The sequence below is a fragment of the Lacrimispora sp. genome (assembly GCF_036758025.1).
Taxonomy (GTDB): Bacteria; Bacillota; Clostridia; order Lachnospirales; family Lachnospiraceae; genus Lacrimispora.
This window is the reverse complement of sequence record NZ_DAIOXM010000023.1, coordinates 1-57,671: the sequence shown is the minus strand read 5'-3', so window position 1 is coordinate 57,671 and position 57,671 is coordinate 1. Positions and strand designations below refer to the sequence as shown.

The following is a 57,671-nucleotide window of genomic DNA, read 5'->3' as shown; positions in this document are numbered from 1 at the left end:
GGAAAACAGTTCCTGGTGCGGATATTAATGCAACGATCAGACACCAGAATTTACCCCAGCTAGCCGGGATGATGGTGGTCATACTGGTAGCAATGGCATCTCCCATGCCAGTTCCGGACAGAATTCCCATGAAAACACCGGCAGACATAACAACCATACTTACCTGAGCGGCATCAGGTGCATTTGCCTCAATACGGGCACGCTGATCTTTCAGATTGGGATAGTTGATCAAAACTCCCAGTGCGGTAGCTCCCATAAAGATAATGGAAGAAGGCAATGTACCAAGAATTAACATAATAATAACAATAGTGGTTAAAACCAGATTGATATACAGATTTTTAGGACGGCGGATAGACAGAAGTTCCGGGTCTACGATGGTGGTCATTTCTTTTAACTGCTCTTCAGTAAAATTAACGATACCAAGACGTTTGCGTTCTCCTAATCCCATGATGATTGACACGATGATCATATAGATGGTGGCAAAAATCATCATCGGCACAAGTCCCCGAAGCACTGCGGATTCATCCAGCTCCAGTACCGTGATGACTCGGGCAGTCGGACCTCCCCAAGGAAGCAGGTTTAAGACGGAATGGGAGAGGATGGTGAGTACAGCCAGATCCAGCATTCTCATTTTTAATTTTTTATAAATCGGAACAAATGCAGAGCATACGATAATCATGGTGGTAGTACCGTCACCGTTTAAAGAAACACCGGCAGATAAAATAACGGTAGCAAGCATAACTTTAAGAGGGTCGCCCTTTGCAAAACGGATCATTGCGTTAGATAGAGGATCAAAGAGACCTGCATCGATCATCAGAGTAAAAAATAAAACGGCGAATAACAACATGATGGCAGTGACAGAAGTGGTTTTCAGGCCATCAAGGGCAAATTTGCCGATATCTCCTCCCCAGAATCCCAGAAGGCTTCCAATCACTGCAAAGGCAGCGGGAATAACCAGCAATGCTGTAAACGGTGTCATTTTTTTTGTCATGATTAAAACCATGAAAACGGCAATTAATAAGTATGCCATAAAAGTAATCATAAGAACCCTCCTTAATGTTTCCAATGGAAATGGACTTTCATTTGTTTTTCAAATATAATATCATAATAATGAAATATGTCCAGAAAAATCATTTCATTTTCTGAAAAAGCTTCATTTCTTAAGTGCAATACGGAATATTGTCCCGTCATTGCAGCAATCTGGGCCGCATCAGATGTCTACCATTGACCAGATAAGTGCCGCCATCATACCATTTCACCATGTGAACTCCTCCTCAAAAAAATCCTTTATCTTTATTTGTTTTTATTGTACAATGAGATTATTCAATAGGCAAATACTATGACTCTAATAAGGTATATAGCATTATACCTATACCCTGGCAATCGTAGAAAATTCGGGGAGATATGTCTTTATAAGAAAAATATTTATAAAAGTTATCCTCAAAATCACAAAAGAAAGGGAGTCTGTAAAATGAAAAAAGAAATGACATTAAATGAATGCTGTCCCCATTGCAAGAGGCACTGTTCTTTAAGGAGTCCCCATTGCGGAAAGGGAAAGGCTCTGGCGGCAGAGATAAAGAAACGATCCAAGGACGGGAAAGAGGAACATAAAGAAAAGAGCAAGGAAAAGGGAAGCTGGAAGCCGGAGAGGACAGAAACCGGAATCCTGTACCTTTATCAGAAAGGGTACAAGCAGCTTTTCGTGGAGCCGGAGCATATCCTGGGAAGCAGGGAAATGAGAAATTACCTGGCAGATCTTCTCAGTGGAAAAGGAGCAGTGACAAAGCAGGAGTTAAAGGAGCTTTCCGGACTGTGTTCAGAAGATATGGGAAAAGCATTGAAAAAAATGGAGAAAAACGGGGATATTACCTATAAGAAGGAAAAAGACAAGGATAGCCGGATTTCCCTGACTCCAAAAGGAACCAAGCAGGCGGAGGAATACGGAAAAGACCGGGGGACTGGCGTTTTGACTGCTCTCAGCGAAGAAGAGAAGCAGATGTTTAAAGAGATTTTGAAAAAACTTGTCAGGGACTCCTGAGAGAAATATTGTATTTCAAAATGATTTGTAGTACAATGCAACAGGATAAGAAGGGAAGGTTATTACTGAAAATAGAATATGAAACGAAAAGAGGATAACTTATGAAACAAGGAAAGAAAACGCTGGCAGTGATTTTCTTTGCGCTGGCATTACTGGCTTATACGGCTGTGTTCGGCCTGGGAAGCAGCATCAAAGGCATTTTTGAGATGCGCTACGGAATTGACATCCGTGGAGGCGTGGAGGCCATCTTTGAGCCTCAGGGCTTAGACCGCAAACCGACGGAGCAGGAACTGAATATTGCCAGGGAAGTCATTGAAACCCGAATGGATAACCAGAATATAACAGACAGGGAAGTGACCGTAGATAAAGAAGGCGGCTACATTATCGTCCAGTTCCCCTGGAAATCCGGAGAAACCAACTTTAATCCTGAGGATGCCATTGCAGAACTGGGAGAAATGGCAGAGCTCACCTTCCGGGACCCGGAGGGAAATGTGCTGATTCAGGGAAAGAACGTGCAGAATGCAGCTCCTGATACGGCAGATACCAATGGACTTAAAAGCTATCAGGTGGCTTTGACCTTTAACGCAGAAGGAGCCAAGCTCTTTGAGGAAGCCACAGGAAAACTGATCGGACAGCCCATGGGCATTTACATGGACAACACAGTGATCTCCAATCCGACTGTACAGAATAAGATTTCAGGAGGCCAGGCTGTTATCACAGGAATGAAGACCTATGAAGATGCCAAGGATCTGGCGGAGAAGATCAATGCAGGTTCCCTTCCCTTCTCTTTAAAGACTACCAACTTCTCCACCATAAGCCCGTCTTTAGGAAGCAATGCCTTAAACATTATGGTGTATGCGGGAGTTGCGGCATTTTTCGTCATATGCGTCTTTATGATTGGATTTTATAAGATGCCAGGTCTTGTCGCCTGTATCACTTTGACCATGCAGATGCTTTTGCAGATGCTGGCCATCTCCATCCCTCAGTATACCCTGACTCTTCCAGGTATTGCAGGTATTATCCTGACCCTTGGAATGACGGTTGATACCAATATCATCACCTCAGAGCGTATTTCTGATGAGCTGAAAAACGGAGCTTCTATTAAGAATGCGGTTGCCTATGGATACAAAAATGCGTTTTCTTCTGTTTTAGACGGAAATGTGACGGCAGCCATCATTGCCATCATCCTGATGGTTTTAGGCTCCGGAACCATGCTGAGCTTTGGATACACCCTTTTGGTGGGTATGATTGTAAACCTTTTTGCAGGTGTTACCGTATCCAGAAACTTCCTCTTATCCCTTGTTAAATTTGATAAGTGGAGAGATGAAAAATATTTCCGAATCAGAAAAGATATTAAAACCATTCCCTTTTATCAGAAGAAATATATATTTGCCATTATTTCAGGCGTAGTGATTGCAGCAGGAATTGTAGGCTGCTTTACCCAGGGTGTGACCCTGGATACCCAGTTCACCGGCGGTGCAGTTTTAAGCTACTCTGTGTCGGACGAAGCGGATACGGAACAGATTCAGGCAATCATTGAAAAGGAAACCAACAGACCGGTTACGGTTCAGATCAAGGAAGACAATATGACAGGACTTAAGAGGCTGTCCGTTACCCTTGCAGGAAATAAGGGAATGTCACCGGAGGAGCAGAAGGCTGTCACCGATGCCATTAACAGTACCTCGGAACATGTCAATGCACAGCTTTCAGAGACCTTTGTGGTAGAGCCGTATATCGGCGCAAAGGCATTGAAAAATGCGGTTCTTGCTATTGCCCTTGCCATGGTATTCATCATTGTATATGTGTGGGTACGGTTCTCAGCTATGTCAGGACTTCCGGCCGGAGTGACGGCTATGATTGCACTGCTTCATGACGTGGTGGTGGTGTTCTTCGCCTTTGTCTTATTCCGCATTCCTTTAAACGATGCGTTTGTGGCGGTGGTGCTTACAATTATCGGATATTCCATCAATGATACCATCGTTATTTATGACAGAATTCGTGAGAACAAGAAAAAAGACAGGAAGATGTCTGTCACAGATTTGGTAAATATCAGCACCAGCCAGACCCTTGGACGGTCTGTCAATACCTCTGTTGCAACGGGACTTTGCGTACTGATTATTATGGTGGCTTCCATGTATTTCCAGATTGAATCCATTATTGAATTCTCCCTTCCCATGTTTTTCGGTGTGATTACGGGATGCTATTCTTCCGTCTGTGTGGCCGGAGTTTTATGGGCGGCATGGGAAAAGAGGAAGGAAAAGAGTAAATAACATCATTGAATAATTGGCCGAAAAGTGTTAGAATATAAAAAGATGGATAAACATATAGTAGTTATTCCATCAATGATTTTGAAAATTCGACGAAGTCATGAAAAATAATGCTAAAGGAGGATAAGAATTATGTTAAACAAAGACATTGTTGCAAAGATAAACAAGCAGATCAATTTTGAGCTGTATTCTGCTTATATTTATCTGGATATGTCCAACTATTATTCAGATAGTAATTTAGGCGGCTTTGCAAACTGGTTCAGGATTCAGACTCAGGAAGAGCGTGACCATGCCATGCTTTTCATGGATTATCTTCTCTACAACGGTGAAAAAGTGGTGCTTGAGGATGTGAAGGCGCCTAATTTTACTTACACTGACTTCCGCCAGCCTGCAGCAGAGGCTTATGCCCATGAGCTGAAGGTTACGGCAGCAATTCACGATATTTATGCGGCAGCATACGATGTAAAGGATTTCCGTACCATGCAGTTCCTTGACTGGTTCGTAAAGGAGCAGAGTGAGGAAGAAAAGAATACGGATGAGATCATAAAGAGATACGATTTATTCGGCAACGATGCTAAGGGACTGTACCTGCTCGATGCAGAGCTGGGTGCCAGAGTTTATTCTCCGCCATCCCTTGTGCTGTAATTCAGTTCTGAAGTCATTATTATAACTTTTATAAAAAAGCAGCCCGGCCCCTGATGAGAGGCTGGGCTGCTCTTTTTGAGGAATCCATATGGGAAAGATTGCATTGCTTGTATCCAGGGAGGAAATGCTTTATCAGGCGCATAACATTCTCCAGGAAAAGAAATACGAGCTGAATGAAATGAAGGTCATTAAAACCGAAGATGCTGTTTCCGAGGCAAGGCGTTCCATTGGGGCCGGAGCCTCTATTATTATTGCAAGGGGGCTTCAGGCCTCCCTGATTAAGCAGTATACGGACATCCCGGTGGTGGAAATCGTCATCACTGCCCAGGAAATGGCCCTTCTGGTCAATAAAGCAAAGCAGATTTTAAAGAAAGAAAATCCTGTCATTGGGGTGGTGGGATTTAAAAACATGTTCTGTGACATGTCTTATTTTGATGTCATCCATGAGATTGAAATGAGAACGTATTTTGCAGATAAGAGCTGCAGCCTTGAAGCCATGACAAAGCAGGCCATAATGGATGGAGTGGACTTAATCATAGGCGGAGATACGGCAGTGGAAATCGCCGGGGAAGCCGGAATGCCGTCCCTGTTTTTATCCAATACTGAGGACTCCTTAAGAAATGCCTTATCCATGGCAGAAAGCGTGGATTATGCCATGGGAGTGGAAAAGCGGAATGCGGCTCAGATGGAGACCCTTCTGGACCACTCCTTCAGCGGTGTTGTGAGGCTGGATGCTTCCGGGATCATTATGGACTTAAATCCCATTATGGAGGATATGCTGGGAACAGCCAAGGAAAAGGTTTTGGGAAAGGCCGCCGGTGAGGTGTTTCCGGACCTTGGGAAAAATCATGGAAAAGAGTCCTATTCCCTGTTTATGGAGATCAATCGCACCTCGGTGTTTGCTGTTGTGGCTCCGGTGATGATTGACCAGAGGATGGAGGGGGCTATCCTCACCTGCCACCGCATGAAAAAACGACGGGCCCCGGAACCGGATTTAAAGGGAAAAGGTCATTTAAAAGGCTTTATTGCCCTGGGTGAATTTGACGACATTCTTCAGGAGTCCCGGGCAATGAAGGAGTGCATACGGTTGGCAAAGCTGTATGCACTGTCGGAAAAAGCGGTTTTCATTGAGGGGGAGGCAGGAACGGAAAAGCGCCTCCTGGCTCAGAGCATCCACAACGCAGGTCTGCATAAAGGCGGTCCCTTTGCGGTCTTATCCTGTGAAGGGATTGGGAATGAAGGGCAGCTTGATATGATCTTCGGGGACAAGGGAGCGGCTGTACAGGCTGGTGGAGGGTCCCTTTTATTGGAAGAGATACACTGCCTTACAAAAGATAACCAGTACCGGCTCTGTCAGCTGATCCGTTATAAGACACGCCTGGGAAAAGATGGGGCCAGGTATCCGGGGCTGGATGTAAGAGTTATGGCAACCTCTGATCTGCCTTTGCATGAGCTGGTGAGAGACGGCATCCTGAGGGAGGAGCTGTATTTTCTTTTAAGCGGTCTGACTGTGAGAATTCCTCCTTTCCGGGAGAGGAAAGAGGACTTGGAGAAGAAGCTGACGGAATGTTTTCGGGACTGCTGTGACCATTATTCCAGATTCCATGTTCTGACCAGCGGGGCCAGGAAGCTGCTTCTGGACTACCCATGGGAAGGGAATTTATTTCAGATTGAGAGTTTCTGCGAACGTCTGATTCTTACTGCCAATAAGCGGAGTATTGATGAAGGATTTGCAGAACAGGTCTTCATGGAGCTGTATCCCCTGTCTTTTAGAAACAAAGAGGAAGAAAAAAGAGGAGAACATGGCCGGGATGTGATTGTTTCTGAAGAAGAGGAACGGATTGCAAAAGCCCTGTTAAGATATGGCGGAAACCGGGAGGAGACGGCAAGGGCGTTGGGGATCAGCAAGGCGACTTTGTGGAGGAAGAGGAAGAAGTATCATTTGGAATAGGAAAGAGTTTAATTATGAGAAAATATAAGGCAGTTAAGGCTTTCTTTATGAGGAATATTTGGTTATAATTATAAATAGAGAAACTGCGGTATGATTTCGTACTGATGTCTGATGTGCTTAACGAAAGGATGTGCTGCCATGCCATTACTAAGAGAACAGACTTATACCATCGATGATATTTACAATCTGCCGGAGGGAACCAGGGCAGAACTGATTGACGGTCATATGTATATGACGGCTCCTCCATCTACCGCTCATCAAAGGATCCTTCATTTTTTTGATAGAACCATAGGCAACCATATTGCAGACAATCATGGGGAGTGCGAGGTTTTTCCTGCCCCGTTTGCAGTATTTTTGAATGATGACGACAAGACTTACGTGGAACCGGATATCAGCGTAATCTGTAATAAGGATAAGATCAATGAGAAGGGCTGTTTGGGAGCTCCCGACTGGATTATTGAAATTGTCTCTCCTGGAAGCAAACGGATGGATTATTATACGAAGCTGGCTTTATACCGGTCAGCAGGTGTCCGTGAGTACTGGATTGCAGACCCACAGAGAAAAACCATTCTCGTCTATGACATGGAACATGATGACGGCCCTGTTCTACACTCCTTTGATGATAAAGTTAAAGTGAATATTTATGATAATCTATATATTGATTTAAAAAACATGATTCAGACTGGATAAAATTTTTGATCGTGGATATGAGGCGAATCTATGAATATATCAGATCTTATCTGTCTTCTTACAATTGCAGAAGAACGAAGTATTTCCAAAGCAGCAAAAAAACTTTTTATGGCTCAGTCAAGTCTCAGCCAGTCTTTGCAGGAAATTGAATCAGAGCTGGGGAGCCGTCTTTTTGTCAGAACATCTACGGGAGTTCGTCTTACGCCTGCAGGAGAGCAGATGATTGCTTATGCAGAACATGCCCTTGTGGATTACCGCCAGGTGAGGAACCAGATTCAGGATATGGAAGAGCTGAAAGCCGGGAAGGTGGAGTTTGGAGTGAGCACCTTTCGCGGAAGCTATTTGATTCCCAAAGTTTTAAGGCTTTTTAAGAAAAAATATCCTAATATCCAGGTGGAAATAACAGAAGCTAATAGCATGGAACTGGAGCAGCATCTCATAGCAGGACAGATAGATCTGGCTTTAATTGTTCTTCCTTTAATGAAATTGAAATCAGATGTCAAGGTCTGGTTGAAGGATGAAGTATGTCTGGCGGTTTCTTCTGACCATCCGGTATTGGAATATGCAAAGGAAACAGAGAAAAACGGAAAAATGTATCAGTATGTAGACTTGGAAGATGCGGTTGAGTTTGAATATGTATTGAGCGGCTATGATACGGTTTTAGGAAATATAGCGAGAAATGAATTTAAGAAAAGAGAAATAAAACCGAAAGTGTATAATGCTAATTTAACTGCTTTTTTTGCTGCCTCCATGGCAAGGAGCGGTCTGGGCATGGCTTTCACCTATGCTTCCTGTAAAGAAAATTATGAAGATGTAACATACTTATCCATTGGCAGGGAGGGGATTTATTTGGATCTGGCATTGGCATTTCCGCCTGACGGCTACCGCTCAAAAGCTGCCAGAGCTCTGGAAGCCTGTTTTCTCTCTTCTGAATTTTTAAAGGAATAATTTTTTTGGTCCCGGAGTGTTTGACCGGGACCTTTTTATTATCTATTGTTATCGGATTTTCCGATGGCTCATATATAAAACTGGCTGTTTCGGAAATAACAAAGAATATATATAATAAAAATGCACAATCGTACTACCTGTATTGTTGTTAAAAATAACATATTAAACAAAAGGAGGAGAGAAATGGGAAAGGTAACAATGAAGGGAGTCATCGATATGCATGTTCATACCAACCCGGATACCCGGCATCGGAGATATGATGACTTTGATTTGACTGACGCTGCGGTCAGGGTGGGGGCCAGGGCAGTGGTAATAAAGTCTCATCAGGGAACGACTGCGGAACGGGCGTATTTGTGCAATGTGTATAATCAGAAGGCGTATCACGGAAATAATGATTTTACCATGTTCGGAAGTGTCACTTTAAACAGGGCAATTGGCGGGATCAATCCTGCGGCGGTAGAAACAGGCTTCAAACTGGGGGCAAAGGTGATCTGGCTTCCCACATCCTCAGCCAGAAATCATTTGGAAAAGCAGAATCAGGATACGGGTAAATGCGTGGAAGTGGTGAAGGATGGAAAGGTTGTTCCAGAACTAAAGGAGGTGTTCCGGCTGATCAATGATCATGATGGTGTCCTTGGAACCGCCCACCTGTCTCCGGCTGAATGCTTTGTTGTGGTAGAGGAAGCCCGGAAAGCAGGTGTCAAAAAAATAGTGGTAACCCATCCGGAATGGTGGCTGGTGGGAATGAGTGTGGAAGACCAGGTGTGTCTTGTAAGGGATTACGATGTTATTCTGGAACGCTGTTATGCCCAAAATATGGGAAAAGGAGTATATAAGAGTAATCTGCCTTCCAATCTGGAAGTTATCCAGACCGTTGGATATAAGAATGTGATGGTGGATACAGACGGAGGCCAGGTGGAAAATCCCAATTGGGAACTGGCACTGGAAGAATATATGCAGTATCTGGTGGACCATGGAATTCATGAGGAACATGTACACTACATGACTCATGATATTCCTTCAATGCTCTTAGGAATTTAAGGGGAGGAAAAATATGCTAAGTGTTTTAATTATTGGGGCAATTGCTGTTTCCGTGGCAATTGGATATAAAACAGGTTATAATACAGGATTATTTGCAATTGTATTCGCCTATGTGATTGGATGTTTTGGGCTGGGGATGAAGACGAAAGAAGTCATCGGACTCTGGCCTGTAAGTACCATGTTCGTCATTTTCGCTGTATCACTGTTTTACAATTTTGCTCTGGTCAATGGAACGTTAGAGAAGACGGCCCGTTACCTTTTATATGCCTGTAGAAAATTTCCGGGACTGCTTCCTTTTGCTATCTATCTGGCCGCTGCGGTAATAGCTGCTTTAGGAGCAGGATTCTTTACCGTTATGGCATTTATGGCACCGATCACTCTTTTAATCTGTGAAGAAGCTAAAATGGATAAGCTGGTAGGGGCAGTTGCTGTGAACTGCGGAGCTCTTTCCGGAGCTAATTTCATGACCAGCGGAAGCGGCATCATATTCCGGGGACTGATGGATGATGCAGGTTTTCAGGAATCGTCCTTTCAGAATTCTTCCGTTATATTTGCGGCAAGTGTTCTTTTTTCTCTGATACTGATTGGGTTATTCCGGTATGTTCCAAAGTCAAACCGGTCAATTGGAAAAGGTGTTTCATTTGAAAAACCGGAATCATTTACGGACAAGCAGAAAACCACCCTGCGTTTGATCATTTCCATGATCCTTCTGGTCTTGATATTCCCGGTTCTTCATATTATTATGCCCGGTTCTGATGTGATCAGCAGAATTAACGGACGGATTGATGTTGGTCTGGCAGCAGTTATTTTTTCTGTTATCGCGCTGATGTTAAAGCTGGCTCCTCAAAAAGAGGTCATTGCTAAGGTTCCGTGGAATACTATTATCATGATCTGTGGCGTTGGAATGCTGATCGGAGTCGCTATTGAGGCGGGGACCATTGATCTGCTGTCTTCATATGCCAGTTCAAGTTTGCCGGTATGGCTGATTCCAATTGCCTTCAGCGTAATTGGTGCTGTTATGAGCTTTTTCTCCAGTACTTTAGGTGTGGTCTGCCCGGCACTTTTCCCTATAGTTCCGGCTCTGGCAGCAGGCACAGGAATTAATCCTTTGATTCTTTTCACTTGTATTGTAATTGGTGCCCAGAGCTCGGCAATTTCTCCCTTTTCTTCCGGAGGAAGTCTGGTCCTTGGCTCCTGTGGTTCTGAGGAGGAACGCAGCAGGATGTTCCCGAGACTTTTGTTCCTGGCCGTTCCCTGCAGTGTACTGGCATCAACGGTTTATAACCTTGTGCTTTCTGTATTGCTTTAATCTTCAGCTTTTAGAACATAATATGAAATAAAAATGAAACAAAAATGATATAAATTTGAAAAGGTATGCGGTTTGTACAGGTAATGCTCGTGTATTCAGTAAATCCGCCTATAGCAAAATCCTTCCATTTTTCCTATAATCAGGACAGAGGTGGGGAATGTCCCATCAGTTGCTGATAAACAGAATGAGAAAAGAGAGGAAAAGAAAAATGAAAATTGGATTTATTGGACTTGGAATCATGGGAAGGCCTATGGCAAAAAACCTGGTAAAGGCAGGCCATGAGCTGGTTGTTTTCGATTACAACAAGGAGGCTTTGGCAGACTTGGTTTCCTGCGGCGCAGCAGAGGCGGCAAGCGGCAAAGAGGTGGCTTCCCAAAGTGAAGTGGTCATCACCATGGTGCCAAACTCTCCCCACGTAAGAGCGGCAGTTCTGGGAGAAAACGGAGTTGCAGAAGGAGCAAAGCCGGGAACAGTGGTCATTGATATGAGTTCCATTGACCCTACAGAGAGCAAGGCCATCGGAGCAGAGCTGGAGAAACTGGGAATTGAGATGTTAGACGCTCCCGTATCCGGCGGAGAGCCAAAGGCCATTGACGGAACCTTGTCTGTTATGGTGGGCGGCAAGAAGGAATTATTTGATAAATATTATGATATGCTGATGGTCATGGCAGGCTCCGTGGTATATGTAGGGGAACTGGGCTCCGGAAATGTGGCAAAACTGGCAAATCAGATTGTGGTTGCAGTGAACATTGCGGCAGTATCAGAGGCCCTTACCTTTGCAAAAAAAGCAGGAACTGATCCGGAACTGGTATATCAGGCCATCCGGGGCGGTCTGGCAGGCTCCACAGTTATGGATGCAAAGGCTCCTATGATTCTTAACAGAAACTTTAATCCAGGCTTTCGCATCGAACTTCATATCAAGGATTTAAACAATGCATTAAATGCAGCCCATGCCGTCAGCTCACCGGTTCCCTTAACCGGACAGTTAATGGAGATCATGCAGGGGCTTAAGGCAGACGGTTTTGAAAAAGAAGATCACTCCAGCATCGTGAAATATTATGAAAAGATTGCCAACACAAAGGTAGAACCGGAGAAATAAAAAACGGAATAAGGAAACAGGCAAATAAAAGCTGCTGGAGGGAAACATGAATACAGATTTTATCAAAGGGGTTATTGTTCCCATTCTCACACCCATCGATGAGAATGAGATGATTGACGAGGCAAAATTAAGGGATCAGGTGGATTACGTCATAGACGGAGGCGTTCTTGGAATCCTGGCATTTGGGAGCAACGGAGAGTTTTACGTCATAGAAGAGGAGGAGATGGAGCGTGGTTTAAAGATCATGATTCATCAGTCTGCAGGCAGAGTTCCGGTGTATTTTGGCATCGGTGCCATAAGCACGAAGAAATGCTGCCGCCTTGCAAAGATGGCAGAAGAACATGGGGCAGCAGGAATTTCCATTTTGCAGCCCATGTTTTTAAAGCCTACAGAGGCAGAGCTGTATCTGCATTTTAAAACAATCGCAGAGTCTGTTCCGGAGCTTCCTGTCCTTCTTTATAACAATCCGGGACGGGTAGGATATACCATGTCAGGAAATCTGGTAGAGCGTCTGGCAACAGAGGTTCCCAATATTATGGGAATGAAGGATACCAGCGGGGACATTACCCAAACCGCGGAATTCATACGCAGAACCCGCCACACAGGCTTTAAGGTCTTTGGGGGCAAGGATACTCTTTTGTATGCTTCCATGTGCCACGGAGCTGTAGGCGGGGTGTGTACTGCCGCCAACTTCATGCCGGAGCTGATTACAGACGTTTATAACAAATACGTTTCAGGCGATTTGGAAGGCTCTTTGGAAGCGCAGTTTAAGCTGAATCCGGTCCGTTTGTCCATGGACCCGGCAAGCTTCCCGGTAGCTGCAAAGGATATGGCTAATTTAAGAGGCAGAAATGTGGGCCTTCCCTATAAGCCCAATCTTGCAACAGCGGAAGGGCCTGTACTTAACAACATCAGAAAAGAGATGGAAACAGCAGGACTTTTGGATTAAAATAAGATCAGGGGGCAGGCTGGCGGCTATAGGCTGCCGGCCTGTTTTTATACAGAACCAGGAGAAAGGGGTATTATATATGAAGTTTTTATTTGCATCGGATTCTTTTAAGGGGTCCTTATCGTCTGAGAAAATCATGGAAATCTTAACAGAATCCGCAAAAAGCGTATTTCCGGACTGCATGTGCGCAGGGGTGTCCGTTGCCGACGGAGGAGAGGGAACTGTGGATGCGGTAGTCAGCGCCATGAATGGAACCATGAGGACTGTGACCGTACATGGTCCTTTGATGGAAGAGACGGCAGCGTCCTATGGAGTATTCGGCGGCAGCCATGCTGTCATTGAGATGGCGGCAGCCTCAGGACTGCCCATGGTTCCGGCTGAAAGGAGAAATCCTCTCCATACGACTACTTATGGAACAGGTGAGCTGATCAAGGATGCTTTGGATCAGGGGTACAGGAATATTTCCATAGCCATCGGAGGAAGCGCCACCAATGACGGAGGAATGGGCGCCATGTCAGCCCTTGGAATCCGTTTCCTTGATAAGGAGGGAAATGTGCTGACCGGATTTGGAGAGGATTTGGAAAAGGTTGACACCATTGATGTAAGGGGGCTTCATCCTGGGGTAAGGGAAACGGAGTTCACTGTAATGTGTGATGTGACCAATCCTCTTACAGGCCCTGACGGAGCTACAAATACTTTTGGAAAGCAAAAAGGAGGGACTCCTGAAATCCTTGAAAAGCTGGAAAAAGATATGGAAGCTTATAGAAAAAAACTTCTGGAGCTTACAGGCATTGATGTCAACGGGATTCCGGGTTCAGGGGCAGCAGGGGGACTTGGAGCGGCTTTAAAAGTATTTCTTCAGGGAAACATGAAGTCAGGAATTGAAACGGTTCTGGACTTGATTGAATTTGATTCCCTTTTAGAAGGAGTGGACTTAGTCATTACAGGGGAGGGCCGTATGGACTGGCAGTCTGCCTTCGGAAAGGTTCCCAGCGGAATTGGAATGCGCTGTAAGGCAAAGGGGATTCCGGCCATTGCAATCGTAGGGGGATTGGGAGATGGTGCAGAAGAAATCTATGAGTTTGGCATTGAAAGCATTATGACTACCATTCAGGGGGCCATGGAGGTGGAGGAAGCCATGGACAGGGCAGAGGAGTTGTACAGAAGCGCTGCTGACAGAACCTTCCGGATGCTGAAGGCAGGGGGAAGGCTAAATATGTAACCGGCTGGATATCATAGCAGGAGAACATTGCAGAAACAGGATTGGAGGAGCAGAAAATGGGAAAGACGGTAAAGCTTCCTGACGGAACCCTGGTTCCGGCCATCGGGCAGGGAACCTGGTTTATCGGGGAACAGAGAGCAAAGAGGAAGGAAGAGACAGAAACCTTACAGGCAGGCATTGAGGCGGGAATGACCTTAATTGACACGGCTGAAATGTACGGAAACGGAAGATCAGAAGAGCTGATAGGAGAAGCCGTCAGGGACTGTGACAGAAGCCACCTGTTTCTGGTTTCCAAGGTATATCCCTACAATGCAGGAAGAAAAAACATATTTAAAAGCTGCAGGGAGACTTTGAAGCGCTTAAATACGGATTATCTGGACCTGTATCTGCTCCACTGGAGGGGGGCTATTCCTTTGGAAGAAACAGTAGACTGCATGGAGCAGTTGAAAAAAGAGGGGAAAATCCGCCATTGGGGAGTATCCAACTTTGATACCGATGACATGGAAGAGCTGTGGAGCGTGCCAAAGGGAAAGAACTGTGCGGTCAATCAGGTGCTTTACCACCTTGCATCAAGAGGCATCGAATACGACCTTCTTCCCTGGCTGCGGGACCATGGGGTTCCTGTTATGGCCTACTGCCCTCTGGCCCAGGCAGGGGATTTAAAGAAAGGGCTTTATGAAAGCCCGGTTCTGGCTGAGATCGGGGCTGCCCATGGATGCAGCATTTCCCAGGTGCTTCTGGCCTTTGCCATCCGGGGCGGGGATGTCATTGCCATACCCCGAACAGGAAAAAAGGAACATGCCCTGGATAATGCGAGGGCAGGGGAAATAGAACTGACTGGAGAAGAGCTTGCAAGGCTTGAGAAGGCATTTCCTCCTCCTGACCGGAAGGTATATCTGGATATTTTATAAGAAACGAGCCAAAGGACTTGAATAGGGAGCGGGGACAGCTATGGAACGGATCGGAATACTTCTGCCCAGACAGACCATTTTGGAGTTTGCGGAAAATGTGCTGAAACAAGAGGGAATTGAGGTACAGATATTAAAAGTAGTGGAAAATGCCAATGCAGTTGTGGAAGCACAGGAGGCATTGGCTGCGGGGGTGCGCATCATCATTGCCAGGGGGCTTCAGGCCACCTTGATTAAGGAAAATACCAATATTCCTGTGGTGGAAATGCCTGTTACCATCAGGGAAATCGGCATGATGGTTTTAAAGGCAAAGAGGATGTTAAAGAAAGAACGTCCCATGATCGGAATTGTGGCATTTAAAAACATGTTTGACAACCTGGATCATCTGGAGGAATTATTTGACTTTGATCTTCGCTTTTACGAGCTAAGTGCTTTGGAGGAAACCCGTCTGAAGGTGAGCCAGGCCATTACAGACGGGGTGGACTTGATCATCGGGGGAGTCAAGGCCAATCAGACGGCTTTTGAAATCGGTTTTCCAAGTCTGTTTGTGGAAACGGGAGAGGAATCTATCCGCCATGCTCTTGGCATGGCAATCCATATGATAGACTTAGCCAGGATGGAAAAGCAGAGTGAAGCCCAGATTGAAACCCTGCTGGACACCTCCTTCAGCGGCATTATTAAAATCAATGCCTATAAGGAAATTGTGGCAGTAAACCGGGTGATTGAGCAGATGATGGGAAAGCCTGCCGATCAGGTAGTGGGATTTCCCATTGACAAGGTGATCAAGGGAATTGATACGGAAGGAATTGAAGGGATTTTAAGGGGAACGGATGAGCTTTATTCCACCTCATTTTCCATAAGGGACCAGCCCTTGATGGTGGTGGGGGCGCCTATCCAGTACGACGGACATTTCAGCGGAGCCATTTTAACCTGCCATAAGATGAAGGCAGCGGAAGGCAGAAATTCAGAGGTGTCCGGGACAAAGCTGGCAACGGGTTACATTGCCAGCCGCAATTTCACCCACATTCTCAGACAGTCCCAGGAAATGAAACGGTGCATTAAGCTTGCCAGATCCTATGCCATATCCAAAAGCCCTGTCATGATATGGGGAGAAACGGGAACGGAAAAAGAGGTGCTGGCTGAGGCCATTCACAACAACAGTCCCCAGAAGGGAGGCCCCTTTTTAAACATCAACTGCGGTTCCTTATCCCCTCAGGAGCAGAGAGAGGTGATCTTCGGCTTTTCTGAGGAAAGCAGGAAGGGAGCCTGGGAAAAGGCCGCCTATGGAACGGTTCTGCTTCAGGAGGTGGACCGGCTTTCTATGGAAACCCAGTATCTGCTTTATAAGGCGGTTCATGACAGGCTGTTTTGGTGCAATGATTCCATGGTGAAACGGCCCCTTCCTGTCCGGCTGATCGTCACCACTTCAAAGGAGCTGACGGTGCTGGTAAAGGAAGGGCTGTTCCGGGAAGATTTGTATTTTCTTCTCTCCTCCCTGAAAATTGAAATACCTCCCCTCAGAAAGACCACAGAGGACATTGCCAGGCTGGTCAAGCTGCATCTGGAACGGTTTAACGGGGCTTATTCCAGGTATGTGGAAATCAGCAGGGAAGCCTTAAAGGCCATGGAGGAGTATTTCTGGGAAGGAAATCTGCTCCAGCTTGAGGTTTTTTGTGAACGGCTGATTCTGACGGCCCACCGCAGGAAGGTGGAGGAGGGAATGGTGAGAAACTTATTGCAGGAGCTTTATCCCCTCATCAGAGAACAGGATGGAAGGGCTCAGACCGTACTGTTAAAGAATCCCGAGGCGGTGCGCATTGCCGGGCTCTTAGATCAGTATCAGGGGAACCGGACCATGGTGGCGGAGGAGTTAAAAATCAGCACCACCACCCTTTGGAGAAAAATGAAACGGTATGGAATCGGAAGCAAATATGAATTGTAATATATTGAAAATCCTTGTATTATGAAAAAGATTGCAGCTTTTTTGCAATCTTTTTTTCATCATCAGAAAGAAAAATAAAGGCTACAAGAGAAGGGGAGTAAGGTTGGTGCTTCTGTCAATAGATGGAGGGCTGAAATAGGATTATAATTTACTCTAAGATCAAAAAGGGATGAGGAAAAGGAGAAAGCACAATGACGCCAATCATCACAAAAATGGAAGTTTATCCTGTAGCCGGAAAAGACTGCATGGAGCTGAATCTAAGCGGAGCCCATGCGCCGTTTTTCACCAGAAACATCGTGGTTCTTCACTGTGAAAACGGGGAGACAGGAGTGGGAGAAGTACCGGGAGGGGAAAAGATCACAAAAGCCCTTTTGGAATGCGTTTCCCTTGTGGAGGGGAGTAAAATCGGGGAGTATAAGAGCACCTTGCTCAAGGTAAAGGCCCATTTAGAATCAAAGGGAGAGGAGGATGTGAGAGGAAACCAGACCTTTGACTTACGGACAGGAGTTCACGTGCTGACAGCCATTGAAGCGCCCTGCCTGGATCTGTTAGGAAAGCACCTTGGTGTGCCGGTGTGTGAGCTTTTAGGAGACGGAAAGCAGAGGGATAAGGTGGAGATGCTGGGATATTTATTCTTCATCGGTGACAGAAATAAGACAGACCTGCCTTACGATTCAGAGCCTGACGCAGAGTGTGAATGGTACCGCCTCCGCCACGAAGAAGCCCTGACAGCAGAGCAGATCGTAGCCACTGCAAGGGCGGTTCAGGAAAAGTATGGATTTAAGGATTTCAAATTAAAGGGAGGGGTCTTGTCCGGAGAGGATGAGATGGAAGTCATCAGGGAGCTGAAAAGGGCATTTCCCGAGGCCCGCATTGACTTGGATCCCAACGGCGCCTGGCTTCTGAAAGACGCAGTTGAATATGTGAAGGGAATGGATGGGATTTTGACCTACTGTGAGGACCCTTGCGGGGCCGAAGGCGGATACTCGGGCAGAGAGATTGTCAGTGAGTTCCGGCGCAGGACAGGATTTCCCACTGCTACCAACATGATTGCAACAGACTGGCGGGAGGTGGGACACGCCTTGGAAAGTCAGGCCGTGGATATTATTCTGGCTGATCCTCATTTCTGGACCATGAGCGGTTCGGTCCGCGTGGCTCAGATGTGCCATGATTTCGGCTATACCTGGGGTTCCCATTCCAACAACCACTTTGATATTTCCCTGGCAATGTTCACCCAGGTGGGAGCAGCAGTTCCCGGAAGGTACAATGCACTGGATACCCACTGGATCTGGCAGGAGGGCATAGAGCGTCTGACCAAGGAGCCCCTTCAGATCGTAGACGGCTGCGTGGAGGTTCCAAAGAAGCCGGGCCTTGGCATTGAGGTGGATATGGACCAGGTGAAAAAGGCCCATCAGGTTTACCTGGATCACTGTCTCGGCGGCAGAGATGATTCTGTGGTCATGCAGTATTTGATTCCAGGCTGGAAATTTGATTCCAAAAAGCCTTGTCTGGTTCGTTAAAAATATCCAGGCATGAAAGATACTTATTGATGCAATCGGTATTAATAATTGGATTTATAAGAATTTCGCTGATATAATGCATATATCAAACGGCCAGTTTGGAAGAAAAATAAGCAATATAGCCAAATGGAGGGATTCTATGGATATGGAACAGAAAGGTACACCTGTGGTAACCGAAATGCAGGTCATCCCAGTTGCAGGATATGACAGCATGCTGATGACCTTAAGCGGGGCCCATGCTCCCTGGTTTACCAGAAATCTGGTGGTCTTAAAGGATAGCGCAGGAAATACGGGAATCGGTGAAATTCACGGAGGAGATTACACCTGCGAAGCATTAAAAAGCTGTATTCCCCTGGTGGTGGGACAGCCTACGGGCAAATACCGGGCAATACTCAGCAGCATCCACAAAGCAGGAACGAGAGCTGAAGAGGATGACGGGGAAGGAATCCAGACTCTGGATATCAGCAAGCTGAAATTTGTGGTAAAAGCGGAATGGGCCATTGAATGCGCTCTTCTGGATTTGCTGGGAAAGCATCTGGAGCTGCCCATGTGCGAGCTTTTAGGGGACGGCAAGCAAAGGGATGAGATAGAAACCCTGGGCTATCTGTTCTATGTCAGCGAAAAGGAAAAGGCCCATCCCGATTTAAACTATCTGGATGAAGGAAACAGCAGTGATCCATGGTTTAAGCTCCGCCGTCAGGAGATGCTGACACCGGAGCGGATTGTGGAACAGGCCCAGGTGCTTCATGAGAAGTACGGCTTTAGAAACTTTAAGCTGAAGGGCGGCGTTTTTGAAGGAGCCAGGGAGATGGATGCCATCCGGGCGCTGAAAAATGCTTTCCCCAAGGGGCGCATAAACCTGGATCCCAACGGGGCCTGGAGCCTGAAGGAAGCCATTGAAATCTGCAAGCCCATGGAAGGAATCCTCACCTACATAGAAGATCCATGCGGCCCGGAAGCAGGCTATTCCAGCAGGGAAATCATGGCAGAATTTAAAAATGCAGTAAACCTTCCTGTTGCGACCAACATGATTGCAACGGATTGGAGGCAGTTTTACCATTCCGCCGCCTTAAAGTCTGTGGATATTGTCCTGGCTGATCCTCATTTCTGGGGATTCGGAGGAAGTGTGCGGATGGCTCAGATATTAAACGACTGGGGACTGACCTGGGGCAGCCATTCCAACAACCACTTTGATGTAACCCTGGCGGCTTTTGCCCATACGGCAGCGGCAGCGCCCGGAAATCCCACAGCCCTTGACACCCACTGGATCTGGCAGGATGGGCAGAATTTATTGGAGGATACGCCTGAAATTATCAACGGATATTTACAGGTTCCTAAAAAGCCGGGCCTGGGAGTCACTCTGAATATGAAACGGGTTATGGAGGCCAACCAGCTGTATAACAGCCTTCCTTCTCATGACAGAGATGACGTTATGGCAATGCAGTATCTCATACCGGACTGGAAATTTGACTGCAGAAAACCGTCTTTAGTGCGGTAAAAATTATATATAAAAATGGAGGGGTTTTTTATGAAGAAATCAGGTTTGACAAAAAAAGTACTTTGTCTGGCTCTCTGCACCGTTATGGCAGTGATGACAGGCTGCGGAGGAGGCTCCGCTTCCAGCGGAACGGGCGGTTCCCAAAAAGCTGAGGGAGAGAGCAGATTTGTTTTTGCAGGACCCAACAATATTACCCAGTGGGACCCGTTAAATGAAAACAAGACAAATGCCTACATGCTTTCCAAGCTCACCTACAACACTCTGGTAAATCCTTATGGAGAAAATAACACCATACAGCCGGAGCTGGCTACAGAATGGAGCGTATCCGACGATGGACTTGAGTGGACCTTTAAGCTGAGAGAAGGAGTGAAGTTCCACAACGGAGAAGATTTCAACGCGGATTCCGTGGTTGCCACCTTACAGAGAATGCTTGACAATCCTACTCTGGTTCACACCGCATTCTGGCCGTCTTTGGCAGGTGTGGAAGCCAAAGACACCTATACGGCAGTGATCAAACTGAAAGAGCCATGGGGCGCTTTGCTGTACCAGCTCATTGACACTCCCATGTTCCCGCCAAAGGCCCTTGCAGAAAAAGGCGATGCCCTCTTTGAATTTAATGAGACAAACAAGCCTATCGGAACAGGGCCCTGGATCGCTGACAAATGGACACCCGGACAGGATGCAGAATTTGTCCGCAACGATGAGTACTGGGATTGGGGCAATGAAAAGAGCAACGTTGACCGGATCGTATACCGCCCGGTTATTGAAGATACCACCCGTGTTTCCGGAATTCAGACCGGTGACTTGGACATGATCGATGCCGTACCCGTAGAGCAGGCAGATATGCTGACCAGTGTAAAAGGGGTAAAGGTAGAAAAGCTGTTAGGTTCTGCTATCGTTCACTTAGGATTCCGCACTGCAGACGGACGGATCTTTGAGGATGTCAATGCAAGACAGGCCGTCAATCACGCATTAAACAGAGAACTTCTGGTACAATCTATTGCAGGCGGCGGAGCAGCCAGTGACTGGCCCTGTCCGGAAGGCGTATTCGGTTATGACAAGGCAAATGCCAAGGTTCCGGAGTATAACTTGGATATGGCAAAAGATCTCCTTTCCAAGACCTCCTATGCAGGCCAGGAAATCTCCTTTATCGCACCGACCGGAGTATTTGCAAGAAACAAAGAAGTAGCTCAGGCAGTTTTGGCAATGCTGACAGATGCAGGCTTTAAGGTGAATCTGGAAATCATGGAAAATGCAGCTTTCCAGGAGCGCCGTGCATCAGGAAATTATGACTTATACATTCAGAGATATCCATTCCCGGCAGGTGATCCCGATTCCGTAATCACCCAGAGATGGTTAAACGATGCTCATAAATCCGGATATGTCAATGAAGAAATGAATGAAAAGATTCTGGAGCAGAAGCGGGAAAGCGATCCTGTCAAGCGTGAACAGATATTAAAAGAAGTGTTTGCTATTCAGTGGGCAGAAGCAGCGCCTCATCTGGCTCTTTACCAGCAGGTAACAACCCTCGCTTACAGAGAAGGCATCACAGGTTTGAGAGTGCGGATTGACAATGTATTTGACTATTCAAAGGTATCAAAAGCCGCACAATAGTGAATCAAGGGCACACATTTTGAAAGGGGATACGGCTTTGCTGAAATTTATCATAAAACGTTTGGGATATACGATTTTCGTCCTGTTTGGAGTATCCATCTTAACCTTTGGGCTTTTAAAACTGACACCGGGGTCCCCGGCCCGTCTGATGCTTTCCGATGACGCTACAGAGGAGCAGATCAGAGAAAAAGAAATAGAAATGGGACTGGACCGGCCCCTGACCATACAGTACGTCAGTTATATAACAGGAGTTGTGAAGGGAGATTTAGGAGATTCCCTGTTTTATAAGATGCCAAATTCCACGCTGATCTTCCAGAGATTGCCGGCTACCGCGTATTTAACGCTGGTAGCCATGGGAATCGCCCTGCTCATCAGCATACCCATGGGAATTATAGCAGGAGTCAAGCGGGGGTCTGTCATAGATTTGTTTGCTATGATATTTGCCCTTCTTGGACAATCTATATCGGGCGTGGTGTTAGGACTGATTTTCATTCTGTTCTTTGCAGTTAAGCTTGGATGGCTGCCGGCCATGGGATACGGAGGCTTTGCATTTGTTATCATGCCTGCCACCTCTCTGGCTATGCAGATGGCTGCCCTCATCACCCGTATGCTGCGGTCCGGCATGGTGGATGTGCTTCAGGAGGACTACATTACGGCCACCTATGCCAAGGGAATCAGTAACCGGGAAATCACCATGAAATATGCCTTAAGAAATGCAATCCTTCCGGTTATTACGGTTGTAGGCCTTCAGGTGGGAACGTTTTTAGGAGGAGCCGTGGTTACAGAACAGATATTTGGCTGGCCGGGTATCGGCACCTTGACGGTCCAGGCCATCGGGCTTCGGGATTTTCCGCTTGTGCAGTCCATTCTTTTGGTAATATCTGCATGCTTTGTACTGGTCAATCTGCTGGTTGATATTATTTACACCATTGTTGACCCGCGTATGGACTTTAACTAAGGGGGATTGGAATGAGCAGACAAGAATTATTCAGAAGAATGCGCAAAAGTAATTTTTTCGTCATAGGAGCAGTACTGGTTGGCTTTATTATTCTGGTATCCTTAATTTCTCCCTGGGTAGCACCCCATAATCCCATAGGCTCAGATTTGACTCTGCGTCTGAAAGCGCCTGACGGCTTTTCCAAGGGCTGGGGCGGCTATATTCTGGGAACCGATCCTCTGGGACAGGATATTTTATCAAGGCTCATGGTGGGCAGCAGGGTTTCCCTGTGGATTTCCTTTTCAGTGGTTATTGCCACGGCCATCATCGGAACCATTCTTGGAATTATATCCGGCTTTTTCGGAGGAATCATTGATACAGTCATCATGAGATTCAGCGATATTCAGGTGTCCATTCCGCCTATGATTCTGGCGGTTGCGGTTATGGCCGTATTGGGAAATACCACCAATAACTTAATCCTGGTTCTGGTGTTCACCAGATGGGTGCAGTATGCACGTGTAGTGCGAAGCAATGTTATGGGAATCCGCAACATGGAGTATATTCATGCCTCCCAGGTTTTAGGATCCTCCAAGAAAAGGATCATGTTCACCCAGATTCTTCCCAATGTACTGACACAGCTCATCATTGTTATGAGCCAGGAGTTTGGCCGTACCATTCTGACCGAGTCCTCACTCAGCTTTTTGGGACTTGGAGTTCCGGCTCCAGCCCCTTCCTGGGGAGTTATGATCGCAGACGGCAGGGAATATCTGGCAACAGCTCCCTGGGTTGTGGTTGCACCTGGAGCAGCGCTTATGGTTGCAGTGCTGGCATTTAACTTCTTAGGTGACGGTGTACGTGACGTGCTTGATCCAAAGAATAAGAATTAACCACGAAAGGGAGAATCCAGATGGAAAAATTAATTGAGATTAAAGACTTCTCAGTAAAATTTGAAACGGGTCGTGCCGTAGCATACGCTCTTAACGGGGTTAATCTTACAATAGGCAAGGGAGAAGCTCTCGGTCTGGTTGGAGAATCAGGCGCAGGCAAGACCACCACAGCTTTGGGGATGCTCAATCTGATTCCCCAGCCTGCCGGCAAGGTGACAGGCGGAGATATCCTGTACGAGGGAAAATCCGTATTTAAAATGTCTCAGAAGGAACTGATGGATATGAGAGGCGACAAGGTTGCCATGATATTCCAGAACCCTCTGACCTCTTTAAACCCTGTATTTACAGTCGGGGAACAAATCGGCATGGTGCTGCAGAAACATAAGCATTTAAGCAAAAAACAAGCCACAGAAGAAGCTGGAAAGCTTCTGGAGGTGGTGGGAATCGCCAAATACCGGGTCAATGACTTCCCTCACCAGTTTTCCGGAGGTATGAGACAGAGGGTGGGCATTGCGGCAGCTCTGGCCTGTAATCCGGCTCTTCTCATTGCAGATGAGCCCACCACAGCCCTGGATGTTACCATACAGGCCCAGATATTGGAGCTGATGAAGGAGCTGCTGGTGAAGTTTGACAGCTCTCTGCTGATGATCACCCACAACCTGGGAATTATTGCGGAAATCTGCAACAATGTGGCTGTTATGTACGCAGGGACCATCGTGGAGTATGGTTCGGTAGAAGAGGTGTTCACCAATCCTTCCCACCCATATACCATTGGTTTATTCGGCTCTATTCCCAAACTTACGGGGCCAAGGGAAAGGCTTGCTTCTATTCCCGGAACCGTAGCCAACCCGGAGCATCTTGCTACAGGCTGTCCCTTCCATGACCGGTGCGGTGTGGCTTCGGGACAATGCTCACAAAATGCGCCGCAGATGTTTCAGATAGGCGTACATCATTATGTGGCCTGTCATAAAGCCGGGGAGGTGAAACAATGAAGCCGCTTATTCAGGTTAAGAATCTTAAAAAGTATTTTGATATTAAGGGAAAGGGAGAGCTTCATGCGGTAGATGATGTTTCCTTTGATATTTATCCGGGGGAAACCCTGGGGCTGGTAGGAGAGTCCGGCTGCGGAAAGAGTACCGTTGGAAATGTAATCATGAGGCTTCACAACCCTACCGGGGGAGAATTGATTTATGGGGAAAAGGATGTATTTAAAGTATCCACCAAGCAGGAACAGTTGGAAATGTGCCAGAAAATACAGATTATTTTCCAGGACCCCTATTCTTCCTTAAATCCCAGAAAGACCATCCGTTCTATTCTAAAGGAAGCTTATAAAATCCACAGAATCGGAACAGAACAGGAAATGAATGAGAAGATAGAAGGGCTGTGTGATGACTGCGGGATTTCAAGGGATTTACTGAATAAATATCCTCATGAGCTGGATGGAGGAAAACGTCAGATCGTGGGAATTGCCAGAGCCTTGTCTCTGTCGCCGGAATTTATTGTATGCGATGAGCCTGTATCCTCTCTGGACGTATCCATTCAGGCTACCATCATCAACCTGCTGATGGATTTACAGAAGAAAAGGGGATTGTCTTATCTCTTTATCTCCCACGATTTATCGGTAGTACGCCATATTTCAAACCGAATTGCCGTTATGTATCTGGGACAGATTATTGAGACTGCGGAAACAGACGACATTTTCACCAATGCAGTCCATCCTTATACCATTGCTCTTTTATCCGCCATTCCAAAGGTAGAGATCGGTAAAAAAGTATCCCGTATCGTGTTAAAGGGAGATGTTCCAAGCCCATTAAATCCGCCGGAAGGCTGCCGGTTTGCGCCAAGGTGCTGGATGGCACAGGAGGTATGCAAAAAGGACACTCCGGCGCTTCGGGAAACAGGGCAGAAAGGCCATCGTGTGGCCTGCCATTTCTGGGAGGAATCCAGAGAAGCGGCTGAGAAAACAGATTGCAATTCAGTAGGAGAATGTACTGTTAATTAAATGTAATGACAAAATGATAGAAATGAAATGCCCTGTGCCCAAAGAAAAACGGTTTCAGGGCATTTTAAGTACGTTTGATGTGGTTGATAAGGAAGGAAATAAGATGGCGTTGACTGAGAACCAAAAAAGAGAGATTCTTGATGTGATAGAGAGAACAGCTCCTCAAAAAAAGGGAGAACCGGTAATTTACCCCCAGGAATACCGTGATTTTCTAAAGCTGAGTGACAGGGAGGACGTGGTCAGGATGGCAGAGGGTTATCCCTTTAAACTGTATATTTTTAAAGCTAAAAACAGAAGTAAAAACTGCCCGGTGCATATCAATATCCATGGTGGCGGATTTGTTGGACCTCACAAGGAAAATGACTGGATGTTCAGTTCTTATCTGGCAAATGGGATTCATGGGATTGTGGTAGACCTTGATTACACCACTTCAGATATTGCTTCATACCCGGTGGCCCTTTTCCAGAGCTACCATACAGCCAGGTATGTAGTGGAGCAGTGTAAGGAATGGGAAGCTGACCCTGAGCGGGTATCCATAGGCGGCTACAGTGCCGGCGGTTCCCTTGCAGCAGGAGTTGCTCTGCGGGCAGGTGAAACAGGGGATTTTAAATTATGTCTTCAGGTACTGGGATATCCGGCCCTGGACAGTGTCACTCCTCCCCAGGATAAAAAAGATGCTTATAACCGGATGATGCCCTTTGAACGTGAAATTGCGTTTTATCAGCTGTATTTTGAAAATGATCCAAAACTGGCCAGGCAGCCTTATGCATCTCCCTTATATGCAGATGACGAGCTGCTGAAAAAACTGCCGAAAACCCTGATTTGCAGTTCCTCCGGCTGCAATTTCCGTTTTGAAAATGAAGAATACGCCCTGCGCCTGGCTTCTGTTGGTGTGGAAGTTACTGTAAAACGTTTTCTTAATACCACACATGGGTTCATTCCCCACTTTAGAAATGGGTGGAAAGAGGCTTCGAATTTAATTATCAGAACAATCTGCAACAGCTGACAGACAGCAGTCAATATAACCTAAAATGCCCTGAGGCCGGTTCAATTCAGCCACAGGGCATTTTTACGAAATAATGTAAAAAATCTGCTTACTGATTTTCCGGATAAATTTTTCGGGAGATATTTGTATATTACAAAATGCACATCTTTGCAGGAAATAAAATGTTTGTTATAATAAAAATTACCAAATAGATTGAAACCATTATAAAGTGAAACCGGAAAGAGGAACAGGGATGAAAAAATCTTCTAAATTATCAGTTCGGATGTTTCTTCTCCTTCTGCTGTGCGTGGTCATGCCTCTGGCAGGGGTCTGTATTTACGTACGGGTCAGTATGGAACATTTTATCCAGGATAAGCTGAGTGAAAAAGTCATTCAGAACATCTCAAGGGGAGAACGGAATATCTGCGATAATTTACAGAACATAGCCGCTCTGACCAATGTCTTTGTGTATGACGAGGAGCTGCAAAGGCGTATAACAGATTCCAATACCTCCGAATATGACAATACCAAGTACTTTGACCAGATGGTACATAAACTGAGCATTGCCAGCGGTTTTGATTTTGTTCAGGACATGAAGATTCTCCTGTTTGACGATTACGGCAGGATATACTCCAACTGGAGCATGAATTATCAGGATTATCAGTTTCTCCTGGATCAGAATTGGGTGAAGAAGAGCAGGGAGAACAACGGACATATTGTTTGGGCCATGTTTAATCCGGCCTATATCATTGGAGAACAGAAAGACCAGACCTATATTTCCCTGGCCAAATCTCTTCTTAAGGACTATACCACAGGAGACGTCATAGGAACTCTTATTATCAGCATTGACCAGAAAAAATTCAGCGAGCTTTTGATGGAATATGCCTATGCCGGTGATATTGCCTACGTCTGTGTGGGAGATGGAATTGTACTTTTGCAAAATGACACCAAGGGATTGATTCATGAGGAAGATATAAAGCATCTGCACCGGGAAACGGAGGCGAAAAAAAGCGGGAACTTACGGTATCAGACTGGAGGAGGAAATTTTCTCATCAGCTATTACACCATACCAAAGCCGTGGGTGTTTAATGAGCAGCAGATGAAGGTTTTTCACTTTACCAATTATCAGGAAGTGACCAACCAGATGGAAATGATCGGGTTCCGGATGAATGTAACTCTTCTGATCGTTATATGCATCCTGGTCCTCATCCTGTATTTATCCATCAGGATGCTGGTAAAGCCCATTGTCAAGCTCAGCGGCCAGATGGAAAATTATACACTGGATATGGATTTAAAGGATATCGATATGGAGCGGTCCGATGAGATCGGCCGTTTAAACCGTTCCTTCCGGCAAATGTCTGTGAATATCAGCGGCTTGTTTGAACAGCTTAAAAATGAACATGAGGTAAAGGAAAAATACCGGTATGAATCCCTGCGGGCACAGTTGAATCCTCACTTTCTGTTTAATACCCTGTCAACCATCCGCTGGATGGCGATTATAAGAGGGGCGGATAATATTGTAGACGGCATTGACGCCCTTGCCCATATATTAAAATACAGCATGAGCAGGGAAAACTGTCTGGTAACGGTAGCGGAAGAGGTGGAGAATATCAGAAACTATCTTTATATCCAGAACTGCCGCTATGGAAATCACTGCAGGCTGGAAGTCGATCTGGAAGAAGATATCATGAATTTAAAAACAGCTAAATTCATCCTTCAGCCCATTGTAGAGAATGCCATTATCCATGGATATGACAAGGACAGGGAAGAAATCCTGATCCGGATTTACGGGTTTACGGAAGAGGGCAGTCTCAATATCTATGTAGAGGATGACGGGGTGGGCATTTCCCCCAATGTAATCAGGCAGTTTGAGGCCTTCCGAAAGGACAGGGTCAAGGAGAGCAAGCTGACAGGTATCGGAATCAAAAATGTAGATGAGTATATCCGGATTACGTTTGGCAATGAGTATGGGCTGACCATAGAAAGCCTTAAAACACGGGGGACGGTGGTATTATTCACCCTTCCCGTAATCAGAGAGGAGAAACCAGGGGATGAAGAAGGTAATGATTGTGGATGATGAGGTTTTGGTGCGCCTGGGAATCCAGTCCCTGATCAAATGGGAGAACCATGGATACCAGATCGTCTGTGACGCATCGGACGGGGCAGAGGCGCTTCAAAAGATCAGGCAGTATCAGCCGGATATCGTTCTCACGGACTTAAAGATGAGCCCAATGGATGGCTTTGAGCTGATCTCAGAATGCAGGGAAAAATATCCTCAAATCCAGTTTATTGTTTTAAGCAGCTATAATGATTTTGATAACGTAAGAAATGCCATGAAGATGGGTGCTTTTGATTATGTTTTTAAATTGACGGTAAAGCCGGAAGAGCTGTTGAAAATTATGGATGAGGCCGCTTCTCTTGGGAAAGGGACAGAGGCTGCCCAGGAAACCGCCTCTCTGACAGAAAGGAATTTGGAAGTCATAAAAAAGGGATTGTTTAAAAGAATCTTAAATTCGGAAACCTTTTTAAATAAATATTTGGAAGAACTGACAAAGCTGCCCCTTTCCATAAGCTTTGACCGGCCTTTCTGCATTCTCTCTGTTACCATCGATGATTTTAAGGTGGTAAGAAAAAAAGGAGATTTTATGGATTTAGAGCTTTTAATATTTACCATGGATAATATTCTTGGGGAACTGTTCGGACGCCATCACCGGGCGGAGGTGTTTCAGTATGGGGAATATGATTTTGCCGTAGCTGTAAACCGGGAAGAAAATCAGGACCCTTTGGCCTTCTTTGCGGCAATGGACAAGGAGTTCAGCTTCTTTACCGACTGTGCCAGACAGTATTACGGTCTGGAAGTGAGCGGAGCATTGAGCAGAGAGTGCAGGGGAATTCATGGATTAAAGAAAGCCATTGCCCAGAACAGGGATACGCTGAAAATGCGCTTTTTTTCGGAGCCCGGAAAACTCCATACATATGAGAAAACAATTAAGGAAAAGGCTGTACTTCCGCCTGAATTTCACAGCTCTGTAATAGAGGGCCTGGCGGCTGAACAGGATTTTTACGGAATCAGAAAGTTTATGGAGGAATTTTTTTGTTTTCTAAAAGAGAAAAAGCGGTGGGAGCCGGAGGAAATCCGCTATTTGCTGAGAAAGGCTTATGGAGCCCTGGCCTCTTCCTTTGCCCGCAGAAAAGCCGATATCGACATGTTCCTGGATAAGAACGGAATAAACATGGAAACTTCCATCAATGATTATACGTATCTGGAAAAAATCAGGCAATCCGTACTGGAACTGGTGGAACAGTATAAAAAAGAGTATGAATCAAACAGCGGCAGGATATTAAGAAAAGAGGTGGCCGAAGCCAAGAGCTTTGTCAGAAACCATATGAAGGAAGAACTGCAGGTTGCAGATATTGCGGCCATGGTAAATATGAGCGGCAGTTATTTTTCTCACATATTTAAAAAGGAAGAAGGGATCAGCTTCTTAGAATATGTGTACCGGGTGAGGATGGAGCATGCCAGATTCTTACTGGAAAGCAGTGATTTGAAGGTTAATGAAATTGCGGACCAGGTTGGGATCGTTAATCCCAATTATTTCAGCACCCAGTTTAAAAAGAGTGTGGGACAGTCTCCTTTGGAATACCGCCAGGCACGATTGAGAAAAGCAGAGGAAAATAGCAGGATTTGAAAGAAAATAAGCAGGATTTTAGAGTATTGACCAAAAGAGAAATCAAGAGAGACGGAAATCGAAAAAATTGAAAGAAAGACAGCAGGCAGGGAGATATTACTTGCCTGTTGTTTTTGCTATAGTATAGACAGTTGTTACGGTTCAGGCATGGCGAAAATTTCTGCATGTCTGAACTGAACCAAAATGATTGGAGGAAGGTTACATGAGAAAGTGGAAAAAGTTAGGGGCACTTGGCATGGCATCTCTCATGGCAATGTCAGTGCTGGCCGGCTGTCAGGGCGGCCAGAAGACGGAACAGACGACCGCATCGGCGGAGGCAGCAAAAACGGAGGGTGCAAAAACAGAGGAGCCCAAAGCCGGTAACGGAGAACCGGTGGTTTTGCGAATGTGGGGAGGAGTTCCTGCGGAAGCCGGGCCTCAGAGTGTTTGCGACAATTTCAACCAGCTCTACAAGGATAAAGGAATTCAGGTAGAATATGAACGGTTTGTAAATGATGATACGGGAAATTTAAAACTGGAGACCAATCTTCTCTCAGGAGACGGAGTTGATCTTTATATGACCTACACCACTGACGTCCTGACAAAACGGGCGGAAGGAAATATGGCACTGGATCTTTCAGAATTGATTGCCAGGGATAATTTCCAACTGACAGAGTATTTCGGAACTCTGGCTGAGGCTTATTACATTAACGGGAAGCCTTATTCCATTCCCACAAAGCTGGATCAGTATGGAATTGTATTGAATCAAGACATGTTTGAAGAAGCAGGGATTGAAATTCCAACGGAATGGACTTTTGAGGAATTCCGTGAGATTGCCAAAAAACTTTCCCATGGAGAAGGCCAGGATAAGGTTTATGGCATGTTCTGGAATTCCCAGCAGGATCTGACCTATCTTTTCACCTATTTAGCTGCTCAGACCAACGGCGGAGATCCTATGTATAAAAATGACAAGGAAACCAGCTTTGACGATCCGGTGGTTCTTAAATCTGTTGAACTGATTAATAACATGATGAATGTGGATAAAACATCTCCCACCCATACAGATTCTGTAACCCAGAAGCTGTCACAGGAAAGCATGTTCCTGACAGGAAAATCCGCTATGACGGTGGGCCCGTGGATTGTAAGAAGCGTGAAAGACCAGGCCAGCTATCCTCATGACTTTAAGACTGCCTTTGCTCCTTATCCGGTGGCGGAAGAGGGACAGAGAAATTACACCCAGGGCGGCTATGGAGATCATCTGAGCATTAATCCAAAGTCTCAGAACATTGATGCTGCATGGGAATTTGCAAAGTGGTATGCAACCGAGGGGATGCTTCCGGTGGTAGAAGGCGGCCGTGTACCTGCATCCAATACCTATAATGCCCTGGAAGTGACCGAGGCATTTGTCATGGGAGCAGAAGATTATCTGGATGCAGAAACCACCCAGAAGATACTCATAACACCAGCCGACAATTATGCGGTTCCATCCATTACCAATCATATTGCAGAGGTAAAGAAAATCGCAGTGGAAGAGCTGGAAGGTATCTTTATCGGAAAGCAGACGGTAGAAGATGGAATGAAAAAGGCCAAAGCAAGGGCGGATGAGCTTTTGCAGAAATAATCAGAGATAAGATTCCCGGGGAGGCCGTAAAGGAAACGGCAGCTCCGGGAAAATAATAAGAAGAAAGGAGGGAACCGCTGATCATGAAGAAAATCAGGCTTAGCAAACAGTTAAAAATCGATTTGACAGGCTATGCTTTCATACTGCCCAATATCATCGGTGTATGTCTTTTCACCCTGTTTCCCATGATATTTTCCCTGATCATCAGCTTTACGGACTGGGATTATACCAAAGGGATCGGCAACTGGAACTTTATCGGACTGACAAATTTTATCGAAATGTGGCAGGATGAATGGTTTACCAGTTCCCTGATTAACACAATCATTTTTGCGGTGGGAGTGGTGCCGGTGACCGTTTTTCTGGCTTTGGTGCTGGCCGTTATCATCGATAAATACTGCGTTGCCAGACTTCCTATAAGGCTGGCGCTTTTTATGCCCTATATATCCAATATTGTTGCGGTTGCCATTGTATGGGTGATGATGTATTCCCCCTGGGGGCCCTTTACCCAGATGGTGAAGTTCTTTGGAGTGGAAAATCCTCCCCAGTGGCTTGGAGACACAACCTGGGCGCTGCCGGCACTGATGCTTATGACCGTATGGTCGGGAGTGGGATATGCCAATATGATCTATACGTCAGCACTTCAGGGGCTTCCTCAGGATGTTTATGAGGCTGCGGATATTGACGGAGCAAATGAAGTTCAGAAGTTTTTTAAGCTTACCATTCCATTTTTATCACCAACCACCTTTTTCCTGATCATTACCACATTTATCACCTCCTTTCAGGTGTTTGCGCCTATACAGATCATGACAAGGGGCGGCCCTGGAACAGCCACCAATGTGCTGGTTTACTATGTTTACACTTCAGCCTTTACCTTTTACAAGATGGGATATGCTTCAGCCATGTCATGGATATTATTCTTGATTTTATTCGGTATAACCATGTTTCAATGGGCAGGGCAGAAAAAATGGGTCAGCTATTAGATGAAAAAGGAGGCGGATAGAATGAAGAAATACCAACGGATCATCTTAAGGATTCTGTTTACCGTAGTCATAGGGGCTCTGGCTGTCTCCATGGTTACCCCGTTTTTATGGATGCTTTCGGCATCAATGAAACTTCCTCTGGATGTCATGAAGCTGCCGATTGAATGGATACCAAAATACTTTTACCCGGATAACTACAAGAAAGTGTGGAATGTGGGAGGGCTGGCAGCAAGAAACTATCATTTTGGCCTGGCATACTGGAACTCCTTAAAGATTGCCGCTATTAATCTGACGGGATCGGTGCTTACCAGCACTCTGGCGGGGTATGCCTTTGCTAAAATAAAGTTCAGGGGACGAAATGTTCTGTTCCTGATCTATCTGGCAACCATGATGATCCCCAGCCAGGTAACGCTGATTCCCAAGTTTGTTATGTTCAACAAAATGGGATTGACGGGAACTCACTTAACTCTGATTCTGCCGGGACTGATTACCATCACAGGAACGTTTCTTATGCGCCAGTATTTTATGCAGATTCCCGATGAGTTAAGGGAGTCGGCAAGGGTGGATGGAGCCCACGAGTTTCTCATTTGGCTGAAGATCATGGTGCCCATTGCAAAGCCTAATATGGCATCTCTGGCAATGGTGGTATTTCTTTGGAACTGGAACAGCTATCTGGAGCCTCTGGTATTTTTAAACGATTGGAGATTATATACGATTCCCATTGCTCTTACAAATTTTATTGAAGAAAGTGTGACGGAATACAACCTGATTATGGCGGCGGCAGCCTCCGCTTTAATTCCGGCTTTCCTTGTATTTTTGCTGGGGCAGAAGTTTCTTGTCAAGGGTCTGGTGGCCGGTGCGGTGAAAGGATAAGGTTCAGAATATGAAATATATAACAGAAAATAAGAGGGAAATACCCGTAATACGTGAAGTAGATGTGCTGGTGCTGGGGGCAGGTCCCGCAGGAATCGGAGCGGCGGTTGCGGCTGCAAGAGAAGGCGCTGTAACTATGCTGGCGGAACAGACGGGAGATGTGGGAGGAATTGCCACGGCGGGGCTTATGAGTCACTGGACGGGGAAAACGGAAGGGGGCTTTTATGAGGAAATCTTAAGCCGTTCGGCAGAGCTTACGGGAGAAGGACGGCAGATCATCAATCCGGAGCGGTTAAAAACAGTTTTCCTTCGCATGCTTACAGAGGCAGGAGTTCACCTCCGGCTGTACACCTTTGCCAGCGATGCCATTATGGAAGGGAATGTGATTAAGGGAGTAATCATGGAAAGCAAATCAGGCAGGCAGGCAGTCCTGGCAAAGATCGTCATTGACGCCACAGGGGACGGGGATATAGCGGCAAAGGCCGGTGCCCCCTATGTTAAGGGCAGAGAGAGCGACGGACTTATGCAGCCTGCTACCATCATGTTTAAGGTGGCAGGTGTGGATGAGGAGAGAGGTGTTTTTCCGGGAGGTTTTGAAGAAAGCTTTGCTCTTCCTGACGGAGATTTACAGGAACTGGGGAAAAAGCACCTGCCCAGTCCTGCAGGGCACGTGCTTCTTTACAAAACAACGCTTCCCGGAGTGGTCACCTGCAATATGACCAACTGCACCGGAGTGGACGGCACAAGTGCGGAGGATCTTACAAAGGCAACTCTGGTCTGCAGAGAACAGATGGATGAAATCATTGCTTTTCTTAGAAGATATGTTCCCGGCTTTGAAAACTGTTATGTTATCAGTTCCGCTTCCCTGGTGGGAATCCGGGAAACCAGGCATTTCAAAGGAGAGGAGACCATTGAGCCACAGGATATTCTGGAGGCTCGGGTATTTGAAAACTGGGTGGTGGCAAAGGCCAGCTTTAACTTTGACGTACACAATCTGACCGGCAACGGTCTTGATGAAACCGGCTGCCAAAAGCATTTCCCCCAGACAAAAGGATATACCATTCCTTATGGCTGTTTTGTGCCTTTGGAAATTGACAATTTGTATCTGGCAGGAAGAAATATCTCAGGAACCCACATGGCCCATTCCAATTACCGGGTTATGCCAATCTGCGCCAATATGGGGCAGGCGGTGGGGATTGCCGCAGCCATGTGCGCCGGTTCCGGAGTGGTGCCCAGAACCCTTGAAGTGAAAAAGGTTCAGAGCCGTCTGATGGAATTGGGGGTGAGTCCGTGAAAACCCAGCATTATGATTTTGTCGTAGTGGGAGGCGGTATGTCCGGCGTCTGCGCAGCCATTGCCGCCGCCAGAAGAGGAGTGAAGACTGCCCTGATCCATAACAGGCCGGTGTTAGGAGGCAATGCAAGCTCTGAAATCCGGATGCACATCTGCGGGGCGGATCATCACATGTCAGTTCCCAATGCAAGGGAAACCGGTATTATAGAAGAAATACTTCTGGAAAACAAGCGGAGAAATCCGGAGATGGTATATCCGATTTTTGATTCTGTTCTATGGGAAAAAGTCCGCTATCAGGAGAATCTGACTCTTTATTTAAATACTCACATGACCGAGGTCCTGTGTGATGGTGACAGGATTGATGCGGTATACGCCCTGCAGATGACAACGGAAAAATCCTTCTGTATTTTCGGTACCATGTTTTTAGATGCAACGGGAGACGGCGTACTGGGGGCGAGAGCGGGAGCTGAGTACCGGATCGGAAGGGAGAGCAGTTCCCAATATGGAGAGTCCCTGGCTCCGGAAAAAGAAGACCCCTATACCATGGGAAACTCACTCATGTTCAAGGCCAGGGATATGGGGCATAAGGTGCCGTTTATAAAGCCCTTCTGGGCCAATACTTATACAGAGGAGCAGCTTAAACTGAGGGATCACAGCGACATTACCTCCGGATACTGGTGGATCGAACTGGGAGGAGGAGAGCAGGATGTGATTTCCCACGGGGAAGAGCTTCGCGATGAACTGCTAAAGGCAGTATTCGGTGTATGGGATCATATTAAAAATGGCGGGGAACACGGAGCAGAGCAAATGGAGCTGGAATGGGTGGGCTTTCTGCCTGGAAAAAGGGAAAGCCGCCGGCTCATTGGCGATTATGTGCTGACAGAAAAGGATTGTCTGGAAGGCACCCGCTTTGAAGATGCCGTAGCCTATGGGGGCTGGCCCATGGATATCCATACGGTAGAAGGCTTTTTAAATGAGAGTGATGTCCCTACGGTCTGGAACCAGGTAAACGGCATATATTCCATTCCTTACCGCTGTCTGTATTCAAAAAACATCCGGAACCTGTTTTTGGGAGGCAGAGCTATCAGTTGTTCCCATGTGGCATTTTCCTCCACAAGGGTTATGGGAACCTGTGCGGTTGCAGGCCAGGCGGCTGGTACGGCTGCTTCCATGGCAGTAGCAAGGAAGCTGAGTCCGAGAGAGCTTCTGGATTGTGTGGGAGAGCTTCAGCAGGAACTTCTTAAAGATGGCTGTTACATTCCCTTTATTTTTAACTGTGATTCTGCTGATTACGCCAGACAGGCAGCGGTGACGGCTGACTGCCATATCCCGGGATACGAGCCGGAAAAGGTGATAAGCGGAGTGGCAAGAGTGGTGGAGGAAGAGTCAAACTGCTGGCGTGCTCCTATAGAAGGGGGTCCGTCCCTGCTTCTTTCCCTGCCGGGGAAAATGTCGATCCGGGAAGTACATCTGGTTCTGGACTCCAATTTGAGCAGGGAGATTACCCCGTCCATAAACCAGGGCGTGTTATCGAGACAGAAGTCCGGGCCCCCGCCAGAGTTATTAAAGGAGTATGGAGTAGAGATTCTCTTAGATGGGCAGGTTGTGGATCGCATTGCAGCTCAGTCCCAGGGCCAGAGGCTTCAGCGGCTGTACATGGACGGAACAGAAGGAGACGCTGTCCGGATCAGGGCCATTTCCACATATGGCAGCAATGAGGCAAGGATTTTTGAAGTGAGAGTTTATTGATGCAGAGGTAAGATGACTGGTGCCTTCTCAGGGATGAATCATTCCATGAGAAGGTACTTTTTAGTTATAGGGCATTTTACTGAAAATAATTTTTTATATCTTCACAAAAGGTGGCCGCTGCCTGGTTTAAAGTCCAGTTCTTTCTGGTTACAAAGGCATTGAGCCGGGTCTGCCGGGGAGCTACGGAGTAATAAGCCACCCGCTCCCGTTCCTTGGCACAGGATTCGCCGATAAAGGTGACCCCGATTCCCATGGCAACCATGCTGCGGGTTGCGGAAATGCTGTTAGTCTCGCATACGGTGCGGGGAATCCAGCCAGCCTGTTCCAGCACCTCATCGGTAATATAGCGGAGGGTGGAACCTTTTTTGGAAAGCAGGATGTTTTCGTCTCCGAAGTTTTCTTCAAATTCCTGGATCTTAATGGGCTTGTCCGGATTCTTTCTGCAGTAAGGATGGCTGGCGGGAATGGCTAATAACACCTCCTCCTCCCGGAGTATGGTGATTTGATCCGGTGAAAATGGTTCCGTAACGTTTAATGCCATAATGCCGCAGTCAATGCTTTCCTCCAGAAGCAGCTTTGTAAGGGCCGGAAGTCCGGTTTCTGAAATCTCTATGGTAACCTCCGGATAACGGGCTTTAAAGGCAGGAATGATCTCTATGAGCATCTCCAGCCCGAACTGGGAGGTAACGCCTACCGTAATGTGGCCCCTGTTATCTAAGTTCTGTATGTTCTGGTAAAGGGTGTTCTTAATGGATATCACCTTCCCGGCAGCCTGGATATATAGCTGCCCTGCCGGAGTCAGTGACAGGCGTCCCTTGCTCCGGTAGAAGAGAGGAGTACCCAGCTCACTTTCCAGCTTGGAGAGATATTGGCTCAAGGTGGACTGGGAAACGAACAGTTCCTCGGCTGCTTTTGTCATGTTTCCCTTTTGGGCAATGGTTAAAATATAATTGAGATAACGGGTATCCATGGCAGAACCTCCTTTTTACCAAGGTGAGAGTATGATTAGCTGCAGTCCGCTGCGCACATGGCTTTTTCTATCAATTTTCTTCTATTATAAACTGGTAGCCGATTCCCCGGACATTTTTTAAATATACCGGATGGTTTGGGTTATCTTCAATCTTCATGCGGAGCCGGCGGATATGTACCATGATTGTGTTGTCGTCGATAAAGGTATCATTCCAGACATGGCGGTATATCTGCTCCTTTGTCAGGATTTTATTCTGGTTGCTTAAGAAATACTTCATCAGCAGGCATTCCTTGCTGGATAAAAACAGCTCGGTATTGTTTTTGAACAGGCGCATTTCATCACAGATGTAACGGAAGCAGCCGGCGCAGAGCTCGTTGGAGCTGGTGGCGGCTGTTAAGCTTGCGCGCCGTAAGCATGCCTTTACCTTGGCGCTGAAGACCATAGTACTGAAGGGCTTTGTAATATAATCATCGGCACCGATTCCCAGGGCAAGAACCTTATCTGCCTCTGCCTGTCTTCCGCTTAAAACAAACAGGGGAGTCAGAATGCTGTGGGCCCGCAGGTGATGGATGACCTGGAAGCCGTTCATATCATCCATGACCAGATCCAGAATAATCAGGGAGTAAGTATTATTTTCAGCTTTCTGGACGGCTTCCAGTCCCCCGGAGGCTTCGTCAGTGGAAATTCCTTCGCTGTTCAGAATGCGGCATATGATACGTCTGATGGACGGATCATCGTCCACCACAAGAATCTTATTGTAATTCATAATCCTTCCTTCCTTTTATATCGTAATCATTTCCTTGAATTTAGTAACATTATATCACAATACCAAAGGTTTCTCCTATAGTTATTATTACCTTACAGAAATTTAAATAAAAGTATGCGATCAGTTAAGTGTACCTAATTATAATTAAAAAAAGGTTGTAAAATATACAAAATAACAAAAGGAGAGTAAGTATGAAGAAAAAAGGACTTAAATTTGCAGTATCTATGGCTTTGGCAGCCAGCATGGCAGCCTCTGTTCTGGCTGGATGCAGTTCCGGGTCAGGCGGGTCAAGCGCCGGGGGAGGCGCAGCAGCGGCAGACGGAGAGTGGAAGTGGGAGAGAAAAGTTACTCTGGTCTGCCCCTGGGGCGTAGGCGGAGGAGCGGACAGCACTCTTCGTCCATTGCAGCCTGAGCTGGAAAAGATTCTTGGCGTTCCGGTTGAAATCGTTAACGTAGAGGGTGCAGGCGGTGCAAACGGCATTGACTTTACAAACAAGCAGCCAGCTGATGGTTATACATATGTGCTGGGAACCCAGTCAATTGTTATGCTGGACTTACAGAAGATTCTTCCCGTTGACTTTACAAAAGAATTCCGTCCGGTGTCCAAGCTGGTGCACTCCATCAATATCATTGCTTCCTCTAAGAAAGCTATGGAAGGAAAATACACCAATTTCACCGAGTTTGTTGAGTATGCAAAGACCCATCCACAGGAGTTAAGCTGCGGTATGCTTACTGCAACAGGAGCTGACTCTGTATCCTTAAAGCAGACTTTAGCAGGCGGTCTGGGCTGCGATATCACTGAGGTTGAGAATTATGTGAAGATTGTAAACTACTCCAGCGGTGCTGAGTTAAGCTCTGCAATGGTAGGAGGACATATTAACCTTAACATCACCGGAGCCGATGAAATCAAGGGCCTGATTGAGTCCGGAGATATCGTTCCCCTGATTTCCATGTCCGAAGACCGTATGTCAAGCTTCCCTGACATCGAAAGCACAGGAGAGCACAAAATTGATTCCTACGTAGGAACCTGGCGCGGTATTTTCGCCCGTACAGATACACCTGATGCAGCCGTTGATGCAATGGCAAAAGCGATTAAAGAGGCTTGGGACAGCGCATCTTATCAGGAATTTATGAAGAATGCAGGCTATCTGGACCGTCCTGGATATGCTACAGCAGAGGAATTGCAGACTTTGGTAGATGAAGAATATGCCACATTTGAAGAATACCTTAAGAGTGCAGGTCTGATCCAGTAATCCCCCTGTTTAAATGGGCGGCGGTCTTGGCCGCCGCCCGTGTTCATGATGAGAAAGGAGAACATAATACCTATGGCATTGGAATTAATTGTTAATTTATTATTGCTGGGGACCGCCCTGTTCTGTTACTGGTACGTAGGTGCCACCATGCCTTCATCGGCAATCAATGAACTGGGTGCCGAGCAGTGGCCGCAGGCTCTCTTGATGGTTTTAATACCGGCAATTTGCTGGAACATTTTCAAGTACTTTAAAAAGAATAAAAAAGAAGAAATTGCTGCGGCATTTACAGATTTTATTCCCTCTGTTGGAAGATTGGTAAAGAGCAAGCTGTTTGTGGGAATGGTGCTGGTAGTTGTAATGGCTCTGATGTATGAGCCGGTAGGCTTTATGCTGACCTGTCTTTTATTCCTTATAGCTTACGGATATCTGCTGGGACAGAGAAAGTGGCCGATGCTGATTGGAACATCTTTGGTTATAACCATTGTTCTGTATATCGGCTTTGCCGTATTCCTGGGAGTGCTGCTGCCAAGAGGACAGGTTTCATTCTTAAGGAATCTTGCACTTTTGATTGAATCCCTGATTCCAAGACTATAAAGGAGGTGTCGTATGATTGATTTATTAACCAGCGGTCTGTCGGTTGTATTTGCGCCGCAGATGTTTATTCTGATTATTTTTGCAGTATTTTTAGGCACCCTCTTTGGGGCCCTTCCCGGCGTGTCTGCTACCATGGCGGTTACCCTGGGAATTCCCTTTACTTATAAAATGGATGCAGTTAACGCCATTGCGTTTCTGGTAGCTATCTACTGTGCGTCCATTACAGGAGGAGGCATGACAGCCATCCTGTTTAAGATTCCGGGAGTTCCTTCCAGTGCTCCCACCACCTATGACGGATATCCTATGGCTCAGAGAGGCGAGGCCGGTAAGGCCCTTGGTATGCAGCTGATCTGTTCAGCCATTGGCGGTATTTTTGCAGCCATCTGTATGCTTTTGTTAAGCCCTCAGCTGACCCAGGCAGCCTTAAGCTTCGGACCGTCTGAGCTCTTTGCCATTTCCTTTATGGGACTTTCCATTCTTACAAGTCTGGAAACCGACAACATCTGCCGGACCATTATTTCCGGTCTCATCGGATTGATGCTGGCGTGTATCGGCTTAGATCCTCTGCTGGGTGTTCCGCGCCTTACCTTTGGAACCAGATTCCTGACCTCAGGCATTGAGATGATTCCTGTTATGATTGGATTTTTCGCGGTTACCGAGGTACTTAAACAGACCAACAAGCCTTCAAAGCTTCAGTCTGTAGGCGATGGAAAAGAAGGTAAGATGACAGCTCAGATGCCTTCCCTGAAAGAAATCCTTTCTGTTAAATGGATTATAGCCAGATGCTCTGTTCTGGGTACTGTTATTGGAATTCTGCCGGGAGCAGGAGCTACCATCGCTTCCTTCCTGTGCTATTCCACAGAGCAGAAGATATCCAAGACACCGGAGAAGTTCGGTACCGGCTGTCTGGAGGGTATCGCAGCGCCTGAGACTGGAAACAATGCGGCTACAGGCGGCTCCATGGTGCCTCTGCTGTCTCTCGGTATTCCCGGAGGAAATGCGGCTGCCATCATGATGTCAGCTCTGGTGTTAAAAGGCGTTACTATGGGACCTCTGCTGCTGATTAACCAGCCTCAGTTCCTGTCCGCAACCTTTGCTTCCATGTTTGTATCCAACATCATCATGGTTTTTGCAGCCATTGTAATTGCGAAGATTTTCGTACAGGTTTTAAAGATTCCTTACAGCATACTGGGACCGACCATCATTATGATGGCTACCATCGGTGCTTATGCTACCAAGAATACATCTGTAGATGTCATTTTAATGGCAATTTCCGGATTGATCGGATTTGTTTTTGTAACATGTAAATTCAACAGCTCTGCCATGATTCTCGGTCTGGTGCTGGGTGTTATCTGTGAATCCAATCTCCGCCGTGCCTATACCATTGCGGATGGAGCCACATTGATGGAGGCCACTGCAAACATTGTGACACGTCCGGTGACGGGAATCATCCTTATAATCTGTCTGATTGTTCTCTTAAATCCGGTTGTCAAGCCTCTGCTTGCCAAGAAGAAAGAGGGAGCTGCATAATCAGAAATTCCCTTAAACTGTCATAATAATCCACTGGAGAAACGGGCCTGTCAAACAACAGACCTGTTTCTCCTGTTGAAAAGGAGGAGATAAGGTGAATGAGCCGGCTATTTTACAAGTAATACTGATGGGCATGATAACCGTATTCGTATGTTTGATCATACTTATTTTCATGATTACTGCCATGGGCAAGGTGCTCGGCGGTTTTCAAAAAGAAGAAAAAAAGGTATCCCCCCAGGAACAGAGTAGTCAGGAGACACCGGATAAAACGGAAAACCAGCGTATTATCGCAGCAATTTCTGTTGCTATTGCAGAAAGTCTGAATAAGGATGTGTCCCAGATAAGAATTCACTCCATAAGGAAACTGTAAACTCACATTAATGAAAGGACAGCACAGACATGAAAAAGTACTACGTTGAGGTAAATCATGTACCATATGAGGTGGTGATAAGCGAAATAACAGGAGATAATCCGGCCCCGGCAGCAGCGGCTTCTAAGCCGGAGGCAGAACCAAAGGCCGGAGCAGAAGCGGTCAAGGCTCCTATGCCCGGCACCATTTTAAAGGTTAATGCAGCAGTCGGACAGAGAGTAAAGTCCGGAGATATACTGATGATTTTAGAGGCCATGAAAATGGAAAATGAAATCATGGCCCCCAAAGACGGCACAGTGGCTTCCGTTGACGTTCAGGCTGGCTCCAGCGTGGAAAACGGCACTCTTCTTTGCTCTATATCGTAACATCATGTGGATTCACAGGAAAGGAGAGTGACAAAATGGAAGCTGTAATGAACTTTATCAAGCAAAGCGGTTTTGTTCTTGTTGGAGAAAATCCGCTTAATCTGGTTATGATCGCCATATCCGGTGTTCTTTTATATCTGGCCATTGCAAAGAAGTTTGAACCTCTGCTGCTTCTGCCCATTGCTTTCGGCATGTTTTTAACCAACCTGCCTGGAGCGGGCTTGTACCATTCGGAGTTTTTTGCAGGAGGGCACATTGACTGGAATGCACTTGGAAGCGGGAGTGCGGGACTGTTGGACATTTTGTATCTGGGAGTAAAGCTGGGAGTTTATCCCTCTCTGATTTTTCTTGGAGTGGGAGCCATGACAGATTTTGGTCCCCTGATTGCAAATCCTAAAAGCCTGCTGTTAGGAGCTGCCGCACAGCTTGGGATTTTCGTAACTTTTGCAGGAGCACGTTATCTGGGGTTTGCGGGAGCTGAGGCAAGTTCCATCGGCATCATCGGAGGAGCAGACGGCCCCACGGCCATTTATGTAACCTCCAAGCTGGCTCCTCATCTGCTGGGACCTATTGCTGTAGCAGCATATTCCTATATGGCTCTGGTGCCGGTTATCCAGCCTCCTATTATGAGGCTTCTGACTACGGAAGAGGAACGGAAAATAAAGATGCGGCAGCTTCGGACTGTAACAAAGACAGAAAAGCTGTTATTCCCTGTTTTCGTTACAGCGCTGGTAGCTTTTATCGTACCGTCAGCGGCCCCTTTGGTGGGAAGCCTTATGTTTGGAAACCTTCTGCGTGAGAGCGGAGTGACTGAGAGGCTTTCAAAGACGGTTCAAAACGAACTGATGAACATTGTCACTGTTTTTCTGGGGATTTCCGTAGGAGCCACGGCAACTGCAGAAAACTTCTTAAATTCAGCCACCTTAAAGATCATTGTCTTAGGTGTGTGTGCATTTGGCCTTGGAACTGCCGGGGGAGTTTTGCTGGCTAAATTCATGAATCTTTTCTGCAAAAAGGAAAACCGGATCAATCCCCTCATTGGTTCGGCAGGCGTGTCGGCCGTACCTATGGCGGCCAGAGTTTCCCAGGTAGAGGGACAAAAGGCAGATCCGTCCAACTTCCTGCTGATGCATGCCATGGGGCCTAATGTGGCAGGCGTCATCGGTTCCGCAGTTGCCGCAGGAGTTCTGCTGGCCCTGTTCCTGTAAAAGAAGTACAGGCAAATGAATTCGGAAAGGAGAGCTATGGAGACCATAAAAAAACCATTAATGATTTCGGATACCATATTGCGGGATGCCCATCAGTCCCAGGCAGCCACCCGTATGAGGATTGAGGACATGCTTCCTGCATGTGAAGTTCTTGACAATGTCGGCTACTGGTCCCTGGAATGCTGGGGAGGAGCTACCTTTGATGTGTGCATGAGGTATCTCAATGAAGACCCATGGGAGAGACTGAGGCTGCTGAAAAAGGCCATGCCCAAGACCCGGCTGCAAATGCTTTTAAGAGGACAGAACCTGGTGGGCTACCGCCATTACTCCGATGACGTGGTACAGCAGTTCTGTAAAAAGTCCATTGAAAACGGCATTGACGTGGTTCGCATTTTTGACGCCTTAAATGATATCCGCAACATGGAAACCTCTATGAGGTATGTAAAGGAATACGGCGGACACTGTGAGGCAGCCATCAGCTACACGAAAAGTCCGGTTCACAGTACGGATTATTTTGTAAAGATGGCTGAGGAGCTGGAAAAAAGAGGGGCAGACAGCATCTGTATCAAGGATATGGCAAACCTTCTTCTGCCTTATGACGCTTATGATTTCGTGAAAAAGCTGAAGGAAAATATAGGAGTTCCCATTCACTTACATACCCATAATACCACGGGAACGGGGGACATGACTTATATTCTGGCAGCCCAGGCCGGTGTGGACATTGTGGACTGTGCCCTTTCTCCTCTGGCAAACGGAACGGCCCAGCCTGCCACAGAATCCCTGGTGGCTTCCCTGGAAGGGACGGAAAGGGATGCGGGACTGGATTTAAAACAGTTAAGCAAAGCTGCCGTACATTTCAGAAAAGTAGCGGATACTCTGGACATTGATCCAAAGGTTTTGAGGGTGGATACCAATACCCTGGTGTATCAGGTTCCCGGAGGCATGCTGTCCAATTTACTGTCCCAGTTGAAGCAGGCCAATGCAGAGGAAAAGTTTGAAGCAGTTCTGGCAGAGGTGCCGGAGGTGAGAAAAGATTTCGGCTATCCTCCCCTGGTAACGCCCACCAGCCAGATTGTGGGGACTCAGGCAGTTTTAAATGTCCTTTCCGGAGAGCGGTATAAGATGTTTCCAAAGGAATCCAAGGAACTGCTTCGGGGAGGCTATGGACACCTTCCGGGTGAAGTAAATGAAGATGTCCGGAAAAAGGCCATCGGAGATCAGGAGATCATAACCGCCCGCCCGGCAGATTTCATAGAGCCGGAGATGGAAAAGATGAGGCAGGAGTCTAAAGACTTTGCAAAGACGGAAGAGGATGTATTAAGCTATGTGATGCTTCCTCAGGTGGCAAAGACCTTTCTGGAAGGAAGAGAGGCTGTTAAGAACCGGCCTTTTGAAGCGGAAAAGAAAGGTACAGAGGAAGACAAAGTCAGAACTTTGATCGTTGAGGACCTGACAAATGGAAATTTTTAAAAGACCGGCTGAAATAAGGGCTTTTAAAGAAGGAACGGTGATGAGATGAAGGGAAAATGGTTGAAGGTGAGCATACCCCTTGGCTATGTCAAGCCGGTTTGCATGGTGGCTGTGATTGCAGGAATATTTTTCTTTGTGTCAGGAAGCTGGATTGCAGGCTTATGTATGCTTTTGGGAGCCTATATTCTGGAGAGGCATAATTACTGCTGTCCTGGCTGCCGGGGAAAGCTGGATATGAAGCATCCCCTGGGAAAGGAATCCAGATGTCCCTTCTGCGGAGGAAAGTTATTAAAATAAGCCATGCGGGGCTTTTATAAAGCGGGCAGCTGTGGTATAACTCTGGTAGGTAGAAAACGGGAGGGCTGCAGATGAAAAAATTTTGGGAAAAGAGAAAAAAACAGATTTTAACGGTGATTATGTCAGGGATTATTATATTCCTGACTTTTGCCATGCAAAATACATATCTTTCATACCGGCGGATGATTGTGGAACAGCAGCAGCAGCACCTGATGCTGATTACCCGTGCGGTGTCCCAGAATCTGGAGCTGAATATCTCGGAGCAGCTGAGACAGATCAGTATTTTGATCCAGACTCCCGGTTTTCTCGATGCCATGGAAGAGCATTACCGGACAGGGGAGACAGAAAAAATCAAGGAATATATTTTTTCCTACATGCTGTCAGACCAAAGCGGAGGACCTGCCAGGATGTACCTTCTCTATCCAAGCGGGGAGCCTATCTTTCATTATAACCAGTATCCCTTTCTGGAAAAATTTGACGAGTCACTGCTGCAGCTTGAAAACAGCGCTCTGGAGAGCACTACCGGAATTGGTGTTGTGTTTCCCATCAGCGAGCACCACTATGGCCTGAGCCTGATTAACAGCGTTTACAGCGGGGGAAGGTATCTGGGAGCAGTGGTCAGTGTCATGGATTTAGATGATTTATACCAGAAGTATGTGCTTCCTCTCAATGTAGGCAGGATGGGATATATTACGGTAAAAAATGAGCAGGAAACTTTTATTATGCATCCTGATGAAAAGATGCTGGGCTTTAATTACAGAAAGGATATCGGGGAATTTGAAGAGCTGAACCAGTATGAAAGCATGAGAAGAATGCTGGGTGAACAGTACGGGCGGGAAGAAGGGATGGCCATCTACGATTCCTATGGCAGCAGCAGTGTGCCGGCGGGTAAGGAGATAGCCGCATTTTCCAGAATGAATCTTCAGGGGACATCCTGGTACATATCGGCAGCCATGCCTTATGACCAGGCGGTGTCCATGGAATTTGACAACCTCCGGAAATTTGGACTGTTGTTTGCGGCTGTTTTGTTCATTGTGGTGGTTGCCAGCGTGATCATCTATTCCCTGATGAAAAACCGGCAGAGGCTTGAGCTGGAAACGGCTTATTTAAGGGAAATCAACGATACCCTGGAGGAGCTTTACCAGAGCAGGGAGGAAGCCCGCCATTATCAGAAGCTGACCACCATCGGCACCCTTGCGGGGGGAATCGCACATGAATTTAATAATCTCTTAACACCTATTCTGGGATATGCGGAATTTTTAAAGGAACAGCTTGGGAAAGACAATGAATATTACCAGGATATTGATGAGGTCCATAAGGCCGGCGTGAGGGCAAAGGAGATTGTGGAACAGATTCTTCCCTTCAGCCGGAAGGAAACGGAAACTACGGAGTATGTATCCCTCAACTTGGATGCAGTAATCCGGGATGCGGTGAAAATGGTCAGTCTCATTTCGCCGTCCAATATTACGCTGAAAGTGCTTTTAGATGACTGTGAGGCAAATGTCTACGGCAATGCCACCCAGATTCATCAGGTGCTCTTAAACCTGTATACCAATGCCATTCACTCCATGGAGGGCAAGGGAGGCACTCTGACCATCAGCACCAAGAGGCTTAAAAAGGATCAGCTTCCGGAGGAGTACCGGGAGATAGCGGGAACGGAATATGTGGAGGTTTTGGTGGCTGATACGGGCTGCGGAATGGAAGAGGAGATCCTGCGCCAGATATTCAACCCCTTCTTTACCACAAAGGATGCGGGAGAGGGAACCGGGCTTGGCCTGGCGGTGGTTCAGGACATTTTAATCAGCCACAGTGGATTTGTACGTGTTGAGAGCAGGCCGGGAGAAGGCAGCCATTTCTATATTTATCTGCCGGTGAGCCCGGGCAGGGCTGCGGTTTCAGTGGCGGTAACAGAGGCGAAACGGGAATCAGTATCTGAGATATCCCTGCTTCTGGTGGATGATGAGGAACGTGTGGCAAGATATATCACCAGGCGTCTGGAGCGCAGGGGATATCACGTGGATGCGTATACAGACCCGGTCAAGGCTTTAGAGGCCCTGGAATCCGGACCGGACAGGTGGAATGCGGCGATTGTGGATTATATGATGCCTCAGATGAAGGGCACCATGGTGGCTCAGAGAATTAAAATCCGGCGTCCGGACATGGGCATCATCATGGTGACCGGATTGGTGGAATCCGATGCCCTCCAGATGAAGCAGGCCGGAGTTTTGGACAGTATATTGATCAAGCCCATTAATTTTAATATGTTAATTCAGGAAATAAAGAAGGCAGCAACGGGGAAGGAGAGGATATAGTATGGTGAAACGGAAGGTGTTCGTATGCCTGCTGGCAGCGCTTACAGGACTTACGGGGTGCCGGGAAGCCAGGCAGGCAGAGGCGGAGAGGACTTATCCGCTGGAAGCCATTGAGATGGTTGCGCCTGCCGGAAACGGGAGCGGTTATGATCTGACAATTCGTTCCATTGTGCAGTGCCTGGAAAATACGGGGCTGGTTTCGGTTCCCCTGCCGGTGACGAATAAGCCCGGGGGCGGGGGCCGGATATCCATGGAATACTTAGATGAGGCCAGAGGAAGGGATAATGTGATTTCCATATTTTCTCCTCCCATCTGCCTGATTAACTTAAATGGAAGCACAGATTTAAACTATGCGGAGAATACCACACCCATTGCCCAGCTGGTTGTGGATTACGGCTGTTTTGCAGTGCGGGCGGATTCTCCTTACCAGAATCTCAATGACGTGATGGACAGGCTGAAGGAGTCTCCGGAGGCTGTGTCTGTAGGGGGAACCTCTTCCCTGGGCTCCATGGACCATATCCAGTTTTTAAAAATTGCCCGTGCAGCGGGAGTGGGCAATTTAAGGAAAATCCAGTATGACGGGTTTGAAAACGGAGGAGGAGTGACTCAGCTTATGGGAGGCAGGGTGGATATTCTCTCCACCGGAATCAGCGATGTGGTGGGCCTGGTGGAAAGCGGAGATATCCGGGTGCTGGCTGTCACATCGGATAAAAGGCTGGAGGGAGAAATCATATCCCAGATACCTACCTGCCGGGAGCAGGGGATTGATGCCGGATTTATTACCTGGAGAGGCTTGTTCGGGCCGGGAGACATGCCGGAGTATGCGGTGGAATATTGGGAACGTATTCTGAAGGAAATGACGGAAACCAATGAGTGGAAGGCAATCTGCAGAAAATACGGCTGGACCATGGAATATAAGGATCATGAGCAGTTCAATGAGTTTTTAGAACAGACCAATGAGGAATATCGGGAGCTTCTTGAAGAGGTGGGATTAACAAGGAGATGGCGCTGACAACCAATCAATAAAAGGACCGGAGAAAATCCGGTCCTTTTGTATCAGATGTTTACTTCATGGATTGTACAATTTTATCTGCCAAAGCTGCGATTTCAGAAAGCTGGTCCTCTTTTACAGAAGACTTGATTGTAACAATCTGATCCAGCATGGTCATGTTTTTCATTTCAGAAATGATTTCCGTCATCTTTTTGCCGGCCATAACGCCCCAGGAACCGTTTTCCATAAGGGCAACGGTACGGTTTTGCACGTTGTGGTTTTTCATGTCTGTAAGCAGGTGCTCCATGCCGCTGAACACGCCTGCGTTATAGGTGGAAGAAGCAAATACCAGATGGCTGCAGCGGAATGCTTCGGACATGATAACGGAATGATGGGTCACAGACACGTCATGCATGGAAATGTTGCGGACTCCCCGTTCTGCCAGACGGCATGCCAGGATGTTGGCAGCATTTTCCGTATTCCCGTAAATGGAGCCGTAAGCGATCATGACGGCCTTTTCTTCCGGCTCGTAAGTGCTCCACAATTGGTACTTGTCCATATACCAGCTGATATTTTCACGCCATACAGGGCCGTGAAGAGGGCAGAGGATCTGGATATCCAGAGGAGTGATCTTCTTTAAAAGGGCCTGAGTGGAGGGGCCGTATTTTCCTACGATATTGGAATAATATCTTCTGGAGTCATCAAGCCAGTCCCGCTCAAAGTCCACTTCATCAGCAAATAAATTTCCGTTTATGGCGCCGAAGGTTCCGAATGCATCGGCGGAAAACAGGATTTTATCTGTCATATCATAGGTGACCATAACCTCAGGCCAATGAACCATAGGAGCCATAAAGAAGGTGAAGCTGTGCTTTCCTGAAGAAAAGGTTTCTCCCTCTTTTATCACAATGGCTCTGGAATCTACGCCGAATTCATAGAACTGGTTGATAATGGGTACGGTCTTGGCATTGCATACCACCTTGATATCCGGGTATCTTCTGACGATTTCTCCCAAAGTGGCGCAGTGATCCGGTTCCATATGGTTGACGATGATGTAATCTAAGTTTCTGCCTCCCAGGACAGCTTCCACATTTTCCAAAAACTGTCCGGAAATAGCCCGGTCAGCGGTGTCAAAAAGCACGGTCTTCTCATCTAACAGAAGGTAGGAGTTATAGGAAATCCCTCTTGGAATGGGATAAGCATTTTCAAAAAGGGCCAGACGGCGGTCATTTCCGCCAACCCAGAATAAGTCGTCTGTAATATTTTTTACACAATACATGGTGAGCCATCCTTTCTTTTATCGGTTAAACACGTATCTCTCGATTGGAGTATACTATATTTTTGACGAAATGTCATTGTTTTTATCGATAAAATAAGAACAGTTACAGGACCGGTTCTATATATACTTCCACGATTCCGCCGCATACCATGCCTTCATCCTCCGCATTGCCGGGGGTCATATCAACACTTTTTAACACGGGAGTTTTATCCTTTGCCACCTCTCTTGCAATGGCGCAGACCTCTGCCTCCACACATCCGCCGCCCACAGTTCCCATGGCGGTTCCGTCTGCCATTACGATCATCTTGGAGCCCACATCCCTGGGTGCGGACCCTCTTCTGGAAACAATGGTGATCAGTGCCTTTGGCATATGGTCAAGCTCCGGAGAGATAAGCCCCTCCAGTATTTCCTTGGGGAATCCGAAGGTGCTGTTGCTCTGGTTTTTCACCTGTATGATCTCAGCCATAATGGCTACGGCAATTTCCTCAGGGGTCTGGGCGTTGATCTTTAATCCGATGGGAGTGTAGACTTTGTCCAAAAGCTCCCTGTCAATTCCCTCATCCATCAGAGCTTCCTTTACCAGCTTTACCCTGGCTCTGCTGCCGATCATGCCCACGTAGGCATTTGTCTTGTTCACGATCTGGGATAGGCAGTCCTGGTCATACCGGTGTCCTCTGGTGACGATGATAAAGTAATGGCCTGTGCTTCCTTCGATCTCTGCCAGAGCCTCCCGAAATGGCTTGCAGATGACGGTGTCAGCCCCTTCCCGCCTTGCAGTGTTGGCAAAGGAAACTCTGTCGTCAATGACTGTCATGTGAAATCCAAGCATTTTTCCCATTTTGATGATGGGAATGGAGATGTGGCCGGCACCGCATACCACCATGTGTTTTTCTCCTGTTACAAACTCACAGAACAGGGTGGCTTCCGGAGTTTTGATTGTCTGGGTCTTGTCAATGTTTTTTATCTTCTCTGAAAAGGCGTCAAAGGCTTTTTCATCTCCCTGCTTAAACAGAAACTCTCCGCCGGACCACAGGGCTTTGGCTCCCATACCTTTCCCTTCGATGACGGTCAGGCTGATCAGATTTTTATTTTTATCGGCATTTTTTAATTCTTCGTAAAATCCTGCCATGGTGTGACTCTCCTCTTGCTGTTGTGTGCTTTCATGTAAAGTGTTTTATAGAAAAAAGGGCGGTGTTGATTCCGCCCTTTTTGCGTACTGCCCTGTTTCTTATTTTGCGGGCTTTGGTTTGCGATAGAAAGTGTTTTCCAAAGGAAGTTTGTAACGTAACTCACCATCTTTCTTATAATAAGCGTTCTGCAAAGCAGGTGCTCCCATAACGCATACGATCTCACCCACACCCTTTGCGCCGAATGCCACGTCAGATGGATTCTTTTCAATGAAACGGACATCAACAGGAGGCATCTGAGGAGCTTTAAAGAGGCCTAAGGTGCCCAGCTTGGCCTGAGGAATTCCATCCTTTAATGGGAAGTCTTCAGTCAGTCCGTAGCCAAGACCCATGGCAACACCGCCTTCTACCTGTCCTTCTGCTGCAAGTGGGTTGATGGTTTTACCAATGTCATGAGCTGCAATGACATTTACAACTTTTCCATCCTTGTCGAGAACGTAAAGCTGTGTGCCGTATCCGTAAGCAATGTGGCTCACCGGATTTGGCTTGTCGCTTCCGATTGGATCAGTCTTGAAATCAAACTCACCGTAATACTCTTTGCCTTCCAGCTCTTCTAAGGATAATCCTGCGTCTAAATCTGCTTTCAGCAGTTTTGCAGCTATATGAATGGCTTCTCCTGTAAATACGGTTTGACGGGAAGCAGTGGTGGTTCCGGAGTCTGGTGTGTATTTTGTATCCGGATGTCCTACTACCACCAGTTCCGGTCTGAGGCCTGTCGTTTCGCAGACCATCTGCAGAGTCACGGTCTGAAGTCCCTGGCCAATAGCAGCAGCAGAGGAACCGGTCACAACCTTTCCGTCTTTAATTCTTAAGATACAGCGGCCTACGTCTGCAAGACCTACGCCAATACCTGCATTCTTCATGGCAGATGCGATACCTACATAATAGTTTGGATCTGCCTCATATTTTTCAAAGTCTTCTTTTACTGCTTCCAGGGTTTCTACCATGCCTGTGCCTTCATCGGCAATCTGTCCGTTAGGAAGAGACTGGCCTGGTCTGATAGCATTGCGGTAACGCATTTCCCAGCCGGAGATTCCCACCTTTTCAGCCAGCTCATTAATAAGACATTCCGTAGACATACAGGACTGGGTTACGCCGAAGCCACGGAATGCGCCTGCCGGAGGATTGTTGGTGTAGTAAGCATCACCTTCAATGTCCACGTTCTGATAGTTATACGGTCCGCCTGCATGGGTACATGCTCTTTGAAGTACCGGTCCGCCTAAGGAAGCGTAGGCTCCGGTGTCGGAAATAAGCCTTGCCTGCATTCCCTGAATGATACCGTTTTCGTCGCATCCCATCTTGCAGTAGATTTCCATGGCATGACGCTTTGGATGGTAGTTGATGCTTTCCTGGCGGGAGAAGGATACTTTTACAGGTCTCTGGGCCAGATAAGCACAGAGAGCAGCCTGATGCTGAACGCTCATATCTTCCTTGCCGCCGAAGCCGCCGCCTACATAAGCGCTCTGGATTCTTACTTTTTCCATAGGAAGTCCCAGATATGCGCTTAATTCGTGATGTTCGTCATATATTCCCTGAGCTCCGGTGATAACCTTGACTCCGTCGCCGTCAGGAATGCCCACAGCCGTTTCCGTTTCCATGAAAGCATGCTCTGTAGGAGGAACGTAGAATGTGCCTTCCACAACATACCTGGATTCTGCAATTGCTTTTTCTGCATCGCCGCGTTTTACCTCTTCATGGGTGAGAAGGTTATTTTCCGGAGTCCGGAATTTGCCAAACTGCATAAAGCCTTCTCCGTGAACCTGATGAGCTCCGGGAACCATGGCCTCTCTTGGGGAGCGGATTGGCTCTAATTCTTCATAATCCACTTCTACAGCTTTAACTGCTGCCATGGCCTGTTCCAGGGTTTCAGCCACTACTATGGCAAGGGTGTCACCGCAGCACTTTGTCTGTTCGCCTACATCGATCATACCCGGCCAGTCATGGGCCAGATGACCGATGTATCTGTCTCCTGGGATGTCCTTTGCTGTATAAACAGCTACAACACCCGGCATGGCAAGTGCCTTGCTGGTATCGATTCCGTTGATTTTTGCCCGGGCATATTTGCTGAATACATTCTTTCCGTAAAGCATGCCTTCCAGGTTGTAGTCATCTGCATATTTTGCAGTACCGAGAGTCTTTGCTTCTGCATCCACACGGCATGTCCGCTCGCCTACCTTACCGGTCTGCTTCAGTTCCGGAACTTCCAGATTTTCATTGAACATTTTTGCTGCCAGCAAAATACCGTCTTCTATTTTAGTATAACCGGTACAACGGCAGATATTGGTACGGATGGCCTGTTTTACATCCTCTCTGGTGGGATTTGGATTCTGGTCGATCAAGCACTTGCCGCTGATTACCATACCTGGAATACAGAAGCCGCACTGTACTGCCCCCGCAGCAGCAAAAGCGTAGACAAAGACATCCCGTTCCCTCTGGGTAAATCCCTCGATGGTCTGAACCTTTTTGCCTTCCAGCTTTGATAACTTCTGTACGCAGGCACGGACTGTCTTCCCATCTACGATTACCGTACATGTTCCGCAGGCGCCCTCCTTACATCCATTTTTGACGGATGTGATTTCCAGCTTGTTTCTGAGAAAATCCATTAATGCCAGATCTTCTTCTGACTGATAATCCTTACCGTTGACATTAACTACAAACATGACTATACCTCTCTCTCTTGACATTATATAATCCGCACATTGTTTTTAACAATATTACTTTGTATAAATTTGTTAGAAATGGCGTATGCCTTTCTTGATTCCCATACATTTTAACATATAAACGGGACAAAAACAATTCATATTCCTGGAAAATATAAAAATTTTTTAGGTTTGCACAAAAAAAATTAGGAAAAGAGAGGAAAGAGCGCTTTCTGAGTTGAAAAATTTGTGGATAATGAACGGAAAGTGTAAAAAATATTGCAAAATCCATCTGATAGGCTATAATTAAAAAAATAACGTGCTCCCGGGGACTTTCCGGGCGCCTGCATGAAAGAGGTTTTTTGATCATGAATATTCAGATATTTGGGACAAAGAAATGCGCTGACACCAGAAAAGCGGAGCGGTATTTTAAGGAACGGAATGTGAAATACCAGCTCATTGACATGAAGGAAAAAGGCATGAGCAAAGGGGAGTATAACAGCGTGAAGCAGGCTGCGGGCGGTCTCGGCGCCATGCTGGATGAAGGGTGTAAGGATAAGGACGCTCTGGCTCTGATCAAATATATTGCTGAGGAAGACAGGGACGAAAAAGTTCTGGAACATCAAGGAGTATTAAAAACTCCCATTGTAAGAAATGGAAAGCAGGCCACTGTCGGATATCAGCCGGATGTCTGGAAAACCTGGAATTAAAAGGAAGGGGAGGGAAATATGGAGGGAAAAAGAGAAAATATTCTGGTGAGCGCCTGTCTGCTGGGAGTGAACTGCCGCTATGACGGTGGAAACGGATTGCAGGAGGGCCTGATGGGGCTTATGGAAAAATACAGCTTAATCCCGGTCTGTCCTGAACAGCTTGGAGGTCTGGAAACGCCAAGGGAGCCTGCGGAGCAGATATCCTCTGATACAGGAGAATATTCCAAAGGCCGGGTGGTAACCTGCTCCGGAAAAGATGTGACAGACAGTTTTTTTAAAGGAGCGGAGGAAACCTTAAAGCTGGCTGTACTTTATGGCTGCAAAAAAGCTATTTTAAAGGAAAGAAGTCCTTCCTGCGGCTATGGAACTGTTTATGACGGGACCTTTTCGGGAACAAAGATTCCGGGAAGCGGTGTGACAGCCAGGCTTTTAGCAGACAACGGAATTCTTGTGTGCGGGGAAAGCAATATAGAAAAATTTTGACAAAATTACATAAAAGGAGAAATGAAAGCCATGAAAACATCAGTTACAAGACAACAGGCACTTGATCTGCTTATGAAGTATAATAAGGAACCCTTCCATTTGCTCCATGGATTGACTGTGGAGGGAGTTATGGGCTGGTATGCCAGGGAAATGGGATATGGAGAGGAGGAAGAATTCTGGGCAATGGCCGGACTTCTTCACGATGTGGATTTTGAACAGTTTCCCGAGGAGCACTGCCAGAAGGCCCCTGAGCTGCTTGCGGAAATCGGAGCAGAGGAGGAGCTGGTTCACGCCATATGCAGCCATGGATATGGGTTGTGCTCCCAGGTAAAGCCGGAGCATGAGATGGAAAAAATCATGTTTGCTGCAGACGAACTGACCGGGCTCATCGGAGCAGCCGTCCGGATGCGGCCTTCTAAAAGCGTCATGGATTTAGAGGTTTCCAGCTTAAAGAAAAAGTATAAAGATAAGAGATTTGCAGCAGGATGTTCCAGAGATGTGATCGCATCAGGGGCGGAAAATCTGGGCTGGTCCCTGGACGAGCTGTTTGAAAAAACCATTCTTGCCATGCGTTCCTGTGAAGAGAAGATCAACCGGGAAATGGAAGAGTTTGAAGGAAAATAGAGCTTTCAATAGATGCAGATTTATGCATGAGATTGGAAAATTATTCATATTATATGAAAAATACTTGACAGTAAGGGACAATTAAGCTATTATTTCGGCATAATTTGTTTCATGAAGATATACAGATATTAACCAGGTTCAGAGGAGAACGACATTATGAAAAAAGTTGTGAAATTTGGTGGAAGCTCTTTGGCCAGTGCCAGGCAGTTTAAAAAGGTAGGAGACATCATCCGCTCCGATAAGGCCAGACGGTTTGTAGTCCCTTCTGCGCCGGGCAAACGCAGTGACAAGGATGAGAAGGTTACTGATTTATTATACCAGTGCTACGATGCGGCCGTGGAGGGAAGAAGTTATAAAAAGATTCTGGAAAAAATTCAGGAACGTTATATGGAAATCATTGACGGTCTTAATTTGAATTTAAATCTGGATCATGAGTTTGCTGCCATTGAGGAGAATTTCTTAAAGAAAGCAGGACGTGATTATGCGGCTTCCAGAGGCGAGTATTTAAATGGAATTATTATGGCAGAATACTTAGGCTATGAATTTATCGATGCAGCTGAGGTGATTTTCTTTGACGAAGACGGCACCTTTGAGACTGAGGCTACCAATAAGGAGCTTGGAGAACGTCTGGCCCATGTGGAGAAGGCAGTCATCCCCGGTTTCTACGGAGCAAAGCATGACGGTACCATCAAGACATTTTCCAGAGGCGGCTCCGATGTGACAGGCTCCATCGTTGCAAAGGCCATTCATGCGGATATGTATGAAAACTGGACCGATGTTTCCGGCTTTCTGGTGGCAGATCCCAGGATCATCAATAATCCGCAGGTGATCGAGACCATTACATACAGGGAGTTACGTGAACTTGCTTATATGGGAGCCAGCGTTCTTCATGAAGATGCCATTTTCCCAGTGAGAAAAGAAGGAATCCCCATCAACATCCGCAATACCAATAAGCCCGATGACAAGGGAACTCTGATTGTGGAAAGCACCTGCCGCAAGCCTAATTACACCATTACTGGAATTGCGGGAAAGAGAGGCTTTTGCTCCATCAATATTGAAAAGGCTATGATGAATGCCGAGGTGGGCTTTGGGAGAAAGGTTCTGGAGGTGTTTGAAAAATACGGCATTTCCTTTGAGCACATTCCATCGGGAATTGATACCATGACCGTATTTGTTCATCAGTCTGAGTTTGAGGAGTTTGAGCAGTCTGTCATTGCAGGAATCCACAGAGCCGTAGAACCGGATTTTGTGGAGCTGGAATCAGACCTGGCTTTGATTGCAGTAGTTGGAAGAGGCATGAAGGCTACCAGAGGGACAGCCGGAAGGATATTCTCTGCCCTGGCCCATGCCAGAGTCAATGTAAAGATGATCGACCAGGGGTCCAGTGAGCTTAATATTATCATCGGCGTGAAGAATGCAGATTTTGAAACGGCGATTAAGGCTATTTATGATATGTTTATTATGACTGAAGTGTAAAATAGGGAGACAAGCACTTTTCTTTGTCCTAAATATTGTGTATAATAAAGGGAGATAGAAGGGAGGTGCAGAACCGTGATGTATCCATATATGACCTTGGCGGATGAGACAGAAATTGTGCATTCTCAGATTATAAAGGAAGATGGAAAAGAAAAGGTAGTGGTTCATTTTGAGCGCCCCACAGATGACGGGTTTGACTTTGCAAGATGTGAGTTGCCGGAATACCGTTGGCTTGAAAAAAACGGCTACACAGAAGAAGAACTTCAGAAATTCCATCAGTTGCTGTACAGTAACGCCCATTTGATTTACAAATATGCAGCGAATGGGGGAATCCAAATTGCCTAATCTGTTTACAGTCAGTGGTTATAAAGTGTTTTTTTGGTCTAATGAAAACGGGGAACCAATCCATGTGCATGTAGCAAAGGGAAAACCGTCTCCGAATGCTACAAAGATATGGCTGACAAGGGCAGGCGGCTGCATTGTAGCGAACAATGGAAGCAAGATTCCCACAAAA

The 57,671-nt window shown here is 46.6% G+C and carries 50 protein-coding genes (1 of these 50 running past the window's edge); 44 read left to right on the top strand and 6 right to left on the bottom strand.

Annotation, left to right across the window (positions count from 1 at the left end):
- Positions 1–1,042, bottom strand: the 5' portion of a protein-coding gene (locus V7M78_RS17250; RefSeq protein WP_333651608.1) for a CitMHS family transporter. It extends 278 nt beyond the left edge of the window; the window shows 1,042 of its 1,320 coding nt (coding positions 1–1,042); its start codon is at positions 1,040–1,042; the stop codon falls past the left edge of the window.
- 429 nt (positions 1,043–1,471) lie between these two features.
- Here V7M78_RS17250 and V7M78_RS17245 point away from each other — a divergent pair, with 429 nt between their 5' ends.
- The 28 genes from V7M78_RS17245 (at position 1,472) to V7M78_RS17110 (ending at position 36,636) form a co-directional block, all read left to right on the top strand.
- Positions 1,472–2,038 carry a hypothetical protein gene (locus V7M78_RS17245; protein WP_333651607.1) on the top strand — a complete coding sequence of 189 codons (567 nt, stop codon included), beginning with the start codon at positions 1,472–1,474 and terminating at the stop codon, positions 2,036–2,038.
- A gap of 101 nt (positions 2,039–2,139) precedes the next feature.
- Positions 2,140–4,308: a protein translocase subunit SecD gene (secD, locus tag V7M78_RS17240; RefSeq protein WP_333651606.1), complete on the top strand. Its 2,169-nt coding sequence runs from the start codon at positions 2,140–2,142 to the stop codon at positions 4,306–4,308.
- Positions 4,309–4,437: 129 nt separating this feature from the next.
- Positions 4,438–4,950 carry a ferritin gene (locus V7M78_RS17235; RefSeq protein ID WP_333651605.1) on the top strand — a complete coding sequence of 171 codons (513 nt, stop codon included), beginning with the start codon at positions 4,438–4,440 and terminating at the stop codon, positions 4,948–4,950.
- Between the two features lie 88 nt (positions 4,951–5,038).
- Positions 5,039–6,901: a PrpR N-terminal domain-containing protein gene (locus tag V7M78_RS17230; RefSeq protein ID WP_333651604.1), complete on the top strand. Its 1,863-nt coding sequence runs from the start codon at positions 5,039–5,041 to the stop codon at positions 6,899–6,901.
- Between the two features lie 138 nt (positions 6,902–7,039).
- Complete coding sequence (locus V7M78_RS17225; RefSeq protein WP_333651603.1) at positions 7,040–7,591, top strand: Uma2 family endonuclease; 552 nt, start codon at positions 7,040–7,042, stop codon at positions 7,589–7,591.
- 30 nt (positions 7,592–7,621) lie between these two features.
- Complete coding sequence (locus V7M78_RS17220; RefSeq protein WP_333651602.1) at positions 7,622–8,539, top strand: LysR family transcriptional regulator; 918 nt, start codon at positions 7,622–7,624, stop codon at positions 8,537–8,539.
- Between the two features lie 183 nt (positions 8,540–8,722).
- A complete protein-coding gene (locus tag V7M78_RS17215; RefSeq protein WP_333651601.1) occupies positions 8,723–9,580 on the top strand; it encodes a DUF6282 family protein in 858 nt (285 codons plus the stop codon).
- A 13-nt stretch (positions 9,581–9,593) separates the two neighbouring features.
- Complete coding sequence (locus V7M78_RS17210; protein WP_333651600.1) at positions 9,594–10,889, top strand: SLC13 family permease; 1,296 nt, start codon at positions 9,594–9,596, stop codon at positions 10,887–10,889.
- 184 nt (positions 10,890–11,073) lie between these two features.
- Positions 11,074–11,988: a 2-hydroxy-3-oxopropionate reductase gene (garR, locus tag V7M78_RS17205; RefSeq protein WP_333651627.1), complete on the top strand. Its 915-nt coding sequence runs from the start codon at positions 11,074–11,076 to the stop codon at positions 11,986–11,988.
- Between the two features lie 46 nt (positions 11,989–12,034).
- Positions 12,035–12,937, top strand: a complete 903-nt coding sequence (locus V7M78_RS17200; RefSeq protein WP_333651599.1) for a dihydrodipicolinate synthase family protein — start codon at positions 12,035–12,037, stop codon at positions 12,935–12,937.
- 79 nt (positions 12,938–13,016) lie between these two features.
- Positions 13,017–14,159: a glycerate kinase family protein gene (locus V7M78_RS17195; protein WP_333651598.1), complete on the top strand. Its 1,143-nt coding sequence runs from the start codon at positions 13,017–13,019 to the stop codon at positions 14,157–14,159.
- 56 nt (positions 14,160–14,215) lie between these two features.
- A complete protein-coding gene (locus V7M78_RS17190; RefSeq protein ID WP_333651597.1) occupies positions 14,216–15,070 on the top strand; it encodes an aldo/keto reductase in 855 nt (284 codons plus the stop codon).
- Between the two features lie 40 nt (positions 15,071–15,110).
- Entirely contained in the window at positions 15,111–17,009 is a 1,899-nt protein-coding gene (locus V7M78_RS17185) for a sigma-54-dependent Fis family transcriptional regulator (protein ID WP_333651596.1), read from the top strand.
- Positions 17,010–17,200: 191 nt separating this feature from the next.
- Positions 17,201–18,529, top strand: coding sequence for an enolase C-terminal domain-like protein (locus V7M78_RS17180; RefSeq protein ID WP_333651595.1), 1,329 nt, complete (start codon positions 17,201–17,203; stop codon positions 18,527–18,529).
- A 139-nt stretch (positions 18,530–18,668) separates the two neighbouring features.
- Positions 18,669–20,027: an enolase C-terminal domain-like protein gene (locus V7M78_RS17175; protein WP_333651594.1), complete on the top strand. Its 1,359-nt coding sequence runs from the start codon at positions 18,669–18,671 to the stop codon at positions 20,025–20,027.
- A gap of 30 nt (positions 20,028–20,057) precedes the next feature.
- On the top strand, positions 20,058–21,641 hold the full coding sequence (locus tag V7M78_RS17170) for an ABC transporter substrate-binding protein (RefSeq protein ID WP_333651593.1): 1,584 nt from the start codon (positions 20,058–20,060) through the stop codon (positions 21,639–21,641).
- A 37-nt stretch (positions 21,642–21,678) separates the two neighbouring features.
- Positions 21,679–22,599 carry an ABC transporter permease gene (locus tag V7M78_RS17165; protein ID WP_333651592.1) on the top strand — a complete coding sequence of 307 codons (921 nt, stop codon included), beginning with the start codon at positions 21,679–21,681 and terminating at the stop codon, positions 22,597–22,599.
- Positions 22,600–22,610: 11 nt separating this feature from the next.
- Entirely contained in the window at positions 22,611–23,465 is an 855-nt protein-coding gene (locus V7M78_RS17160; RefSeq protein ID WP_333651591.1) for an ABC transporter permease, read from the top strand.
- A gap of 20 nt (positions 23,466–23,485) precedes the next feature.
- On the top strand, positions 23,486–24,457 hold the full coding sequence (locus tag V7M78_RS17155) for an ABC transporter ATP-binding protein (RefSeq protein ID WP_333651590.1): 972 nt from the start codon (positions 23,486–23,488) through the stop codon (positions 24,455–24,457).
- Positions 24,454–25,467 carry an ABC transporter ATP-binding protein gene (locus V7M78_RS17150; RefSeq protein WP_333651589.1) on the top strand — a complete coding sequence of 338 codons (1,014 nt, stop codon included), beginning with the start codon at positions 24,454–24,456 and terminating at the stop codon, positions 25,465–25,467. Before V7M78_RS17155 ends, V7M78_RS17150 begins: the two co-directional genes overlap by 4 nt.
- A gap of 13 nt (positions 25,468–25,480) precedes the next feature.
- Entirely contained in the window at positions 25,481–26,473 is a 993-nt protein-coding gene (locus tag V7M78_RS17145) for an alpha/beta hydrolase (protein ID WP_333651588.1), read from the top strand.
- Between the two features lie 232 nt (positions 26,474–26,705).
- Positions 26,706–28,529 carry a cache domain-containing sensor histidine kinase gene (locus V7M78_RS17140; protein WP_333651587.1) on the top strand — a complete coding sequence of 608 codons (1,824 nt, stop codon included), beginning with the start codon at positions 26,706–26,708 and terminating at the stop codon, positions 28,527–28,529.
- On the top strand, positions 28,504–30,141 hold the full coding sequence (locus V7M78_RS17135) for a response regulator transcription factor (RefSeq protein WP_333651586.1): 1,638 nt from the start codon (positions 28,504–28,506) through the stop codon (positions 30,139–30,141). The genes V7M78_RS17140 and V7M78_RS17135 overlap by 26 nt, the downstream gene beginning before the upstream one ends.
- Positions 30,142–30,343: 202 nt before the next feature.
- Positions 30,344–31,741, top strand: coding sequence for an ABC transporter substrate-binding protein (locus V7M78_RS17130; protein WP_333651585.1), 1,398 nt, complete (start codon positions 30,344–30,346; stop codon positions 31,739–31,741).
- Between the two features lie 83 nt (positions 31,742–31,824).
- Positions 31,825–32,721, top strand: coding sequence for a carbohydrate ABC transporter permease (locus V7M78_RS17125; RefSeq protein ID WP_333651584.1), 897 nt, complete (start codon positions 31,825–31,827; stop codon positions 32,719–32,721).
- A gap of 21 nt (positions 32,722–32,742) precedes the next feature.
- Complete coding sequence (locus V7M78_RS17120) at positions 32,743–33,594, top strand: carbohydrate ABC transporter permease (protein WP_333651583.1); 852 nt, start codon at positions 32,743–32,745, stop codon at positions 33,592–33,594.
- Positions 33,595–33,604: 10 nt separating this feature from the next.
- Positions 33,605–34,888: an FAD-dependent oxidoreductase gene (locus V7M78_RS17115; RefSeq protein WP_333651582.1), complete on the top strand. Its 1,284-nt coding sequence runs from the start codon at positions 33,605–33,607 to the stop codon at positions 34,886–34,888.
- Entirely contained in the window at positions 34,885–36,636 is a 1,752-nt protein-coding gene (locus tag V7M78_RS17110; protein ID WP_333651581.1) for an FAD-dependent oxidoreductase, read from the top strand. The genes V7M78_RS17115 and V7M78_RS17110 overlap by 4 nt, the downstream gene beginning before the upstream one ends.
- 76 nt (positions 36,637–36,712) lie before the next feature.
- Here the strand turns inward: V7M78_RS17110 and V7M78_RS17105 are convergent, their stop codons facing one another.
- Positions 36,713–37,606 (bottom strand): LysR family transcriptional regulator, encoded by an 894-nt coding sequence (locus V7M78_RS17105; protein WP_333651580.1) that lies wholly within the window; start codon positions 37,604–37,606, stop codon positions 36,713–36,715.
- 70 nt (positions 37,607–37,676) lie between these two features.
- Positions 37,677–38,372, bottom strand: coding sequence for a response regulator transcription factor (locus tag V7M78_RS17100; protein ID WP_333651579.1), 696 nt, complete (start codon positions 38,370–38,372; stop codon positions 37,677–37,679).
- Between the two features lie 191 nt (positions 38,373–38,563).
- Here V7M78_RS17100 and V7M78_RS17095 point away from each other — a divergent pair, with 191 nt between their 5' ends.
- The 10 genes from V7M78_RS17095 (at position 38,564) to V7M78_RS17050 (ending at position 48,783) form a co-directional block, all read left to right on the top strand.
- Entirely contained in the window at positions 38,564–39,625 is a 1,062-nt protein-coding gene (locus V7M78_RS17095; RefSeq protein ID WP_333651578.1) for a Bug family tripartite tricarboxylate transporter substrate binding protein, read from the top strand.
- 72 nt (positions 39,626–39,697) lie between these two features.
- The gene (locus V7M78_RS17090) at positions 39,698–40,219 is read left to right on the top strand and encodes a tripartite tricarboxylate transporter TctB family protein (RefSeq protein ID WP_333651577.1); all 522 of its coding nucleotides are present in this window, start codon (positions 39,698–39,700) and stop codon (positions 40,217–40,219) included.
- A 12-nt stretch (positions 40,220–40,231) separates the two neighbouring features.
- Complete coding sequence (locus V7M78_RS17085) at positions 40,232–41,749, top strand: tripartite tricarboxylate transporter permease (protein ID WP_333651576.1); 1,518 nt, start codon at positions 40,232–40,234, stop codon at positions 41,747–41,749.
- A 94-nt stretch (positions 41,750–41,843) separates the two neighbouring features.
- Entirely contained in the window at positions 41,844–42,119 is a 276-nt protein-coding gene (locus V7M78_RS17080) for an OadG family protein (protein ID WP_333651575.1), read from the top strand.
- A 29-nt stretch (positions 42,120–42,148) separates the two neighbouring features.
- Positions 42,149–42,484 (top strand): biotin/lipoyl-containing protein, encoded by a 336-nt coding sequence (locus V7M78_RS17075; RefSeq protein ID WP_333651574.1) that lies wholly within the window; start codon positions 42,149–42,151, stop codon positions 42,482–42,484.
- 35 nt (positions 42,485–42,519) lie between these two features.
- A complete protein-coding gene (locus V7M78_RS17070; protein ID WP_442914669.1) occupies positions 42,520–43,692 on the top strand; it encodes a sodium ion-translocating decarboxylase subunit beta in 1,173 nt (390 codons plus the stop codon).
- Positions 43,693–43,728: 36 nt separating this feature from the next.
- Positions 43,729–45,162: a pyruvate carboxylase subunit B gene (locus V7M78_RS17065; protein WP_333651573.1), complete on the top strand. Its 1,434-nt coding sequence runs from the start codon at positions 43,729–43,731 to the stop codon at positions 45,160–45,162.
- Between the two features lie 45 nt (positions 45,163–45,207).
- Positions 45,208–45,459 (top strand): hypothetical protein, encoded by a 252-nt coding sequence (locus tag V7M78_RS17060; protein WP_333651572.1) that lies wholly within the window; start codon positions 45,208–45,210, stop codon positions 45,457–45,459.
- Positions 45,460–45,530: 71 nt separating this feature from the next.
- Positions 45,531–47,771, top strand: a complete 2,241-nt coding sequence (locus V7M78_RS17055) for an ATP-binding protein (RefSeq protein ID WP_333651571.1) — start codon at positions 45,531–45,533, stop codon at positions 47,769–47,771.
- Position 47,772: 1 nt separating this feature from the next.
- Positions 47,773–48,783, top strand: a complete 1,011-nt coding sequence (locus V7M78_RS17050) for a Bug family tripartite tricarboxylate transporter substrate binding protein (RefSeq protein ID WP_333651570.1) — start codon at positions 47,773–47,775, stop codon at positions 48,781–48,783.
- A gap of 52 nt (positions 48,784–48,835) precedes the next feature.
- Here the strand turns inward: V7M78_RS17050 and V7M78_RS17045 are convergent, their stop codons facing one another.
- The 3 genes from V7M78_RS17045 to xdh all read right to left on the bottom strand — a co-directional run bounded on the left by V7M78_RS17045 (position 48,836) and on the right by xdh (position 53,885).
- Positions 48,836–50,038: an FprA family A-type flavoprotein gene (locus tag V7M78_RS17045; protein WP_333651569.1), complete on the bottom strand. Its 1,203-nt coding sequence runs from the start codon at positions 50,036–50,038 to the stop codon at positions 48,836–48,838.
- Positions 50,039–50,141: 103 nt separating this feature from the next.
- The gene (locus V7M78_RS17040) at positions 50,142–51,167 is read right to left on the bottom strand and encodes an XdhC/CoxI family protein (RefSeq protein ID WP_333651568.1); all 1,026 of its coding nucleotides are present in this window, start codon (positions 51,165–51,167) and stop codon (positions 50,142–50,144) included.
- Between the two features lie 99 nt (positions 51,168–51,266).
- Positions 51,267–53,885 carry a selenium-dependent xanthine dehydrogenase gene (gene xdh / locus V7M78_RS17035; protein ID WP_333651567.1) on the bottom strand — a complete coding sequence of 873 codons (2,619 nt, stop codon included), beginning with the start codon at positions 53,883–53,885 and terminating at the stop codon, positions 51,267–51,269.
- Between the two features lie 347 nt (positions 53,886–54,232).
- On the opposite strand from xdh, the gene V7M78_RS17030 reads away from it, so the two are divergent.
- From V7M78_RS17030 to V7M78_RS17005, 6 genes are all read left to right on the top strand, one after another.
- Entirely contained in the window at positions 54,233–54,574 is a 342-nt protein-coding gene (locus V7M78_RS17030; RefSeq protein ID WP_333651566.1) for an arsenate reductase family protein, read from the top strand.
- Between the two features lie 18 nt (positions 54,575–54,592).
- The gene (locus V7M78_RS17025) at positions 54,593–55,057 is read left to right on the top strand and encodes a DUF523 domain-containing protein (protein WP_333651565.1); all 465 of its coding nucleotides are present in this window, start codon (positions 54,593–54,595) and stop codon (positions 55,055–55,057) included.
- Positions 55,058–55,087: 30 nt separating this feature from the next.
- Positions 55,088–55,681, top strand: a complete 594-nt coding sequence (locus V7M78_RS17020; RefSeq protein WP_333651564.1) for an HD domain-containing protein — start codon at positions 55,088–55,090, stop codon at positions 55,679–55,681.
- A gap of 156 nt (positions 55,682–55,837) precedes the next feature.
- Positions 55,838–57,157, top strand: a complete 1,320-nt coding sequence (locus V7M78_RS17015) for an aspartate kinase (RefSeq protein WP_333651563.1) — start codon at positions 55,838–55,840, stop codon at positions 57,155–57,157.
- Between the two features lie 78 nt (positions 57,158–57,235).
- Positions 57,236–57,502, top strand: a complete 267-nt coding sequence (locus V7M78_RS17010) for a hypothetical protein (RefSeq protein ID WP_442914670.1) — start codon at positions 57,236–57,238, stop codon at positions 57,500–57,502.
- Positions 57,471–57,671 (top strand): DUF4160 domain-containing protein (locus tag V7M78_RS17005; protein ID WP_333651561.1); only part of this gene is annotated, 201 nt, incomplete at its 3' end. The genes V7M78_RS17010 and V7M78_RS17005, both read left to right, overlap by 32 nt.

What these genes read in the sequence shown, in the direction of transcription:
- V7M78_RS17155 (WP_333651590.1), top strand. Translation starts at nt 23,486, where the DNA reads ATGGAAAAATTAATTGAGATTAAAGACTTCTCAGTAAAATTTGAAACG.
- garR (WP_333651627.1), top strand. Translation starts at nt 11,074, where the DNA reads ATGAGAAAAGAGAGGAAAAGAAAAATGAAAATTGGATTTATTGGACTT.
- V7M78_RS17050 (WP_333651570.1), top strand. Translation starts at nt 47,773, where the DNA reads ATGGTGAAACGGAAGGTGTTCGTATGCCTGCTGGCAGCGCTTACAGGA.
- V7M78_RS17210 (WP_333651600.1), top strand. Translation starts at nt 9,594, where the DNA reads ATGCTAAGTGTTTTAATTATTGGGGCAATTGCTGTTTCCGTGGCAATT.
- V7M78_RS17100 (WP_333651579.1), bottom strand. Translation starts at nt 38,372, where the DNA reads ATGAATTACAATAAGATTCTTGTGGTGGACGATGATCCGTCCATCAGA.
- V7M78_RS17090 (WP_333651577.1), top strand. Translation starts at nt 39,698, where the DNA reads ATGGCATTGGAATTAATTGTTAATTTATTATTGCTGGGGACCGCCCTG.
- V7M78_RS17075 (WP_333651574.1), top strand. Translation starts at nt 42,149, where the DNA reads ATGAAAAAGTACTACGTTGAGGTAAATCATGTACCATATGAGGTGGTG.
- V7M78_RS17070 (WP_442914669.1), top strand. Translation starts at nt 42,520, where the DNA reads ATGGAAGCTGTAATGAACTTTATCAAGCAAAGCGGTTTTGTTCTTGTT.
- V7M78_RS17135 (WP_333651586.1), top strand. Translation starts at nt 28,504, where the DNA reads ATGAAGAAGGTAATGATTGTGGATGATGAGGTTTTGGTGCGCCTGGGA.
- V7M78_RS17095 (WP_333651578.1), top strand. Translation starts at nt 38,564, where the DNA reads ATGAAGAAAAAAGGACTTAAATTTGCAGTATCTATGGCTTTGGCAGCC.
- V7M78_RS17105 (WP_333651580.1), bottom strand. Translation starts at nt 37,606, where the DNA reads ATGGATACCCGTTATCTCAATTATATTTTAACCATTGCCCAAAAGGGA.
- V7M78_RS17020 (WP_333651564.1), top strand. Translation starts at nt 55,088, where the DNA reads ATGAAAACATCAGTTACAAGACAACAGGCACTTGATCTGCTTATGAAG.
- V7M78_RS17180 (WP_333651595.1), top strand. Translation starts at nt 17,201, where the DNA reads ATGACGCCAATCATCACAAAAATGGAAGTTTATCCTGTAGCCGGAAAA.
- V7M78_RS17055 (WP_333651571.1), top strand. Translation starts at nt 45,531, where the DNA reads ATGAAAAAATTTTGGGAAAAGAGAAAAAAACAGATTTTAACGGTGATT.
- V7M78_RS17040 (WP_333651568.1), bottom strand. Translation starts at nt 51,167, where the DNA reads ATGGCAGGATTTTACGAAGAATTAAAAAATGCCGATAAAAATAAAAAT.
- V7M78_RS17195 (WP_333651598.1), top strand. Translation starts at nt 13,017, where the DNA reads ATGAAGTTTTTATTTGCATCGGATTCTTTTAAGGGGTCCTTATCGTCT.
- V7M78_RS17190 (WP_333651597.1), top strand. Translation starts at nt 14,216, where the DNA reads ATGGGAAAGACGGTAAAGCTTCCTGACGGAACCCTGGTTCCGGCCATC.
- V7M78_RS17160 (WP_333651591.1), top strand. Translation starts at nt 22,611, where the DNA reads ATGAGCAGACAAGAATTATTCAGAAGAATGCGCAAAAGTAATTTTTTC.
- V7M78_RS17130 (WP_333651585.1), top strand. Translation starts at nt 30,344, where the DNA reads ATGAGAAAGTGGAAAAAGTTAGGGGCACTTGGCATGGCATCTCTCATG.
- secD (WP_333651606.1), top strand. Translation starts at nt 2,140, where the DNA reads ATGAAACAAGGAAAGAAAACGCTGGCAGTGATTTTCTTTGCGCTGGCA.
- V7M78_RS17030 (WP_333651566.1), top strand. Translation starts at nt 54,233, where the DNA reads ATGAATATTCAGATATTTGGGACAAAGAAATGCGCTGACACCAGAAAA.
- xdh (WP_333651567.1), bottom strand. Translation starts at nt 53,885, where the DNA reads ATGTTTGTAGTTAATGTCAACGGTAAGGATTATCAGTCAGAAGAAGAT.
- V7M78_RS17140 (WP_333651587.1), top strand. Translation starts at nt 26,706, where the DNA reads ATGAAAAAATCTTCTAAATTATCAGTTCGGATGTTTCTTCTCCTTCTG.
- V7M78_RS17230 (WP_333651604.1), top strand. Translation starts at nt 5,039, where the DNA reads ATGGGAAAGATTGCATTGCTTGTATCCAGGGAGGAAATGCTTTATCAG.
- V7M78_RS17065 (WP_333651573.1), top strand. Translation starts at nt 43,729, where the DNA reads ATGGAGACCATAAAAAAACCATTAATGATTTCGGATACCATATTGCGG.
- V7M78_RS17045 (WP_333651569.1), bottom strand. Translation starts at nt 50,038, where the DNA reads ATGTATTGTGTAAAAAATATTACAGACGACTTATTCTGGGTTGGCGGA.
- V7M78_RS17025 (WP_333651565.1), top strand. Translation starts at nt 54,593, where the DNA reads ATGGAGGGAAAAAGAGAAAATATTCTGGTGAGCGCCTGTCTGCTGGGA.
- V7M78_RS17010 (WP_442914670.1), top strand. Translation starts at nt 57,236, where the DNA reads ATGTATCCATATATGACCTTGGCGGATGAGACAGAAATTGTGCATTCT.
- V7M78_RS17235 (WP_333651605.1), top strand. Translation starts at nt 4,438, where the DNA reads ATGTTAAACAAAGACATTGTTGCAAAGATAAACAAGCAGATCAATTTT.
- V7M78_RS17015 (WP_333651563.1), top strand. Translation starts at nt 55,838, where the DNA reads ATGAAAAAAGTTGTGAAATTTGGTGGAAGCTCTTTGGCCAGTGCCAGG.
- V7M78_RS17175 (WP_333651594.1), top strand. Translation starts at nt 18,669, where the DNA reads ATGGATATGGAACAGAAAGGTACACCTGTGGTAACCGAAATGCAGGTC.
- V7M78_RS17120 (WP_333651583.1), top strand. Translation starts at nt 32,743, where the DNA reads ATGAAGAAATACCAACGGATCATCTTAAGGATTCTGTTTACCGTAGTC.
- V7M78_RS17185 (WP_333651596.1), top strand. Translation starts at nt 15,111, where the DNA reads ATGGAACGGATCGGAATACTTCTGCCCAGACAGACCATTTTGGAGTTT.
- V7M78_RS17245 (WP_333651607.1), top strand. Translation starts at nt 1,472, where the DNA reads ATGAAAAAAGAAATGACATTAAATGAATGCTGTCCCCATTGCAAGAGG.
- V7M78_RS17125 (WP_333651584.1), top strand. Translation starts at nt 31,825, where the DNA reads ATGAAGAAAATCAGGCTTAGCAAACAGTTAAAAATCGATTTGACAGGC.
- V7M78_RS17225 (WP_333651603.1), top strand. Translation starts at nt 7,040, where the DNA reads ATGCCATTACTAAGAGAACAGACTTATACCATCGATGATATTTACAAT.
- V7M78_RS17200 (WP_333651599.1), top strand. Translation starts at nt 12,035, where the DNA reads ATGAATACAGATTTTATCAAAGGGGTTATTGTTCCCATTCTCACACCC.
- V7M78_RS17115 (WP_333651582.1), top strand. Translation starts at nt 33,605, where the DNA reads ATGAAATATATAACAGAAAATAAGAGGGAAATACCCGTAATACGTGAA.
- V7M78_RS17150 (WP_333651589.1), top strand. Translation starts at nt 24,454, where the DNA reads ATGAAGCCGCTTATTCAGGTTAAGAATCTTAAAAAGTATTTTGATATT.
- V7M78_RS17215 (WP_333651601.1), top strand. Translation starts at nt 8,723, where the DNA reads ATGGGAAAGGTAACAATGAAGGGAGTCATCGATATGCATGTTCATACC.
- V7M78_RS17220 (WP_333651602.1), top strand. Translation starts at nt 7,622, where the DNA reads ATGAATATATCAGATCTTATCTGTCTTCTTACAATTGCAGAAGAACGA.
- V7M78_RS17145 (WP_333651588.1), top strand. Translation starts at nt 25,481, where the DNA reads ATGATAGAAATGAAATGCCCTGTGCCCAAAGAAAAACGGTTTCAGGGC.
- V7M78_RS17060 (WP_333651572.1), top strand. Translation starts at nt 45,208, where the DNA reads ATGAAGGGAAAATGGTTGAAGGTGAGCATACCCCTTGGCTATGTCAAG.
- V7M78_RS17085 (WP_333651576.1), top strand. Translation starts at nt 40,232, where the DNA reads ATGATTGATTTATTAACCAGCGGTCTGTCGGTTGTATTTGCGCCGCAG.
- V7M78_RS17170 (WP_333651593.1), top strand. Translation starts at nt 20,058, where the DNA reads ATGAAGAAATCAGGTTTGACAAAAAAAGTACTTTGTCTGGCTCTCTGC.